At 36.7% G+C, this 57,671-nt stretch carries 50 protein-coding genes, 1 pseudogene, 2 riboswitches and 1 other annotated feature (1 of these 54 running past the window's edge); of the genes and pseudogenes, 37 read left to right on the forward strand and 14 right to left on the reverse strand.

Annotation, left to right across the window (positions count from 1 at the left end; all coding sequences use genetic code 11):
* Window positions 1-491 precede the first annotated feature (491 nt).
* The 4 genes from ACSKT4_RS15535 to ACSKT4_RS15550 are packed head-to-tail and all read right to left on the reverse strand — an operon-like array spanning window position 492 to window position 4,673.
* Entirely contained in the window at window positions 492-1,571 is a 1,080-nt protein-coding gene (locus ACSKT4_RS15535; RefSeq protein WP_211742498.1) for a GerAB/ArcD/ProY family transporter, read from the reverse strand.
* A 23-nt stretch (window positions 1,572-1,594) separates the two neighbouring features.
* Window positions 1,595-1,846: a hypothetical protein gene (locus ACSKT4_RS15540; RefSeq protein ID WP_211742499.1), complete on the reverse strand. Its 252-nt coding sequence runs from the start codon at window positions 1,844-1,846 to the stop codon at window positions 1,595-1,597.
* A 2-nt stretch (window positions 1,847-1,848) separates the two neighbouring features.
* The gene (locus ACSKT4_RS15545) at window positions 1,849-3,057 is read right to left on the reverse strand and encodes a Ger(x)C family spore germination protein (RefSeq protein ID WP_465823659.1); all 1,209 of its coding nucleotides are present in this window, start codon (window positions 3,055-3,057) and stop codon (window positions 1,849-1,851) included.
* A gap of 32 nt (window positions 3,058-3,089) precedes the next feature.
* Window positions 3,090-4,673 carry a spore germination protein gene (locus tag ACSKT4_RS15550; RefSeq protein WP_465823660.1) on the reverse strand — a complete coding sequence of 528 codons (1,584 nt, stop codon included), beginning with the start codon at window positions 4,671-4,673 and terminating at the stop codon, window positions 3,090-3,092.
* Window positions 4,674-5,215: 542 nt separating this feature from the next.
* On the opposite strand from ACSKT4_RS15550, the gene ACSKT4_RS15555 reads away from it, so the two are divergent.
* Window positions 5,216-8,308: a GNAT family N-acetyltransferase gene (locus tag ACSKT4_RS15555; protein ID WP_465823661.1), complete on the forward strand. Its 3,093-nt coding sequence runs from the start codon at window positions 5,216-5,218 to the stop codon at window positions 8,306-8,308.
* Window positions 8,309-8,465: 157 nt separating this feature from the next.
* On the opposite strand, the gene ACSKT4_RS15560 is transcribed toward ACSKT4_RS15555, so the two are convergent.
* Entirely contained in the window at window positions 8,466-10,496 is a 2,031-nt protein-coding gene (locus ACSKT4_RS15560) for an alpha/beta fold hydrolase (protein WP_186870515.1), read from the reverse strand.
* Between the two features lie 468 nt (window positions 10,497-10,964).
* Here ACSKT4_RS15560 and ACSKT4_RS15565 point away from each other — a divergent pair, with 468 nt between their 5' ends.
* The 5 genes from ACSKT4_RS15565 to ACSKT4_RS15585 all read left to right on the forward strand — a co-directional run bounded on the left by ACSKT4_RS15565 (window position 10,965) and on the right by ACSKT4_RS15585 (window position 16,256).
* Window positions 10,965-12,620, forward strand: a complete 1,656-nt coding sequence (locus ACSKT4_RS15565) for a glycerol-3-phosphate dehydrogenase/oxidase (RefSeq protein WP_186870514.1) — start codon at window positions 10,965-10,967, stop codon at window positions 12,618-12,620.
* 293 nt (window positions 12,621-12,913) lie between these two features.
* Window positions 12,914-13,480: a glycerol-3-phosphate responsive antiterminator gene (locus ACSKT4_RS15570; protein WP_186870513.1), complete on the forward strand. Its 567-nt coding sequence runs from the start codon at window positions 12,914-12,916 to the stop codon at window positions 13,478-13,480.
* Between the two features lie 51 nt (window positions 13,481-13,531).
* On the forward strand, window positions 13,532-15,022 hold the full coding sequence (gene glpK, locus ACSKT4_RS15575) for a glycerol kinase GlpK (RefSeq protein ID WP_186870512.1): 1,491 nt from the start codon (window positions 13,532-13,534) through the stop codon (window positions 15,020-15,022).
* A gap of 199 nt (window positions 15,023-15,221) precedes the next feature.
* Entirely contained in the window at window positions 15,222-16,067 is an 846-nt protein-coding gene (locus tag ACSKT4_RS15580; protein WP_186870650.1) for an SPFH domain-containing protein, read from the forward strand.
* A 12-nt stretch (window positions 16,068-16,079) separates the two neighbouring features.
* The gene (locus ACSKT4_RS15585) at window positions 16,080-16,256 is read left to right on the forward strand and encodes a type II toxin-antitoxin system antitoxin (protein ID WP_186870511.1); all 177 of its coding nucleotides are present in this window, start codon (window positions 16,080-16,082) and stop codon (window positions 16,254-16,256) included.
* 530 nt (window positions 16,257-16,786) lie between these two features.
* Here the strand turns inward: ACSKT4_RS15585 and ACSKT4_RS15590 are convergent.
* Window positions 16,787-16,927: a hypothetical protein gene (locus ACSKT4_RS15590; RefSeq protein WP_186870510.1), complete on the reverse strand. Its 141-nt coding sequence runs from the start codon at window positions 16,925-16,927 to the stop codon at window positions 16,787-16,789.
* Window positions 16,928-17,041: 114 nt separating this feature from the next.
* Window positions 17,042-17,310 (forward strand) — a binding site (T-box leader).
* A 50-nt stretch (window positions 17,311-17,360) separates the two neighbouring features.
* On the opposite strand from ACSKT4_RS15590, the pseudogene metG reads away from it, so the two are divergent.
* The 10 genes and pseudogenes from metG to ACSKT4_RS15640 all read left to right on the forward strand — a co-directional run bounded on the left by metG (window position 17,361) and on the right by ACSKT4_RS15640 (window position 29,452).
* Window positions 17,361-19,003: pseudogene (gene metG, locus ACSKT4_RS15595) on the forward strand (methionine--tRNA ligase).
* 425 nt (window positions 19,004-19,428) lie between these two features.
* Window positions 19,429-20,190, forward strand: coding sequence for a type I 3-dehydroquinate dehydratase (gene aroD / locus ACSKT4_RS15600; protein WP_186870509.1), 762 nt, complete (start codon window positions 19,429-19,431; stop codon window positions 20,188-20,190).
* Window positions 20,191-20,565: 375 nt separating this feature from the next.
* The gene (locus ACSKT4_RS15605) at window positions 20,566-21,144 is read left to right on the forward strand and encodes an RNA polymerase sigma factor (protein ID WP_186870508.1); all 579 of its coding nucleotides are present in this window, start codon (window positions 20,566-20,568) and stop codon (window positions 21,142-21,144) included.
* A complete protein-coding gene (locus tag ACSKT4_RS15610) occupies window positions 21,104-21,427 on the forward strand; it encodes a hypothetical protein (RefSeq protein ID WP_186870507.1) in 324 nt (107 codons plus the stop codon). The genes ACSKT4_RS15605 and ACSKT4_RS15610 overlap by 41 nt, the downstream gene beginning before the upstream one ends.
* Window positions 21,428-21,441: 14 nt before the next feature.
* Window positions 21,442-23,673, forward strand: coding sequence for a carboxypeptidase-like regulatory domain-containing protein (locus ACSKT4_RS15615; protein WP_186870506.1), 2,232 nt, complete (start codon window positions 21,442-21,444; stop codon window positions 23,671-23,673).
* A gap of 440 nt (window positions 23,674-24,113) precedes the next feature.
* On the forward strand, window positions 24,114-24,908 hold the full coding sequence (locus ACSKT4_RS15620) for a DeoR/GlpR family DNA-binding transcription regulator (RefSeq protein ID WP_186870505.1): 795 nt from the start codon (window positions 24,114-24,116) through the stop codon (window positions 24,906-24,908).
* 6 nt (window positions 24,909-24,914) lie between these two features.
* Window positions 24,915-26,210, forward strand: coding sequence for a UDP-N-acetylglucosamine 1-carboxyvinyltransferase (murA, locus tag ACSKT4_RS15625; protein ID WP_186870504.1), 1,296 nt, complete (start codon window positions 24,915-24,917; stop codon window positions 26,208-26,210).
* A gap of 123 nt (window positions 26,211-26,333) precedes the next feature.
* The gene (locus tag ACSKT4_RS15630) at window positions 26,334-27,275 is read left to right on the forward strand and encodes a hypothetical protein (protein WP_465823662.1); all 942 of its coding nucleotides are present in this window, start codon (window positions 26,334-26,336) and stop codon (window positions 27,273-27,275) included.
* Between the two features lie 95 nt (window positions 27,276-27,370).
* Window positions 27,371-28,426 (forward strand): M42 family metallopeptidase, encoded by a 1,056-nt coding sequence (locus ACSKT4_RS15635; RefSeq protein ID WP_465823663.1) that lies wholly within the window; start codon window positions 27,371-27,373, stop codon window positions 28,424-28,426.
* 264 nt (window positions 28,427-28,690) lie between these two features.
* Window positions 28,691-29,452, forward strand: coding sequence for a class I SAM-dependent methyltransferase (locus ACSKT4_RS15640; RefSeq protein ID WP_465823664.1), 762 nt, complete (start codon window positions 28,691-28,693; stop codon window positions 29,450-29,452).
* 86 nt (window positions 29,453-29,538) lie between these two features.
* Here the strand turns inward: ACSKT4_RS15640 and trhA are convergent, their stop codons facing one another.
* Window positions 29,539-30,186, reverse strand: coding sequence for a PAQR family membrane homeostasis protein TrhA (gene trhA, locus ACSKT4_RS15645; RefSeq protein WP_186870973.1), 648 nt, complete (start codon window positions 30,184-30,186; stop codon window positions 29,539-29,541).
* A 134-nt stretch (window positions 30,187-30,320) separates the two neighbouring features.
* Between trhA and ACSKT4_RS15650 the strand changes: the two genes are divergently transcribed.
* Together ACSKT4_RS15650 and ACSKT4_RS15655 are read left to right on the forward strand one after the other, a co-directional pair.
* Window positions 30,321-30,926, forward strand: a complete 606-nt coding sequence (locus ACSKT4_RS15650) for a DUF1836 domain-containing protein (RefSeq protein WP_186870972.1) — start codon at window positions 30,321-30,323, stop codon at window positions 30,924-30,926.
* 19 nt (window positions 30,927-30,945) lie between these two features.
* On the forward strand, window positions 30,946-31,902 hold the full coding sequence (locus ACSKT4_RS15655; protein ID WP_186870971.1) for an LLM class flavin-dependent oxidoreductase: 957 nt from the start codon (window positions 30,946-30,948) through the stop codon (window positions 31,900-31,902).
* 327 nt (window positions 31,903-32,229) lie between these two features.
* On the opposite strand, the gene ACSKT4_RS15660 is transcribed toward ACSKT4_RS15655, so the two are convergent.
* Complete coding sequence (locus ACSKT4_RS15660) at window positions 32,230-32,370, reverse strand: hypothetical protein (protein WP_186870970.1); 141 nt, start codon at window positions 32,368-32,370, stop codon at window positions 32,230-32,232.
* Window positions 32,371-32,933: 563 nt separating this feature from the next.
* On the opposite strand from ACSKT4_RS15660, the gene ACSKT4_RS15665 reads away from it, so the two are divergent.
* Both ACSKT4_RS15665 and ACSKT4_RS15670 read left to right on the forward strand, forming a co-directional pair.
* Window positions 32,934-34,142, forward strand: a complete 1,209-nt coding sequence (locus ACSKT4_RS15665; protein WP_186870969.1) for a C40 family peptidase — start codon at window positions 32,934-32,936, stop codon at window positions 34,140-34,142.
* A 143-nt stretch (window positions 34,143-34,285) separates the two neighbouring features.
* Window positions 34,286-35,794: a BCCT family transporter gene (locus ACSKT4_RS15670; protein WP_186870968.1), complete on the forward strand. Its 1,509-nt coding sequence runs from the start codon at window positions 34,286-34,288 to the stop codon at window positions 35,792-35,794.
* 3 nt (window positions 35,795-35,797) lie between these two features.
* On the opposite strand, the gene ACSKT4_RS15675 is transcribed toward ACSKT4_RS15670, so the two are convergent.
* Complete coding sequence (locus ACSKT4_RS15675; RefSeq protein WP_186870967.1) at window positions 35,798-36,391, reverse strand: YitT family protein; 594 nt, start codon at window positions 36,389-36,391, stop codon at window positions 35,798-35,800.
* A gap of 283 nt (window positions 36,392-36,674) precedes the next feature.
* Here ACSKT4_RS15675 and ACSKT4_RS15680 point away from each other — a divergent pair, with 283 nt between their 5' ends.
* From ACSKT4_RS15680 to ACSKT4_RS15710, 7 genes are all read left to right on the forward strand, one after another.
* Window positions 36,675-37,991, forward strand: coding sequence for a hemolysin family protein (locus ACSKT4_RS15680; protein WP_186870966.1), 1,317 nt, complete (start codon window positions 36,675-36,677; stop codon window positions 37,989-37,991).
* A gap of 407 nt (window positions 37,992-38,398) precedes the next feature.
* Window positions 38,399-39,343 carry an AAA family ATPase gene (locus tag ACSKT4_RS15685; RefSeq protein WP_186870965.1) on the forward strand — a complete coding sequence of 315 codons (945 nt, stop codon included), beginning with the start codon at window positions 38,399-38,401 and terminating at the stop codon, window positions 39,341-39,343.
* Window positions 39,340-40,557: a DUF58 domain-containing protein gene (locus ACSKT4_RS15690; protein ID WP_465823665.1), complete on the forward strand. Its 1,218-nt coding sequence runs from the start codon at window positions 39,340-39,342 to the stop codon at window positions 40,555-40,557. Before ACSKT4_RS15685 ends, ACSKT4_RS15690 begins: the two co-directional genes overlap by 4 nt.
* Window positions 40,547-41,758, forward strand: a complete 1,212-nt coding sequence (locus tag ACSKT4_RS15695) for a hypothetical protein (protein ID WP_186870963.1) — start codon at window positions 40,547-40,549, stop codon at window positions 41,756-41,758. The genes ACSKT4_RS15690 and ACSKT4_RS15695 overlap by 11 nt, the downstream gene beginning before the upstream one ends.
* Window positions 41,755-42,981, forward strand: coding sequence for a hypothetical protein (locus tag ACSKT4_RS15700; RefSeq protein WP_186870962.1), 1,227 nt, complete (start codon window positions 41,755-41,757; stop codon window positions 42,979-42,981). Before ACSKT4_RS15695 ends, ACSKT4_RS15700 begins: the two co-directional genes overlap by 4 nt.
* Before the next feature lie 20 nt (window positions 42,982-43,001).
* A riboswitch (guanidine-I (ykkC/yxkD leader) is annotated at window positions 43,002-43,091 on the forward strand.
* A gap of 103 nt (window positions 43,092-43,194) precedes the next feature.
* On the forward strand, window positions 43,195-43,536 hold the full coding sequence (locus ACSKT4_RS15705; protein WP_343221484.1) for a DMT family transporter: 342 nt from the start codon (window positions 43,195-43,197) through the stop codon (window positions 43,534-43,536).
* Window positions 43,536-43,850, forward strand: a complete 315-nt coding sequence (locus ACSKT4_RS15710) for a DMT family transporter (RefSeq protein WP_222619077.1) — start codon at window positions 43,536-43,538, stop codon at window positions 43,848-43,850. The genes ACSKT4_RS15705 and ACSKT4_RS15710 overlap by 1 nt, the downstream gene beginning before the upstream one ends.
* Here the strand turns inward: ACSKT4_RS15710 and crcB are convergent.
* The 5 genes from crcB to ACSKT4_RS15735 are packed head-to-tail and all read right to left on the reverse strand — an operon-like array spanning window position 43,833 to window position 46,599.
* On the reverse strand, window positions 43,833-44,189 hold the full coding sequence (crcB, locus tag ACSKT4_RS15715; protein WP_186870961.1) for a fluoride efflux transporter CrcB: 357 nt from the start codon (window positions 44,187-44,189) through the stop codon (window positions 43,833-43,835). The genes ACSKT4_RS15710 and crcB overlap by 18 nt on opposite strands.
* 8 nt (window positions 44,190-44,197) lie before the next feature.
* Window positions 44,198-44,578 carry a fluoride efflux transporter FluC gene (locus tag ACSKT4_RS15720; protein ID WP_222619076.1) on the reverse strand — a complete coding sequence of 127 codons (381 nt, stop codon included), beginning with the start codon at window positions 44,576-44,578 and terminating at the stop codon, window positions 44,198-44,200.
* Window positions 44,563-44,976 (reverse strand): Fur family transcriptional regulator, encoded by a 414-nt coding sequence (locus ACSKT4_RS15725; RefSeq protein ID WP_186870960.1) that lies wholly within the window; start codon window positions 44,974-44,976, stop codon window positions 44,563-44,565. The genes ACSKT4_RS15720 and ACSKT4_RS15725 overlap by 16 nt, the downstream gene beginning before the upstream one ends.
* Window positions 44,973-45,821, reverse strand: a complete 849-nt coding sequence (locus ACSKT4_RS15730) for a metal ABC transporter permease (protein WP_186870959.1) — start codon at window positions 45,819-45,821, stop codon at window positions 44,973-44,975. Before ACSKT4_RS15730 ends, ACSKT4_RS15725 begins: the two co-directional genes overlap by 4 nt.
* 16 nt (window positions 45,822-45,837) lie before the next feature.
* The gene (locus ACSKT4_RS15735) at window positions 45,838-46,599 is read right to left on the reverse strand and encodes a metal ABC transporter ATP-binding protein (RefSeq protein WP_211742647.1); all 762 of its coding nucleotides are present in this window, start codon (window positions 46,597-46,599) and stop codon (window positions 45,838-45,840) included.
* A gap of 796 nt (window positions 46,600-47,395) precedes the next feature.
* On the opposite strand from ACSKT4_RS15735, the gene ACSKT4_RS15740 reads away from it, so the two are divergent.
* From ACSKT4_RS15740 to ACSKT4_RS15785, 10 genes are all read left to right on the forward strand, one after another.
* On the forward strand, window positions 47,396-49,795 hold the full coding sequence (locus ACSKT4_RS15740; protein ID WP_186870957.1) for a 3-hydroxyacyl-CoA dehydrogenase/enoyl-CoA hydratase family protein: 2,400 nt from the start codon (window positions 47,396-47,398) through the stop codon (window positions 49,793-49,795).
* Window positions 49,796-49,811: 16 nt separating this feature from the next.
* A complete protein-coding gene (locus tag ACSKT4_RS15745; protein WP_465823666.1) occupies window positions 49,812-50,987 on the forward strand; it encodes an acetyl-CoA C-acetyltransferase in 1,176 nt (391 codons plus the stop codon).
* A gap of 192 nt (window positions 50,988-51,179) precedes the next feature.
* Window positions 51,180-52,964 carry an acyl-CoA dehydrogenase family protein gene (locus ACSKT4_RS15750; protein ID WP_186870955.1) on the forward strand — a complete coding sequence of 595 codons (1,785 nt, stop codon included), beginning with the start codon at window positions 51,180-51,182 and terminating at the stop codon, window positions 52,962-52,964.
* 145 nt (window positions 52,965-53,109) lie between these two features.
* Window positions 53,110-53,304 (forward strand): hypothetical protein, encoded by a 195-nt coding sequence (locus tag ACSKT4_RS15755; protein ID WP_465823667.1) that lies wholly within the window; start codon window positions 53,110-53,112, stop codon window positions 53,302-53,304.
* Between the two features lie 237 nt (window positions 53,305-53,541).
* A complete protein-coding gene (locus tag ACSKT4_RS15760) occupies window positions 53,542-54,312 on the forward strand; it encodes a phosphotransferase (RefSeq protein WP_465823668.1) in 771 nt (256 codons plus the stop codon).
* Window positions 54,313-54,637: 325 nt separating this feature from the next.
* Complete coding sequence (locus ACSKT4_RS15765; RefSeq protein WP_465823669.1) at window positions 54,638-55,000, forward strand: arsenate reductase family protein; 363 nt, start codon at window positions 54,638-54,640, stop codon at window positions 54,998-55,000.
* A 65-nt stretch (window positions 55,001-55,065) separates the two neighbouring features.
* Window positions 55,066-55,449, forward strand: a complete 384-nt coding sequence (gene gcvH / locus ACSKT4_RS15770; protein WP_465823670.1) for a glycine cleavage system protein GcvH — start codon at window positions 55,066-55,068, stop codon at window positions 55,447-55,449.
* A gap of 161 nt (window positions 55,450-55,610) precedes the next feature.
* The gene (locus ACSKT4_RS15775) at window positions 55,611-55,967 is read left to right on the forward strand and encodes a toprim domain-containing protein (protein WP_186870950.1); all 357 of its coding nucleotides are present in this window, start codon (window positions 55,611-55,613) and stop codon (window positions 55,965-55,967) included.
* Window positions 55,968-55,986: 19 nt separating this feature from the next.
* Entirely contained in the window at window positions 55,987-56,304 is a 318-nt protein-coding gene (locus ACSKT4_RS15780; protein ID WP_186870949.1) for a thioredoxin family protein, read from the forward strand.
* A 79-nt stretch (window positions 56,305-56,383) separates the two neighbouring features.
* Window positions 56,384-56,497: riboswitch (SAM riboswitch) on the forward strand.
* A gap of 164 nt (window positions 56,498-56,661) precedes the next feature.
* On the forward strand, window positions 56,662-57,671 hold the 5' portion of the coding sequence (locus ACSKT4_RS15785; RefSeq protein WP_465823671.1) for a methionine ABC transporter ATP-binding protein. It continues 13 nt past the right edge of the window; 1,010 of the gene's 1,023 nt are visible here — the first part of the coding sequence; the start codon lies at window positions 56,662-56,664; the stop codon falls past the right edge of the window.

Raw genomic sequence — 57,671 nt, forward strand, 5'->3', positions numbered from 1 at the left:
ACTAATCCACAGCGTTGCTTTTAGTATAAATGACTATACTAAAAAAGCACTAGAGGTAGCGAACCTCTAGTACTTAATATACAAGGCTGGGACAAAACGAAAACAAAGTTAATAAAAAAAGACAATCACTACATTAGCCCCGGAAATATATGGAGACTCCTGTGGGAGGAAAGGCATCGGTGAGACCCCAGGGGAGTGTTAGCTCTGAGTAGGCTCACCAGCCGACCGACGGTAAAGAAGACAATGCGAGGTTCTTTCGAGCAGATGTCGCACTTATACTGTGATAAAGTGTAAAGAAGACACTGCGAGGTTCTTTCGAGCAGATGTCGCCCCTGTACTGGAAGCAACCGGAAGTATATTTCCGGGGCGGGTTTGATGCGCTAACTTTAATGTTCGGTTTATCCTATGTTAGAAATAGTTTTGTCCCAGCCTCTTAGGGTCGTACGTTTTTAGTTGAGAAATAAGGATTTTCTATGCCATCGTTCCTTCAATCAAGCCTTCTTTATGTAATGGACAAGAAGGATAATAATTGGAAATAGTAATCCAATGGTTACAGATAAAACGCTGTAAGAACCATTGATAAATGTATGAGCTTCAAGTGTATTCCGTACTAATAGCATAGAGCCCAAAAATAATAGAAAAGCTAATGGAACGGAAAGGGCTTTATAATGTTTCATTTTAAATAAATGACTGACTCCATTTGCTAAGACATAAAAAGACACACAAAGCTTAATAAAAATGGTAAAGAACCAAATAAATGCAACTAGGATTTCTACTCGTTCAAAAAAATGGAAAATGCTAATCCTTTGTCCTAAGGCATAAATTGGATAGGTATAATGTATGGTTCCTTCCACCCCTAATACGGTGATACATGCAAATGTAATGATAAGAAGAATCAATCCACTTGTAATCCCACCCGCTAATAATGCTTTTCGTGCACTTTTTTGTTGGTTGACAAAACTTGATATACCAATTAAGATGACTAATTCTAAAAAAGTGATAGACAAAATGGGAATGATACCTACTATGGTAGCCGTTCTGTTAAGCTGAAAGATGGGTTGGATATTAGTTATATCTGCATCTTTCATAACGAGTAAGGTCAACAAGATAGCACTAATCATCGTAAAAGGAAAAAAAAGCTCTGCGGTTCTTCCAATAACTTCAATGCCATATTTAATAGCAATTAATGTCGTTATGATGATCATAAATGATATTGCTTCAAATGGTGTACCCATTAGGATTTGTAAGGACACAAAGTCACTGATAGACCATAGATTTGCCGAGGAATTAACAAAAACAAAACCAGTAAATAACAGAATCATAATAGTTCCGAACCATTTCCCTAATAGTGATTCAATGGTAGGAAAGAATGGTTTCCCATCCAATACTTTAATGACTTGATTATAGAGTAGAATAATTATGGAACCTAATATTGTGGAAAGCAACAATGTAATCCAACCATTCTCTTTCCCATAAGTGGTTGCAATACTAGGAATGAAAATAATGGATGCCCCGAGTGTATTCATAATGACCAGTACAGCATATTGTTTGCCATCTAGCTTCTCTGTCAACGTCTATTCCTCCCAGTAGAAAGTTAGGGTTGCTGAAATTTTGCTAACCAATTCTTTAGAGGTTCCGTGATCGGCTTCGTTATGAAATCAGCCACTTCCACAACATAAGGAAGCTTTATACCTAGAAAGTGTAAAGAAAGTAAGATAATCGAAAGACTCATTAAGAAAACGAATACTAGTATTTCTTTTTTCTTCTTTGTCTTCTTTATAAGTCCTTTTATCTCAATGTAGAATAAAAAAGCACCTATAACTGCAAATAAAGAAGCTTTTATCATGTTTAGTCCACTTTCTCTGTGTTTCTTTTAATTGTGTCATAGATAGATTTGGTAACCATACCAGATTTCTTTATATCAACTTGCACTTGTACATTCACTTCCAATTCTTGGAATTGATTACTCCAATCATCCTTTATCTTTTCCCACTCTTTAGGATTAGATCGTTTTATTGCATTACCAAAACCATAAATATCACTTTGAAATTCTTGGGCTTTGGTAACACTCTCTTTAATAATTTCAGCCGTCTTTTGTTCAAGCTTTTTCTGGACTACTTCAATGGACCGTTGATCGGCTAAATCGATAGAACACTCTACATCCCCAATATTTCCTTTAATTTCGATAGTAATATCAATCGATGGTTTACCATTAACGAACGATGCCTTCATGTCGGTATTGGCATCCGTTACCTCTACAGATATCGTACCACCGTTGTCACACGGGACCCAGCCAACCGTATTACTAACATTGTTCGTTATATAGTTGAATCCCTTGCTTTCGTTTTCATTTAACCAACCTTGTAGTTTCTCGCCTCGAAATACACCAATACCATCTAGGTATATCATGGTAGGATTGCCAGATTGTTGTCTAGTTTTCATAGAGCTACCACTTTCAACATCACCTATAATATATAAACCGGTTAATATTGCTTCCTTCCCTTCAGTAGAAATGGATTGTATTAATTCGTCTAAATGAACTGATTTTGTAGGTGCCCAAAAGTTTTCAGAAGACTCGATGTTCGATTTTACCTTGATGGCTGGAATCTCTTCTAGGGGGGTTAAAATACTAATTAACTCTGCACCTTCCAATCCTTGTGCAATAGCAATAGTAAAATCTGTTCTGATTTCATGATCTCGCACTAGAACATCTAATGTTTTTCCTATGCCGTCATAAGCCATTTCTTCACCATATACAAGTAGTTGTAGATGACTTAAGTTAACTTTTCGCGGTAGCACTTGTGTTAAACCTCTAAACCCCTCCATAATTGTAGTACCAACAGTAGAGTAGGTCGTAATGGTAGAACTTTGAGTCATCTGGTCGCCAGCTATTTCCTTAGGGTTTAATACTTGTAATGTTATCTTATATCCCTGTTCATCTTTATCAATTGCCATTGCTGTTGCAAGTGTAATATCTGTTAATTCCTGTGCACTCCAGCAACCAGAAAGTAAGACTAGGATAAAAGAGAAAGTTAACCACTGTTTGATGTTCTTCATCATGTTCCCTCTCTTCAAAAAATTTATGTAAACTACCTGTTTTGAGGAGGTTTTGGCTTCCTTGGCTTTGCACGTGTTATATTTTGTTGATTAACTAATCGAGATCGGAATAGTTGTTTCCATTTCGGAAGTAGTATGATGGCATCCAGTTGATCGGAAGATATATATGGTGCAAATGGTGATAAATATGGGATGCCAAAGGATCTCAAGCTAGTTAAGTGTAACGTCAATAATAATAAGCCGATAAATATACCGAATAACCCAAATGTCGCTGCTAATATCATGAATAGAAATCGTAGCATCCGGACACTAATGGCTAAATTATAATTTGGAAAGACGAAACTACTAATAGCCGTTAAAGAAACCACTATAACCATAGTAGCAGAGACGATCCCTGCATCAACGGCGGCTTGACCGATAACGAGTGCTCCAACGATTGATATTGCAGACCCTACCGTGGAAGGTAATCGAACACCGGCTTCTCTTAATAATTCAAAGGTTAACTCCATGATGAGTGCCTCAATTAAAGCTGGAAAGGGTATCCCTTCCCGTTGTGCAGCTAAGCTAACAAGTAATGTTGTTGGTATCATTTCTTGGTGAAATGTGGTTAAAGCAATATAGACAGATGGTGTAAGTAAAGCAAGAAAAAAAGAAATATACCGTATGATTCGAATTAAACTGGCTATATCACTTCTTTGGTAGTAATCCTCACTTGATTTAAAGAAATCCACAAAAAGCGCCGGGACTAAAAGAACAAAAGGTGTACCATCAACCAGGATTGCAACTCTACCCTCTAATAATCCTGCACATATCGTATCAGGTCTTTCGCTATTTAGAATAGTGGGGAAGGGAGTATACGTTTCATCCTGTATCAGTTCTTCGATATAACCACTTTCAAGAATTGAATCAATGTCGATTTTCTCTAATCTAGCTTTAACCTCTTCGACAATGCCTGGTGTAACAATGCCATGTATATATGCAATCACTACTTTCGTTTTTGTTTTTCTACCATGAGTGGATGATTCAAGCCAAAAATTTGGGTCCTTTATTCGTTTACGTAATAAAGCAGTGTTGACGCTAATGCTTTCTGTAAAGGAATCTTTTGGTCCTCGAACAACCTGCTGAGTTGTTGGAGGCTCTACACTACGCTCACTTCCCCCTTTAGAACCTACTGCAATTCCTTGTTCGAAACCATCAACTAGAAGGATTGTATCTCCAGTAAGTAAATGGTCCAGTAATTGATTAATGGTGTCTATTTCCGTTAGTTCTGCAGATGTGATGGATTTCATAATGTGTTCATATATAGTGGCTGCTTCATTTAGGTCATCAACTATCTCGTCACGATGTAAATGATTAATGATAGGATCTAACAGATAATGTTGAACAGTCTCTTTATCCACTAATTCATCCATGAAAATAATCATCGCTTTTGTTTGATGGGGAAATGTAAGATCTATTTCACGTGTAATGATGTCAGAGCTATTACCCAGTATCGTTAGCACTAGGTTTCTATTTACATATAGATTTTTACTAATACTTTGTGGATATTCCTCTGCATGTTTTTCAATGAATGGAAGGTCTTTTTTCTTTTTAGTATGCCGTCTACGTTTAATCATTGTTTCAAACCTCTATGGTGTATTCTTTACTAACGTTAATCGGTGATAGCCGTAAGATTCATACCATTAGTATGGTCATCAAATTAGGCTTTATGTATTAATTTAACGTAATAGCTTCTGTTTGGATTTATGCAGGGTGGGTATTTTGTTTTATCAAGCAGAAGACCTAGAATGATAGAAATGATGTATTGGAAAAAATAGGGTTTACATAGTAACGAATTTTCTGTATACTAATGGAGTAATAAACATTCAGAATTTTTAAAGGGGGTTGTATAACATGATTAGAGTATATATTGCCTTAACTCAACAAAATAACTTGCTACATACAACCTATAGGGTACGTTAGACTCTTATCTGAACTTTTCTGTCAATTTCTACCATAGGATGTATGAAGCATTCTATGGTTTTTATTATGTCGCAAATATACCCTTATCGGGAGTCAGTATATAAGAACCATTCTCGTTTGAGTGGTTCTTTTTCTTTTGGGAGATAAGTTTTGAGTGTAAGAGATGTAGGGTTTATATGAAAAAGGAGATGAATGCATGGATATCAAAATCGTAAAATATGATGAAAGCTATGCTGCTAGAGTTGCAGAGATGTGGAACCATAGTCGTGATGGATGGGGTGGTGCGAATACCGTAGATACGGAAGAATCGATTTTACTCCGTGAGCGAAATTCAACCAATATCCACACGTTCCTAGCTCTAGAGGGTGATAAGGTTGTTGGTTATTGTGGGTTTAGTGAATATCGTGATGATGAAGGGGCATTGTATATTCCACTTTTAAATGTACGAGATGACTATCACGGTAAAAAGATTGGCAAGCAACTGCTCTTAACTGCTTTGGAGGAAGCAATCCATTTAAAGTGGCCTAGGCTAGATTTGTACACATGGCCAGGGAATACGAAGGCAGTTCCCTTATATAAGAGATGTGGCTTTTTCTGGGAAGAGCGGGATGATACGACACATTTAATGAACTTCATGCCCACGGTATTACATACTGAAGCAGTAGCGGATTTCTTTAAGGATGCTAATTGGTACGATATTAGTACAAGGGAAATTGAAGTGAAGCCAGATGGTAGAGTGGAGAATGAATTCCATTATTATGAGTATGCATGGAAAAAAGAAAATCAAACACTTCGGATGGAGTTTGAGCGAACAGGAAGAGGAATCCGATTAATCGAAACAGATGATTATTATATTGCAGCAACAATACCGGAGCACCAATTAGTATTCGGAAACCATTATCCTATTCAATACACGATTAAAAACAAATCGGCTAAAGCCCTGCAGGTTGAATTAAAAGGTGAAAACGACAAAAATTTTGAGTATTCTATAGAAAAGTCCATTAATGTTACGGACGAGATTGAGGTTATCGAAAACTTTTATATTCATCCCATCGAGGAAGAACAGAATTCTCTTCGAACACATCCATCTGTAAAGACAAAAATTAGAATTAATGGTAAAGAGGCTACCTTTAAGCTAGGTATTTTACCCAAATATCCTGCTCAAGTTACGGCACATTATCAAGAGGATATAGCTTTCTTAGGAAATGAAAACATATTTTATTTAGATATAGTAAATAACTACTCTGAAAAAATTCATTTTGAGGTAACATTTCCAGATTCACCAATTATGGAAATCAAAGCGGAAAAAATACAATTAGAAATGAATCCAAAGGAAAGAAAATCTGTACCTGTACCATTTATCGTAACGGGCTATGGTTTTTATGAAGCGGCATTGCCAATTAAAGCTATTAAAGAGAATGGGGAAATAGTTGAATTTTCAAGATTCATTGGTATTCCGATAAGAGGAATTGGTGCGAAATTCTTTGGTATTGATGAAGAAATGGTTCATTTATACAACGGACAGTACTTTGCAGTATTGAACAAAAAAGATAATACTATTGATATGGGAAGGAAAAAGCAGGAGAGTAGTATTCAAGTAATGACACCGAAGCTAGGGAAGCCTTATTCTGAAGAAATGGCTAAAGCAAAATACAATCAGATACAATTTATGGATGAGAATGGGACTATCGGTGCAAAAATATCCTATGAGATAGCAGCATTTCCTTCTATTACGCTACATCTTATCCTCAAGCTATCCAGCGAGGGACTGGTAGAAAATTATTATGAGGTTGAGAATAAGAGAGAGGTAGAAACTGCGGAGTCTATCTTTGTAAATCAGCCCATCTACTTTGGATTAGAGAAGGCGGTTATTCCTTATCAAGGTGAAATGGTTGAAATGACTGACTCCATTGGTAATTCATATGAGTATTGGAAAGATACACACATCACGGAGAATTGGATATTTGCAAAAGAAGGATCAGATCCTCTTGGCATTTGCTGGGACTCAACTAGTAAAATCCATTTTGATTCTTGGTTCCATTATTTTGAGCATGATCTAGGGAAAATCGGTCCTAGAAGTTCTCTTGTAACGAAACCAGTAGTTTTCTCCCTTGGCGCTTTTCATGATATCGAAAGTTTCCGAGCTTATGCGAATAAAGCTAGCTTTAGTAAAAAGGTAAAGCCAGTTAATCATGTAAGACTATCTTTACAAAACAATAATCCTTTTCTTCAAGGAGGAAAGGGTTATGCAAAAGTGACAGATTACAAATCCAATTACCTTCATGGAGAAATATCACTTTCCCTTCTTAATCAAGATGAATTTGTGGTGGAAAAAATCGATCGCAAAGAGAAGAAGACGGAATGGATTGCTGAATTATCAGCAAATGATATACCATCTATCTCGACTGTGAAGGTAAAAGCTAGTTTAGATGCGACTATTCAAGATCTGGAAACGCTTGTTATTTCACATGGGAAAGGTGAATGTCTACAGGAGATTGAAAATGTATATGGAATGGATAGCTGGAGAGTAAATAATGGCGTAGTGGAAATAAAGGCTACTCCAGAATTTTTCCCTGCACTGCATTCTTTAACTTATAAAGGTCATGAATGGTTAGATTCTTCTTTCCCTAAGCTGCAACCAAATTTATGGTGGAATCCTTGGGCTGGTGGGATTTCTAGTAGGTTAACATCGATTAGGCCTTATTCCCTATCCAAGGAAACAACCAAAGCGGACTTTGCTAAGCTTGTAGACAGTAAGGGGAATGAATGGCAAGGTATCAAGTTATCGACTATCGTGGAACAAAGTAAAGAATTTAAAGGACTTACCATGCATCAATATTTCCTTCTACTTCCAGGTGCACCAATTTTATGCCATGTGTCCGAAATTGAACAAAATACAGGTAAGTTTTTCCATGACAAAGCATGGCAGTCCTTCGCATTTGTTAAACCAGATACAGTGATGGAAAATAATTGGGTAAATCTACAGGATAAGGCTGGAAATTGGATGAAAGTAGTGGCTGGGAAAGATGAAAATGATATAAGTGTTGACCGGAATATGATCATTGGTTGTCACAATAGTAAGGAGCATCTCCAATTCATTTCTAACTTAGAAAATACAATGAGGGAAATGTATATCAATAAACAGGTTATGCTTACTAGCGTATGGGAGAAGTTATATGTTCCTACAGGTTCTACGCATTTTACTACACCAAACTTCTACCTCTTCAACGATTTTATAATTGATGATAAAGCACAGCATGATTTACAGGAGATTAGCTTTCATAAGTAATTCTCTTCATATCCAATTATCATCATATTGTAGTGACATAAATAACCAGAGAACCAAGTATGAGATTCATGTGGTTCTCTGGTTTTTAAAAAATGTAGAAAAAAGCTGAGGCCTGGGATAATTCCTTGCCTCAGCTTTATTGTTAGTTGATCTATTCTTAAAGAATAGTATAAAGCGCAGTATTCGCTAACGTGATTAATGTCATTAGAATGGTGTTCAAGAATGCAGCTACATAGACATTTCCAGTTTTTCTATAAAGAAAACGATTAAAGATAGCTGCTACAGCTAAAACAGGTACAAGTCCAATCACAATAATGGATGATAATGCTTGTTCAGGGTACCCTGCTGTTCCAGTAGTAAATAGGACACCGTATTGATAGATTAAGTAAAGAATTAATCCCCCAACATAATGTAGGATGGAAATAATATAACCCTTTATTCCTTCATAACGTTCACCAGTAGTATTTATATTTACTGAAATTCCACTAATGAAATAGTAGATAAAGAATAATGGTGCATATTTTAATAACGCTATAACATGTTGCATTTCAAAAGTTTTTACTGCTAATGTCCATAATCGGAAGTCCGTTTTGAACATGGCATCAATGGCAAACAAAATAGCATAACCAATTACGACAGCTATAATAGCAGTTAATAAGGATGCGATAACGGATTTGATATTCGCTTTTATACCATAGTTGGCAATAGTCGCCCCCTCTGGCTTTTTGGCAATATAATGATAGCCAACCATAATCATTAACATGACAATGGCTACGTTAATAGCCCAATAGAGTACCGGATTGGTAGTTGGTGCTCCAAATAACTGTGTTGTCGCAATAAAGGTTTCTTGATTTTTTAAATAGAAATATTGAACGACACTTAAAATTAACATAATAAACGAAACAGATTGTATCGATTTATTAGATTTCTTCGCTATGGAATAAATTAAGAATATAACGGATGCTACTACTATTACTAAACTAATTTGTCTTAGTAATCTCATTCCATAGAATGCTTCGTTTGCACTTGAACCATAAAGGGCAGAGAAGAATAATGCAGGGAATAATCCTCCAACCAATAATAAAATAAAGCGAGCTAATTTAGAACCAGTTGTTTTAGGCTCTGGTAATGGTTCTGGTTTTTTCGTATAGATATTCTTAAAGAATGGTAGCTTCGAGATTAATAGGATAATTGGAATAAAGAGTAGGAAAAATCCGATTAAAGCAATAAACTCGAAGTACTCTTTGTAAATCCAAGTTTGACCGGTTTTGTCAACAGAAACTAGATTACTATAATCAGCAAATGCTGTACTGTAAAAATCGATGGCATATGCTGTAGATGTTTTGGAAAAATGATTCCATGGATGGGTTTCATTCGGTTGGTAGATTACTCGTACACCACTATCCACTTCGTATAGCTTACCAACTTCTGGGTTTTCGGGATTTCCTAAGAAGCCTTGTCCCTCTTCTGTACCGATATAATTCTTTTGAACTACTGTTTTACCAGTCGCTCTTGCACCTTCATCAAAGAAGAATTCATCATAATTTCCGGCAATCTTACCAGAATATCTAGGACCATACGCGTTATTAATATCTTCTTGTGTATAGCCTAGTGATAATAGCCACTGGTAGTCCGATCCCATGGTTAAGGAACTATGAATCTTTCTTATTCCACTTTCTTGGAAATCGAGTTCGTCAAGTACAACTGCGTTAGTAGAAGAGAAGCCACCCATGGAATGGCCAGATACAGCGATTACACCATTACCAGCTTCATCTTTTAATACATAGTCTTGTTCATACATATACTGAACTGCATCATAAATAGAATATGGCCAGAATGAGAAAAATGGTACTGGCTTTTCCATAGTACCTGTTGAGTGTCCATGGTCATATTGGTCTAATGCTAAAACGACATATCCACGTTTCGACATTTCAATAGCCTGTGCATCTTGCATTTCGGCAGAATTCAAATATCCATGTGTAGCAATTAAGGTAGGTCGTGGTTCTTTATTCGCACCTTCAGGTATGTAAAGGAGTCCGGAAAGCTCTCCTCTAGGTGTATCAAAATAGATACGAGAAACATCAACCTTCCCATTTGAACTGTTAAATTGATAAGCAGCTATACTACCTATCGAAATGAAAAGTAACGAAATAATGACCCATACAACTGGATGTTTAAACTTTCTCAAATTATTTACCCCCGATAAAAAAATTTTAGGATATTGTTCTTTGGTTATGTAGCACAATTTATCTACTTATACATCACCCCTTGCTAATCTTTTTTAAAGAAAAACAAAAAGAGACTCACTTAACCCTCTTTGAATAAAATACAAAGAAAAAAAGTGAGTCTCGTGTTCTCTTCACAAATGTATTAACTTAATAGCTAGTATAGTATGAAGTGAAAACGTTGTCAACAGTATTTTAATTGGTAAATATCTTTAGTTTAAGTAGAGTTAAATCATGATACGTAAAATTGATTGTTTTCAAATCGTATAGACCGTGTTATAATAAAATTAAGTTAATATCACGGTAGAGAATAAGAGACCACAAAACGTGTCGAAAATAAGTTCGACAGTGTTGTTGTGGTCTCTTTTTGTATATAGATGTAAATAGATACCTTGATATTACAAAAGCTAATCGGAAAAGGAGAATAAGATATGAATTTCTCAAATAAAAATCGTAATCAAATCATCGATACCATGAAAAAAGAAACCTTTGATGTCCTTGTTATTGGCGGTGGAATAACAGGTGCCGGGATTGCATTAGATGGTACTACTCGCGGAATGAAAATGGCAGTAGTGGAAATGCAGGATTTTGCCGCTGGTACATCAAGCCGTTCTACGAAGCTAGTCCATGGTGGTCTTCGCTATTTAAAACAATTTCATGTAAAGCAAGTGGCAGAGGTAGGGAAAGAACGTGCCATTGTTTATGAAAATGGACCACATGTCACAACTCCAGAATGGATGCTACTACCGTTTCATAAAGGTGGTACGTTCGGTAAATTTATGACTTCTATTGGTCTAAGAATGTATGATTTCTTGGCAGGGGTAAAGAAAAATGAAAGACGATACATGTTAACAGCAGAACAAACCATCGAGAAGGCGCCTCTTGTGAAAAAGCAAGATTTACTTGGTGGTGGAATATATGTAGAATATAGAACAGACGATGCAAGATTGACAATGGAAGTAATGAAGGCTGCCGTGGAAAAAGGTGCAACAGCATTGAATTATTCTAAAGTAGTCAACTTGATTTATGAACATGGTAAAGTAGTTGGAGCAATTGTAGAAGATCAATTAACGAAAGAACAATATGAAATTCGAGCTACGAAGGTTGTGAATGCTACAGGTCCTTGGGTAGACACGATTCGTGAAAAAGATAACTCTAAAAAAGGGAAAGTACTAAGATTAACTAAAGGTGTTCATATAGTTATTGATCAATCTAAATTCCCATTAAAGCAGGCGGTATACTTTGATACGCCAGATGGTCGTATGGTATTTGCGATACCTCGTGACGGAAAAGCTTATGTCGGCACAACGGATACTTTTTATGAAAATGATCCGGTTAGTCCGAAGATGACCACAGAAGATCGTGATTATCTATTAGAAGCAATTCACTATATGTTCCCAGATGTATCGATATCAAAAGACGATGTGGAATCAAACTGGGCTGGTGTGCGTCCGTTAATTTGGGAGGAAGGAAAAGATCCTTCAGAGATTTCTCGAAAAGATGAAATTTGGGAATCTAAGTCTGGATTATTAACAATTGCTGGTGGAAAATTAACTGGTTATCGTAAAATGGCAGAAAGCATAGTAGACATACTAGCTTCTAAATTTAAAGCAGAGCAGCAAAAACTATTCTCAGCTTGTGAAACACGGAAGATTCCTATTTCAGGTGGAAATGTAGGGGGCTCTGCTAATTTCAATCAATTCGTAGAAAGTCAAATTTCAGTAGGTATGGATGCTGGTTTAACAGAGGAAGATGCAAGACATTTAGCTAAAATGTATGGCTCAAATGTACCAATTCTATTCGACATTTTGAAGGAAAAGGAAGATGTCGCGGCTAAATATCATCTTCCATTATCATTATTTGCTAAGCTACAATATGCATTAGATCATGAAATGGCAGTGACACCTGTGGACTTTTTCAACCGTAGAACAGGAGCGATTTTATTCGACATTGAAACGGTAAGAGAATATAAAGAGAATGTAATAAACTATATGCAACATTATTTGGATTGGAATAGTAGCATGGTTGAAATCTATAAGAATGAGCTGGAAAGTGCTTTAGATGACGCTGCCTTCAAAAATGCTTAATTAAGTGGAGAAAGGATCAAAAACAGATAGTATTTTTCTGTTTTTGATCCTTTATTTGAAGCACTCTGCACTTAACTAATTTCAATTTTTAATTTTAGATAATAATATTCCCACCATCATGAATATTAATGTTCCGATTAGGAACTTTTTAAATAGAAATAAAAGGAATGTCTTCTAATAAAGTTCTCTCGTCTTGGGAATACTAATTGGTTATGGTAAAATTGTGAAAGCGTTGTAAAGTTGCTTGCTTCTAATCTACAGAACAAAATAGCAACTTGATAAGGGGTGAGAAAATGAATTTTAAGGGGCAGCCTATCATACCTGTAATTGGAGAAATGAAAGACGTTGATAAATTAGCAAAATATAGCTATTCGTATTTTGCTATACTTAATGCGCATATATCAAGATTGAAACCGGTTTTTCAATTTGCTAAACAGCATGAGAAACTTTTATTACTTGATATTGATTTAGTACAGGGATTAAAGGCAGATGAATATGCTACAGAATATATTTGTCAGGAGTTCAATCCCTATGGAATTATCTCGACAAAGCCAAATGTTATTATGAAGGCAAAACAAAAAGGGGTACAGACTTTTCAACGAATATTTTTGTTGGACTCGAAGTCGATTGAAAGAAGTAGTAAATTAATTGAACGGACTGACCCAGACTACATTGAATTACTTCCCGGTGTTGTCCCTAAGATCATACGTCAATTTAATCAACAGACCAATAAAGAAATAATCGCTAGTGGATTTATAGAAACCATTGAAGAGGTACAACAGGCAATAGATGCTGGTGCAACAACTATTACGACTTCAAGTAAAGAGCTTTGGGATTATTTTAATCCAAATCCCAATTAGTGTTTTCATGTTGCAATTAGAGAGAGATAGGAATAAAGAGAGGATTTCGAAATGGATACATATATATTAGCAATTGATCAAGGTACGACAAGTTCACGTGCCATTATTTTTAATAAACAAGGCGAAATTGTACATATAGCCCAAAAGGAGTTCAATCAATATTTTCCAAAGCAGGGCTGGGTAGAGCATGATGCGAATGAAATATGGGCATCAGTGCTATCTGTCATCGCTACATCGCTAGTAGAATCGAATATCAAACCAGAACAAATCGCTGGAATTGGCATTACGAACCAGCGCGAAACAACAGTAGTCTGGGATAAAAATACTGGAACTCCGGTATATCATGCTATCGTATGGCAATCACGTCAAACAGAAGCAATCTGTCAGGAATTAAAAGACAATGGCTATGAGAATCTAATTAGAGAAAAAACGGGCCTACTAGTGGATCCATACTTCTCTGGAACAAAGGTAAAATGGATCCTAGATCATGTTGAAGGAACGAGGGAAAGAGCAGAAAAGGGTGAGCTTTTATTTGGAACAATCGACACATGGCTAATCTGGAAATTTACTGGTGGAAAAGTTCATGTAACAGATTATTCTAATGCCTCTCGTACGATGATGTTTAATATTCATGAATTAAAATGGGATGAAGAGTTATTAGATATGTTAACTATTCCACAATCCATGCTACCAGAAGTTCGTTCCTCATCCGAGGTTTATGGAACGACAGACAATTATCATTTATTTGGGCAAAATGTTCCAATTGCAGGTGTGGCAGGTGACCAGCAGGCAGCTTTATTTGGTCAGGCATGCTTTCAAGAAGGAATGGTTAAAAATACATATGGTACCGGTTGCTTCATGTTAATGAATACTGGTGAGCGTGCGGTTCAATCTAAGCATGGATTATTAACGACGATAGCTTGGGGGATTGACGGTAAGGTAGAATATGCTTTAGAGGGAAGTATCTTTGTTGCAGGTTCAGCTATTCAATGGTTACGGGATGGAATGCGTATGTTTCAAAATGCTGCTGACAGTGAAACATATGCTAAACGGGTTTCCTCAACAGAAGGAGTTTATGTAGTGCCTGCATTTGTAGGATTAGGTACGCCTTATTGGGATAGTGATGCACGTGGTGCGGTATTTGGCTTGACTCGTGGAACAACAAAAGAGCATTTTATTCGGGCTACACTAGAGTCACTAGCATATCAAACGAAAGATGTATTGACCTCTATGCTTAAAGATTCTGGAATATCCTTACAATCATTACGAGTAGATGGTGGTAGTGTTAAGAATGATTTCCTAATGCAATTCCAAAGTGATATTTTAAATGTTCCTGTTGAACGACCTTTTATAAAGGAGACAACAGCATTAGGGGCAGCATATTTAGCTGGTTTAGCGGTAGGGTTCTGGGAAAGTAAAGAAGAAATTGCATCCCAATGGAATTATGATGTCGTATTCGAACCGCAAATGGAAGAATCGAAAAGAGAGAACCTTTATAAAGGATGGAAAAAGGCAGTACATGCAACGATGAATTATAAATAACGTTCATTATGGAAATAAGATTTATTTGTTCGAAAAAAATATATATCTGAACTCACATTGGCAATTCGTCTCGTATGAATTACCGTGTGAGTTTTTTTATGTGAAAACGAGAAAAAAGATTTGCGAAAATTCATAAACATGATATCATAGTGATATAAGAACGATATTTATTAAAAAGGTGGGATTGGTTATGAGTGGGATTAAAGAGAAAAATGCATGGGTAATGAATGGTTATCTTGGGATTCTTGTCATTGCAGGGTTAATTGCCGGAACGGTATTTAGCTTTGTAGAGGAGCAATTTATCCTTGGTGGGATTTTGATTGTGTTAGCTATTGTGCTAGGATCTGGTATAACTATGATTCAACCTAATCAATCTGTTGTTGTTATTTTTCTTGGTAGATATATGGGGACAATTCGACGGGAAGGGATTGTACTGACGATTCCATTTACTGTACGAAAAACTATCTCGCTTCGTGTACGAAATTTTAATAGCAATAGATTAAAGGTAAATGATGTTAATGGGAATCCAATCGAAATCGCAGCAGTAATTGTATTTAAAGTTATTGATGCAGCAAAAGCTGTTTTCGATGTAGACCGTTATGAACAATTTGTTGAAATCCAAAGTGAAACAGCTATCCGTGCTGTAGCAACAAAGTATCCATATGACAATTTTGAGGTTGATGAATTAACTTTAAGGGGAAATGCAGAAGAAGTTTCCTCGGAGTTAACGGAAGAATTACAAGATAGATTACGTGTGGCAGGTGTTGAGGTTATTGAGGCAAGGTTAACCCATTTAGCATACTCTACCGAAATTGCCCAAGCGATGCTACAAAGACAACAAGCGAGTGCCATTATTTCTGCTCGTAAACAAATTGTCGATGGTGCAGTGGGTATGGTACAGGATGCGATTGAACGACTTGAAAAAGAAGGTATTGTAGATTTAGATGATGAGCGTAGAGTTGCTATGATCAATAATCTTCTTGTTTCTATTGTATCAGACCACGGCACGCAGCCAGTCATTAATACAGGTTCACTATACCAATAGAGAAGTGATAAGATGACGAAAAAAAAGAATTTCCCATTACGCATTGATCCGAAACTGTACCAAGCCCTTGAATCTTGGGCTAATGACGAATTTCGCAGTGTCAATAGTCATATAGAGTTTTTGCTTAGAGAGGCTATGAAAAAGGCAGGAAGACTACCGAAGAAGCAGGAAGATAGTGAAGGGGAATAAGATTGAGAAGGAGCTTTTAAATTAAGGCTCCTTTTCTTATATAGAAAGCCATGTAGAACGCCACAGTGTTTTGAACTTTGGTGTTTAGGTGAGGTGCGTGAAATTCTGTAAAAGTTAACATTTTCGCGCGAGTTTCATTAAAAAACGCGCGACGTTTAGTATAAATCGCGCGACAGATAAAGTCTCGCGCGATTTTTGGGGAAGGCCGCGCGAAATTCATGGGAGCCCGCGCGAAAATAGGAATCCTCGCGCGATTTTTGAGGTAGTTCGCTCGAAAATTAAGGACCCTCGCGCGAAACCAGGAATTCCGCGTGAAACTAGGAACAGAGAAGGTTCGTCAGTGCCCTTAAAGTGCGTTCAGCACTGAAGTTAATCTAAGGGTAGGGGTGAAAAGAATATTAGTTAATCGAACGAAGAAATCAAGGAGGGGAGTAATGTCTTTCTGTAGTAACTCCCCTCCTTGTTGCTGCATTCTTTCATTGAATATATGGAGTTCATAAAGAGAACTTGAGACTTTTCACATGGGGATTCTACATATCTTCATTATCCTTATCTTGATATTTACTGCTAGTTAATACTTGGGATAAGTTAGTTAACGCTGGATCTTTTTCCTGATTACTATAACTTTTCGTGTTTTTGTTGCTCTGTTTCTTATTTTGTTGCTTTTCCATCTATATCAACCCTCCTTATCTTTATCTTTACCTAGAAATATGGAGCTATGTTTTTGTAACTGTGAAAAAAACTATGCAAAACGAAACGTATATGTCATAATAATAAAAATACTTTTAACGGTGATGAAGAGGAAAGTAAATCAATTGTGTTTTCTCCCCAGAGAGCTTCGGTAGCTGAAAAGAAGCAGAAAATAGTTGATTGAAAATGGCCTTGGGGCTTCAGAGTCGACTTTTCATATTTGAAAATAGGCCCCTGACGAGATTTGGCACTCGTTACAAATGTCAGAGTATAAGTGTGTATCTACACTCCGTACTTACTGAGGCTAATAATGTGAATTATTAGTGAATTAAGGTGGTAACACGAGCTAACCCTCGTCCTTAGACATTGTCTAGGGACGAGGGTTTTTTATTTTTTTTATGAGGAGGAAAAAGGATGAGTATTTTTATTGGTGGCGCTTGGCCATATGCGAATGGTTCCTTGCATATTGGCCATCTTTCTAGCTTATTACCGGGAGATGTATTAGCACGGTATTATCGTTTAAAAGGAGAGGAGGTTTTATATGTTTCTGGAAGTGATTGCAATGGTACGCCAATAGCAATTAAAGCGAAACAACAAGGGGTAAAGCCAAAAGAGATTGCAGAAAAGTATCATAAAGAGTTTAAAGAGAGCTTTGATCAGTTAGGATTTTCGTATGATTGTTATACCCGAATGGACACGGGATTACATCATGAAGTGGTGCAAAAGGTTTTTCTACAACTGCTGGAAAAGGGTTGGCTTTATAAAAAGAAGGAGGAACAATGCTTCTGTGAAACATGTGAACAGTTCTTACCAGATCGATTTGTTGAGGGTACTTGTCCCCATTGTAATGCGGAGACTAGTGGAGATCAATGTGATTATTGCTCTAATTTATTGAACCCAATTGAGTTTAGAAATAAAGCTTGTAAGACATGTGACGATGAACCAATTATAAAATCAACAGAACATTTTTATTATAAATTAAGCTCATTACAAAAAGAGCTGGAACAATATATATCGGAAGCTAAGATAAATAAAACATGGAGAGAGAATGCGGTTCATTTATCAGGGCGTTATGTTAAAGAAGGATTGGTAGATCGAGCAGTTTCCAGAGACCTTCCAAACGGTGTACCGGTTCCAGTGGAGGGCTATGAAGAGAAGAAAATTTATGTCTGGATTGAGGCGGTAACAGGTTATTATTCAGCAAGTAAGCAGTGGGCTTTGGAAAACAAAAGAGACGAAGCGGAGTTTTGGAATGAAAACACGATTGCTTATTATGTTCATGGCAAAGATAATGTTCCATTTCATTCGATTATTTGGCCAGCCATACTAAAGAGTATTAATAAAAATCCACTTCCTACCTATAATAGTGTCTAATGAATTTGTAACGATTGAGCAAAAGAAGCTATCGACTAGCAGAAACTGGGCTATATGGGTACCAGATTTGTTAAAACGATATCATCCCGACTCTATTCGATACTTTTTAATTGCGAATGCTCCTGAAAGCAGGGATGCTGATTTTTCGTGGAGGGGAATTTATATACAGTCATAATAGCGAATTACTCGGTGCTTATGGGAACTTTGTAAATCGGACCTTAAAGTTTGTTGAAAAGTCATTTGATGGTGTAACACCAAATGGTCATGTGGATAATGCAGTAAAAGGAAAAATAGGTAAGCTTTATCAGGAAGTTGGAACGTTGATTGAGCAGGCACAATTTAAGCTAGCGATAGAAGCGGTATTTCATTGTATTCGCTTTGCTAATAAATACTTTGATAAACAAAAACCGTGGATTCAAGTGAAAGAAAATAGGAGAGCATGTGAAGATTCTCTCGCAACCTGTGTCTATATGATTGTTAATTTTGCTCAAGTGTTGTTTCCGTTTCTACCTTTTTCAAGTGAGGCTATACAAAGAATGTTAGGATTTAAGGGGGAAAAGTGGGGTGAAATACCGTATACAACGTTTACTCTAAGGAAGATATACCCGTTATTTGAACGAATAGATGTGGAGCGAATTGAGGAAGAGGTTACTAGATTGAAGGAAAGCTCTGAAACTGCATAAGCTATTAGGGGTACGTATTGAACAAGGAGTAAATCCTATAAAACTCACGCAATATACAATCATTTTCGCGCGAGTTTCATTAAGAAACGCGCGACGTTTAGCATTAATCGCGCGACAGATAAAGTCTCGCGCGATTTTTGAGAAAGGCGGCGCGAAAATCATGGGAGTCCGCGCGAAATTAAGAATCCTCGCGCGATTTTTGAGGTAGTTCGCGCGAAAATTAAGGACCCCCGCGCGAAACCAGGACCCCCGAACGAACCCCAAGACCCCCCACGATCCAGTCACCCCCGCGCAACACACCCCGGACAACATGTTAATAAACTTTCGAATACACGTAAATCACACTATAGCAACTATACTTTACTTAGATAATCGTAATAGATTAATATGGTAATATGTTGTGTAAGCAAGGAGTAGACAAAAAGATGCAAACCATTAAAGTGCGTGATATTACCATTGGTGAAGGATTACCGAAAATAATCGTACCAATTGTAGGTAGTTCTGAGCAGGAACTAATGTCTGAGATAGAAAAAGTCATGGCCATGGAGCCGGATATAATCGAGTGGAGAGCGGATACTTTTGAATTTGTAGAAGACTTACATTCGGTAATGAAAGCTCTTGGGAAAATAAGCGAATTAGTAAAGAATGTGCCTTTGCTATTCACGTTTCGAACCATTCATGAGGGCGGTAATAAGGAAATACCATTAGAATATTATGAACAGCTAATGGTAAAAGTGATTCAATCAAGAGTGGCTGATATGGTAGATGTCGAACTGTTCTTGGATGATATGATGGTAAAAAGACTAGTTTCCTCTGCAAAAGAAAATCAGGTGTATGTTGTATTGTCTAATCATGATTTTCAAAAAACGCCTAAGAAGGAAGAAATTATCTCTCGTCTGATAGATATGCAAAATCTTGGGGCAGATATTCCGAAAATAGCGGTAATGCCGAAAAACAAGGAAGATGTTATTACCCTATTAGAGGTTACAAATATAATGAAGGAAAAATATGCCGATCGCCCATTCATTACCATCTCAATGGGAGGAGATGGATTAATAAGTAGGTTATCTTGTCACGTATTTGGTTCTGTAGCGACATTCGCTTCCGGTGTATCTGAGTCAGCACCAGGTCAAATACCGGTTTCAGAATTAAAAAAAGTATTAGCTATTATTCATAAATATAGTTAGCATAATTTTTCAACTAAACGACGGCTAACCAGACTGCACTCATAAGGTAAATTCATATTGATTTAGCAAATTAATGTAAAGTAGTAACACTTTTCCTTATGGAAGAGTGTTTTTTTATCGTGATAAGAATGTATAAGCAGAGATGTCTAGTTCCGGGAGCCTGAGACTAGTAGACTTCCCTCAACTCTGTACGATAAGTCAACATCACCTCCCTACGGTCGTTGTATTTCCTTTATCTGCTACGGCTTAGTCAGTCTGTACGGCTCAAAGCGGACGCACTAAGCTTTTAAACAGGGGCATGCTATAATTTTTTACAGATATGTTGCAACTTAATTTAAACTAGTAGCATCTAAGTATCAGAAAGGGGGAGCCAGCTTGCATCTTGTTGACCGGTTAAAAGATAAACAGGAAAGTGCACTTATAGAATTAATGAACCAGTATGGCGACTATTTAGTACGAACAGCCTATCTACTTTTAAAGGACCATCAAACAGCAGAGGAAGCCGTTCAGGATACATTTGTCATTGCCTATGAGAAGATTAGGCAGCTAGAAGACCCTGCGAAATTAAAAAGCTGGCTCACCGCTATTGTGATGAATTGTTGCCGAACTCGGATGCGTCGATGGAGCTGGAAAAATATTATACTAGCTTTCGAGAGTGACGAAATTCATGAAGATGAGACCACGCTTTCCCCAGAGGAAGAATTAATGGAGTGGATATGGAATGCTAATTTAAGCGAAGCAATACATGAGCTTGATTATAAATACCGAGAAGTGATTACATTGTTTTACTTTAATGAAATGAAAATTAGCGAAATTGCTGAGTATACAAAGGAAAAGGAAAATACAATCAAATCGAGGCTTAAGCGAGCACGGTTAAAATTGAAGGATATTTTGGTGAAGGGAGAGGAATTTCTTGAAGAAAACGAAAGCGCAATTAAAAGGCCAACTCGATAAGGAAATGGAACATATTCAGTTTACTAACCATCAACAAGTACTGAATCATGTTTATCCGACTACTTGGAAACAGAAGCTCCTTAAGCTTTGGAATAAAGAGATTTATATACCTCTCGTACCGATAAGTGTAGTGCTTGTCCTGTTTATGGTAGTGATGGGATATCCAGCAATAAAATCAATAGAGCAGCGACCAGACGAAGGAGCTTCCGATTCGATTAAACACGTCGACGGTTCGGGGTATTTTTATTGGGAATCTAATCAGAGGGGCGGTGAAAAGAGGTGAAGATTAGGGTCAAGGTGAAGCACTTAGTTATAGCTGCCGTAAGTATACTAACTTTCATTCCATTATTGATGACTTTCATTATCCCGAATCTGGAGTTATATCTGGCTGAAAAGAAAATAATTTCAGGTAAGGTTGAGGATAAACAAGAAATTCTTGAGCTTTTATCTACTACATCGATTAATAAAAAATGGGAGATTATTCAACAATATATGATAGAAGATGGTTATACCGGTAAGTTTGATATCTATATTAGTCCATCTATGACATCATGGGAAGATCTTGAAGCGAGAGTTATGGATTTTAGTTGGGAGGAAAAGCTTCCGTTCATAATAGATTTTGTGGAGAATGGGCCGTTAAATGAGAATTTAGTGACCGCTGCGAAGACGTTAGCTTTTTATTATGAACGTATTGGAGAAGTAGAAAAGGCTAAAAGTACGTTATATCAAGTATCTACTAGGTTAGCATCGAATAACTATTCCTATGAGCGGGAAGAGCTTCTTATAGAACGTATACGAATAGCTAAGAATCATGGCCAATGGGAAGAAGTGAATCAATATAGCCAAGAGATGGAGGAAAACTCCAAAACACTTCAAATAGATAGCATCGCACAGCTAGCTCAATTGAAAGCGGAAATGCTTCTTCAACAAGGGGACAGTGAAGAAGCGTATCAAGAGGTTACAAAAGCGATAAAGCAATATGAAGAAGATTATAAAATTGAACGAGAAAAATGGTCAGACAGTGATGATGAGACAACTATCGAATACAATCATTATTATCAACGATTGAAATCATTGGAGCAAACTTTGAGTGTTCTAAAAGCACGAGGCGGTGTTGGGAAAGTAGTTAAGATTTCCGGGAGGGTAGTAAAAAGTGATGGTACCCCGTTAAAAAATATTGGCGTTTTCTTAAAAGAAGAAAGTGATAAAAATCATACTATTAGACCAGATGAAAAATATCAAACCCTTACAGATAACGATGGATATTATGAGTTTAAAGGAGTCATACCGAATAATTATCAATTAGCCATTGGTATTCATTATGATCAAATTAGTGGATGGACTTGGGTGACAGATATGTATGATACGGTGGCAATCGATGGGAGCAAGGATGATGTTACCTATGATATAACCTTACAGAAACTTATTGCTATTAAAACGCCAGTTAACGAGGAAGAATTAGTGGATAATACAGTACACTTTGAATGGGAAGAAGTAGAAGGTGCTTCCTACTATGAGTTAGGATTTGGTTATGAAATAGATGGTGGCTGGATTGGGACGGGTTCCATTTCGAATATTAAAGAATCTCAAGCAGATATTCCAGTAGAGGATATTTATAATTTACAGGGCGGGGTAGCTTTTGGAGATACTGATATAGTAAGCCCTAAATCATTATTAGCATACACACACCCAGAAAATCGTTATTATTGGAAGGTGGCTGCCTATGATGAAAACGGCAAAATAATTACTAAAAGTGATGGCGCTCTGTTAGATGATCAATCATATGGTAATCTACCTTTCTTTTATTTAAAACAACGAGAACTAACGACAACAGATCAATTATTAATAGATGGAAAAATACAAGAAGCTCTAAACGAATACAAGGAAAACTATAAACAAAATCCGGATGATTTGCATAGTTTACGAATGATTATTCGGTTAATCGGGATAGAAGAAGACCATATACATGATAGAGATGAATTGGCAATTTCCTATATGGAAGATTTAGCGATGAAAGCACCAAGCCCCTTTAACATTCATGAAGTATTTCTGTATTATTTCAATCAGCGAGATTGGGAATTATTTCATAAGTGGTTTGAATTATATAGGAAGCAAGTTGATATTCTTGATGAATACGATCAATCCCTATATGCTACTGTTTTAATGATGAAAGGACAACATCGTGAGGCAAGTAGCCAGTTTGCAGAAGCAATGGCTAAACAAGGGGATAATCGATATGTAGGGTATTGGTTAGCTAATGAATTATACTTAAATGATGATTTCAATCATGCATTAGAAATTGCTATAGAGTATCCACCATACGGATACGGGGAAATAGTCCCCAACTGGGTACAGCTTGTTAGCAAAATGGCAGAAGAAAGTAAGCAGAGTAAGGCATATCATCAAGAAATGAGAGAAATCTTAACATTATATTTTGCTAATCAGGAAGAAGAATTGACGAAATGGCGGAGCGAGACGGAATTTACTAATCTAAAAAATTTTATTAACGCGCTAGATGATGTAAATTAAACAGGTGGAGACTGGGACATAACGAAAAGAATTAAATGACAAACCGAATGATACATGATACTAGCTCCGGAAATATACGTAGACGAAAGCGGGGAGGCTAAGGCAGCCGCCCGGCGGTAAAGAAGACACTGCGAGGTTTTTTCGAGCAGATGTCGCACTTATGCTGTGATAAAGTACAAGGTAGACACTGCGAAGGTTTTATCGAGCAGATGTCGCCCCTGTGCTGGAAGCAACCGCAAGTATATTTCCGGAGCGTGGTCTTTGCTCATCATTCGGTTTTTCCTTTAAGATAAATTCTTTTGTCCCAGCCTCTACTTTTTTATAAAACAGATAAAAACAGAAATAACATGAATAATAATGAAAAAGTATTGACGAAACAGAACAACAAAGCATAGTATGAAAGTAACGTATTCGAGAAAGAATGGTGAGGAGTAATCTAGATGTTAGCAGAGGAGCGTAGGCAAATAATACTTGAAATTCTACAAAAAGATGGTAGAGTAATTGCTAAAGAACTTGCGGATTTGTTCCAGATTTCCGTGGATTCAGTAAGAAGAGACCTTTCCATGATGGAAAATCAAGGATTATTACAAAAAACCTATGGTGGAGCTATAGCATTAAAACCACTTCAAAAGGTAAGAACATTACCATCCTCTGAAACGAAAAGATACGGTATACCAGAACCTCATCAAGATGCTATTTCCAAGCTTGCATCCTCCTACATTCAGGAGCATGATACTGTATTTATTGGTGGAGCGGGAATCCAATATGGGATGTTGAAGCACCTTCCTGTAGACATTCCGTTTACATTAGTGACGAACTCCATGAAAATTGCTGAATCAGTACGTAAACAAAAAAATATTACCGCTTACTTAATTGGAGGCAAATTACGAGCAGAATCAGCAGGCAGTATGATTGATATACTTGCTATCGAAATGATGAGTAAATTCTCGTTAGATATAGGATTTATGACAGGTGGCGGTATAACTGCGAGTGGAATTAGCACTGCCACACCTGAAGGAGCGGCATTTGCTCGTAAAGTTGCAGAGGTATCAAGAAAAAATATATGTTTAGCCCCAAATGAAAAAGTCGGACAAAATATGTTTATTACTTCTGTCCCCATAGATAAAATTGATTTAATTATTACAGACGAAGCAGCATCAGAAAAAGTAATTCAAGAGATTGAGAAAACAAATGCGGAAATTATTATTGTCAATACGACTTCCACTAAGGAGTGATACTAGTTGCAAGCAATTCGTGTAGACTATTCACCTACTATAAACGGTGTTGTTCAAATTCCAGGATCTAAAAACAGTTCACTAGCTTTGTTAGCGGCAGCTTGTCTTTCGGATGAAACGATTATACTCGAAGGAATACCTAATATAGCTGATTTTCGAGTGATTCGAGAAATGGGAGAAGAAGTTGGCCTTAAAATAAAACGAGAAATTACAGGGGATATATCGATTGATCCTAGGTTTATATCGGCAACGGATTTCAATCCGAAGAAGTCATCCTCTTTCAGAACAGCTTATTATTTCGTAGGAGCATTATTGGCTAAGTATGGAAAAGTGTCCGTTGGTTATCCTGGCGGCGATGATTTTGTTAGTCGCCCAATTGATCAGCATATAAAGGCACTAGAAATGCTAGGAGCAACCTTTACCTATTACCAAGATTATTATGTAGTGGAAGCAAAAGAATTACGTGGTGCAACAATTTATTTCGATACGATTACATCTGGAGCTACAATAAATGCTATGTTAACAGCAGTGAGAGCGAAGGGGGAGACCGTATTACTGAATGCAGCAAGGGATCCAGAAGTTATTGACACGGCTATTTTTCTTAATAAACTTGGAGCTAATATTAGTGGTGCTGGAACCGACACGATTCGCATAACTGGGGTAAATCACTTAAAGGGTGGTATCCATCGGGTGATTCCAGATCGATTAATTGCCGGCTCATTTTTAATCGGTGCAGGAGTAGCAGGAGGAAGTGTGACGGTTACTAATGTTATCCCGGAGCATTTAGGATCATGCCTAACGAAGCTACAAGAAATTGGAATAGAGATAGAAGTAAAGGAAAACGCAATAACAGCTCATTCAACGGGTAAATTACGTGCCTCTCGAATTCGGACTGGAATGTATCCAGGCTTTCCGACAGACTTACAACAACCAATGACGACTTTATTAACCCAGGCAACTGGTAAAAGTATTATTGCGGAAAAAATCTACCCAAATCGTTTTAAACATGTTGGGCAATTACGAAAAATGGGAGCAGACATCAGAGTGCGCTCAGGTGTTGCTTTTGTAAAAGGAAAAAGTAATTTGAAAGGTGCGATAGTCACGACTTCGGACATTCGAGCTGGAATCTCGTTAATTCTTGCTGGAATGGTAGCGGAAGGGACTACTTTTATCACTGGAGTGGATCATATTGAACGCGGGTATGAAGATGTTGTAGAAGCGTTCCAATCCTTAGGAGTTTACATTACAAAAGAAACGATTCCATATGGGGCTAACCACCAGTTCTTTGGTGAAGTGCAGTAGGACAGAAGGAAGTGCAGCATAAGTGCGCTTCCTTTTTTCGCTTTGAGGATGGATAGGATTAACCTTGAAACTATTTACTAGCTTAATCGTATGTATAGTTAGCGAAAGCAAAGGGGGATTTCGATGATTTTAAATTTAAATGATCAAATCATTCAAGTAAAAGGTAAGATTCGGCAGAAATATAAACTTGAGTCACAGCTTCAAAATTACTACTCGGAACTCTCCGAAATTGAAAACACAATAAATCGCTTAAACACCCAGTTGATGGAAGAAAAGGCCGATGTAAGAAGATTAGAAGGGTTTCATATTGCTAATTTCTTCTCTACCATAACAGGGACAAAATATGAAAAATTAGATAAAGAAAACAGAGAGGTATTAGCTGTTCAATTACAATTAGAAGAAGCAGAAAAGACGAGAGATGAGGTTATGGATTCGATTCTGAATGTTCAGAACAGACTTGCTGAAGTAGGGAATAGTGAAGAGTTGTATCAGGATTTGCTTAGTAAAAAGGAACATCTCATAAAGAAAGGTCACTCTCGATATGCTGACGAATTATATCGCTTGAGTGAAAAAGAAGGGGATATACAAGCTTACTTAAAGGAATTTAATGAAGCAATTCAAGCTGGCCAATATGCTGAGCAAGCACTTCATAATGCGCAAGAATCACTGAGTTCTGCCTCTAAGTGGGGGACACTTGATATGTTTGGTGGTGGGATGATTTCTACAGCGATAAAACATAGTAGAATGGATGATGCTTCCGAGTATATTCATATTGCCCAGTCACGAATGAGAGATTTTCAGAAGGAATTATTGGATATAGATGAAATGATACCTGTTGACACAGATATGCCAGGTTTATTAAAGTTTGCAGATTTCTTCATCGATGGATTAATTGTAGATTGGATGGTTCAGGGTAGGATTAATGATTCAATTGACCAAGTTGGGGACCAGCTATTACAAGTACGACGCATATTAGCTAAGTTAAAAACGGAGAATACCTATTTACAGAACCAATTAGCTAATCTATATGAAGAAAAAATTCAATTAATTGAAAGCTATCGATAAAATTATTCCTTGAATTACTAGGAATTTGCCTGTTCATTCATCACATGTCGCGTTACAATATAAATTAGTATATGAATTTGAGAGGAGTAGAAGTGGTGACGATATATCCAAATGTTCAAGAAACAAAAGAATTAATTAAGCAACTAGTGTCAATTCCAAGTCCTACGGGATTTACCGCAAATGTTATTCAGTATACAGAGGAATACTTACAAAAGTTAGACGTTAAAACAAAACGGATTCGGAAGGGTGGGTTACTTGCAACGGTTCCTGGCGCCAATGATGAGGAGCACCGCTTTCTGACTGCACACGTCGATACACTTGGTGCAATGGTAAAAGAAGTGAAGAGCAATGGACGTCTTAAATTAGATTTAATTGGTGGTTTTCCATATAACTATGTCGAGGGAGAATACTGCAAAATCCACACTTCTAGTGGCAGCGTGTTAACAGGTACCATTTTAATGCACCAAACCTCGGTTCATGTATATAGAAATACAGGGAAGACAGAACGAAACCAGGATAATATGGAAGTACGAATTGATGCTGAAGTTGATAATGCCGAAGCGGTTCGTAATCTTGGCATTGAGGTTGGAGATTTTGTTTCTTTTGATCCACGTGTCGAGCTTACTGATAATGGCTTTATAAAATCGCGTCATTTAGATGACAAAGCTAGTGTGGCCATTTTATTACAGGTTATAAAGAGGCTTAAAGAAGAAAATATCACTTTACCATATACAACACATTTCTTAATATCTAATAACGAAGAAATAGGGTATGGTGGTAATTCAAACATTACTCCAGAAACAGTAGAATATTTGGCTGTGGATATGGGAGCGATGGGTGATGGTCAGTCAACTGACGAGTATACGGTATCGATTTGTGTAAAGGATGCATCAGGCCCTTATCATTATGGCTTCCGTCAACGATTAGTACAATTAGCGGAGAAACATGGTATTGGTTACAAGCTAGATATTTATCCTTATTATGGATCAGATGCATCAGCTGCTATTAAATCAGGTCACGACATTGTCCACGGATTAATTGGTCCAGGAATTGATTCTTCCCATGCATTTGAGCGGACACATGAAAAGTCACTTATCAATACGGAAAAATTAGTATATCAATATGTGTTATCAGAAATGATATCGTATTAATTGGAAAAAGGCATGCTACTTATAGGATGCCTTTTTTAATGGATGAAAATTATTCTAAAATAGAAGTGTGACTTTTTTGAAAAGACCACGCATTTGAGTGGAAGTTAATGGTAAAATGAATTCATACAGTAATAAATGGTTACTTTAGAAACATAATGTTATAGCAATAAGAGGTTAGGACTAGAATTCAAAGTGAATCTACCTATATCAATGTGAGAAGAGAAATTTAAAAAATGTCTATAGATCAAAGAAGGAGGAGATTTTATGTTGGGTTATTACAGTAAGCTTTCTTCAGAGGTATATGATATTGATAAATATATTGGACTTTCATTCGGGGATGTAGAATTTTATAGTGAAAGAATAGAAGATTGTACAGGAAATATATTGGAGCCTGGAGTTGGCACTGGTCGAATTCTAATTCCATTATTAGAAAGAGGCTTCAAGGTAGACGGATTTGATGTTTCAGAAGAAATGTTAACCATTTGTAGGCACAATTGTGACATAAGAGGACTAAATCCAAACGTATTCAAAGCGAATATGGAGTCTTTCTCATTAGAAGCAAACTATGAAGCTATTATTGTACCAACTGGAACATTCTTACTTTTACATAATAGAGAAGATTCGCTAAGAGCATTAAAAAATTTCTATTACCATCTTCAAGATGGGGGAAGACTAATTATAGACATCTTTTTACCGAATGACTTAACGACTACCAACGTAACGACAAGAACTTGGGAAACAAACGATGGGGGTATGATCACACTAGAGAGTAAATTAGTTGAAGTGGACGCTGTTAACCAATATACAATTACACATAATCGTTACGAGAAATGGCAGAATGGTAAGCTGATTCAAACTGAACTAGAGCGATTTCCAATTCGATGGTACGGGGTAGAGGAGTTTAAACTGATTTTAGAGCAGATTGGATTTAAAGATATTATCATTTCAGCAGATTATACGCACGGACAATACCCTACGAAATCAAGTGAAATAATTACGTTTGAAGCTGTCGCGAGTAAGGATTAACCAATTTATTTCGCATATATTTGTAGGTATGGAAAGATATAACTACAAAATAAAATGAGTAGCCAACCCTGTGGCTACTCATTATTTTATAATACGTAATAATAGATACACAAAAAGTGAAATAGACTACCAATTAATATGAAAATATGAAATATCTCATGAAAGCCCATATGTTTAAATTCGAGAAACTTTGGTTTTAACCAATAAATGACTGCACCTACCGTATAGGATACCCCGCCAAGAATTAAGTAAGTCATTCCAATAGGGGAGATGACATCCACTAGTGAAGGGCTAAAGAAAACAATGAGCCAGCCCATTAATACATATATTGCAGTTGATAACCAACGAGGTGCTTTAAACCAAATTAATTTATATAAAACCCCTAATAAAGCAAGTCCGTTTACAATTGAAAAAACAACCCAGCCAGAGTTCCCGCCGAGACCAATCAAACATATAGGAGTATAAGTTCCGGCAATTAATACAAAAATCATAGAGTGATCAATCTTTCTTAAGAAAGCAATAATATGATCTTTTGCTACTACCATATGATAGGTCGCTGATGCTGAATAGAGTAGAATCAAGCTTATACCAAAAATAATAACTGCTGCAATGGCAAGTGGAGAACCACTATCAATAGAAGCTTTAACAACCAGTGCTAATAGTCCAACAAAAGAAAGTACAGCTCCAAAAAGATGAGTAAATCCATTAATCGGTTCGCGAATATAGGTTTTCATGTTAACAACACCCTTTAATGTAGTTTTAATAACTACATATTACGATACACCCATTTCATCATCTAGTCAAGGTTTACTTTTTAAGTAATTGTAAAGTATAATGTAGAAAAATGATGATATAGAGGGTTTTGCTATTGGAAAATATAGATAAGTCACTAGAAGAATTACATTTAGATAATCAATTATTGCTAGAAGAAATGCCTGATTTAGGATTGTATATGGATCAGGTCATACAAATTTTTGAAAGTAAGCTGGAAAAATCGAAACGTCATGAGCAAGAAAAAGTATTAACGAAAACGATGATTAATAATTACGCGAAGGGGAAGCTACTCTTCCCAATTCAAAATAAGAAATACTCGAAGAACCATCTTATCCTAATAAGCCTGATATATCAGTTGAAAGGCGCACTTTCCATTCATGATATAAAGGTAACGTTAAATAAATTGAATGAAAAAATAATGGAAGAGGATTTTGATGTAGAAAAGATCTATCGAAGCTACTTAACGCTTTCACAAAATAATGTAGAACGATTTCTTGGGGATATTAAAGAATGTCAAGATGAGGTATCTCAGGAAGTATCAAAATTAGAAGATGTGGATTCTGATTACTTAGAACAAGTGCTTTTAATCGCTTCGTTAGTAAACATGAGTAATTATTACCGTAAACTAGCAGAGAAATTAGTGGATGGTCTTCCACGAGTAAAGGAAGAAAAAGAAAAGGTAAAAGATAATAAGAAATAAGGATTAGAAGGTGAAAAGTATGAAGCTAAGTATACTAGATCAAGCACCAATTGCTCAGGATACAACCCCAAAGGATGCGCTTTTTCAATCAGTACATCTGGCCCAACTTGGTGAACGATTAGGATATCACCGCTACTGGATTGCTGAGCATCATGATCTAAATGGACTAGCATGTCCTGCACCAGAAGTCATGCTTGGAGCTATCGGCATGAACACCGAAAGAATTAGAATTGGAGCAGGGGCTGTGTTACTACCGCACTATAAGCCGTTTAAAGTTGCCGAAGCATTTAATCTGCTTGCTACCCTATATCCCGGTCGTATTGATCTAGGTATTGGACGCTCCCCTGGTGGATCTGCAGAAGCCTCTATTGCATTGTCTGGTAACTTTTTGGAAAATGTTCGTAAAATGCCAGAGGAAATAGATGAGTTGTTACACTTTTTATATCAAAATTTTCCTAAGGACCATATGTTTTCAAAAGTAAAACCAACACCAGTACCAGACTTAGCGCCAGTACCATGGCTTCTAGGTACTAGTGATAAGAGTGCTGTCTTAGCAGCTAAAAAAGGAATGCACTATGCATTTGGTCATTTCATGAGTGATCAGGACGCTGCTCCGATCCTTACTACCTATCGAAATATATTCAAAGAGGAGTATCCTGATAAGGAAGCAAGAATTATAATGGCGGTTTCTATATATTGTGCTAAATCCACAGAGGAAGCAGAGCAACTTGCGTTAGAGAGCTTCATGTGGGGAAAATCGAAGAAGGTTACGACTGCTTTATCGCAGGAAGAACAAGAAGAATTTCATGAAGCTCGCCAAAAAATGATTATTGGAAATCAAGCAGAAGTTAAAGAGGCATTAATGGAGCTTCAGCAAGTACATATGGTTGATGAATTCATGATTCTAACCAATACTCCAAATTATGAAACAAGAAATAAGTCATATGAGCTTTTAGCAGAAGCGATAATAGACTAGTATATTGATTTTCGTGAAAAATGTTTTCGAGTGACGTTATTTCACGATAATACATAATGAATAGGATTTTCATAACATAAATAAAACCATTAGAAGATAAACCAAATGATAATGATGACGAGTTCATACGAATCCGTACATTGACTAAAGAGGGGACAGTATGGTGACCCTCCCCATAAACAAGACCCACCTCACCACCCGAAGGCTAGGAAGACACTGCGAAGGTCTTTTCTGAGCAGAAGTCGCCCTGGTGCTGTGGGAAAGTGCTAGGAAGACTCTGCAACGATAGTCCTTGAGTAGCTAATCTATCTACCAGGAATCGCATATCTACTTCCCGAGTAAAGTCATTTCCAGCCATTTTGGTTTTTCTTCTATTTTCTTCTCGTTTTCTCCAATTTCTTCTGTATGTATCTTTTCATTATCTACTGTTTTATCACCTTGAATGGTAGCGAATACTATTAGATTCAATAACTATTGGTAAGAAATAATAGGCTTTATGGATATTTACGCAATTATTAGATATTTAATTATCGCAGCAGTGTTATTACTATTTGGTTGGCTATTTATTGTAAAAAGGTTCAGTAAGTAAATCGTCATAATATATCAAAGACTAGTATTTTCTGTTTGTGAATATTGTAGTTATATGTCAAAAATAAAAATTTCTCGGGAAATATATAACGAACACGTTAATTTCTTTTATTAACGTGTTCGTGTTTTTTTAGAGAAGATTTGATATATATACTGAAAGTGAAATACGGGGGACAAACGCGACTACAGCAAGTCTTTAACCACATTCACTCTTCATCAAATTAGTACTTCAACTCTCATTTCTTATTTCTATCATTATTACTATTTCCCATCCGTCTTAGTACCTAGTACTATTATTTGAAATCTATTTGTAACATAACAATAATACTTATGAAATTAAGTGATGCTATAATTCTATTTAACTAATACTAGAAATAATAGAGTAGAAAGATACATAAATAGACTTAGTAGACTAGTCGGATGTCTAGAAAGTGAGGAACGAAATGAGAAAGTCTTTCATTACCCTAGCAACAGTAACAGTAGTTGGTTTAACAAGTAGTTTCACCATCAATACTGTTTATGCAGAAACGGACTTACAGAACAAGAAAGCAGAGGTTCAAAACGAGCGCTCAGAAGTTGAAAGTAAATTGTCGAAAGCTGAAGCGGAAGTTGCGGAAGTACTAGTAGAATTAGATGAGCTTAATGAAGAAATTAAGCAAGTTGAAAAGGCATTGGAATCGAACCAGAAGATGATTGATGATACCAATGATAAGGTTAAAACTACTGAAGATGAAATCGCTGAACTAGAAAAAGAAATTGAAAAACGTTCTGAAATTCTAAGTAACCGAATGGTTAACTACCAGAAGAATGGTGGTAATATTGGATTCTTAGATGTGATTTTCGGGTCTCAAAGCTTTACAGATTTTATTAGCCGCGTAACAGCAGTGAATAAAATTACGTCATCAGATCAAGAACTTATTAACCAATTAGAATCAGATAAAGTAAAAGTAGCTGAAAAGCTAGACGAGTTATCTGAGTTACAAACAGAATTAGCTGGTATGCAAGAAACGATTTTAGCTCAAAAAGAACAAAACGATGCTAAAAAGAAAGAACTAAGTAAAAAAGAAAAAAGTATTCAGAAAAAGATTGAAGACTTAGAACTAGAAGCAAGTCAACTAGCATCAATTGAAGCACAAGTAAATCGTGAGATAGCTGCCCAAAGAGCCGCATCTAATCCAGTTGTTGCTTCAAGTGGGAACAACAACTCTACTAAGTCTGACGGTTCATTGACCCAACTAAGTAAGAAAACAGAATCTAAGCAAAGTGCACCTGTTGCAGCAAGTAATGCAGCACAAGTAGCTATTAATGCTGGATATCCTCATTTAGGAACTCCTTATGTATGGGGTGGAAAAGGTCCTGGTGGATTTGATTGTTCAGGATTTGTATCATGGGCTTATGCACAAGCAGGAATTTCACTACCTTCTAGCACTGCCGCAATGCAGTCAGTTGGTACTAAAGTTTCTTACAGTGATGCCCGACCAGGTGACATAGTTTTCTTTGATACATATAAGACTAATGGACACGTAGGAATTTATTTAGGAAATGGTAAATTTATTGGAGCGCAAAATTCAACAGGATTAGCTGTTGCGGATATGTCTTCAGGGTATTGGAAAGATCATTTTGAAGGACATGTACGCCGAGTAGCAAACTAATTAGTATGATAAAAAGGGTCAAACTTTTTATAAAGTTTGACCCTTTTTTAGTTTATAACCATTTTTGTTTCAAGAATAAAATAGCTGGAATGTAGAAGAATAATCCTTATCTAATCAAATCTTTAATTAGGAAAGGATAAATTATGAGAAAGCATTCCTATCATAATCCGGTATTTTATGTGTCAGGATCGATAATATTATTACTTGTCCTATTAGGGGCGTTTTTTCCAAAACGTTTTGGTGAAGTTGCACAAGTATTATTTCGTTTTACGACGATTAATTTTGGTTGGCTTTATTTATTAGTAGTATTTGCTTTCATCTTATTTTTAATCACGTTATCCATCAGTAAATATGGAAAGATCCGATTAGGCCCACAAAATTCCCGCCCTGAATATCCTTTTTTCACTTGGATTGGTATGTTATTCTCAGCTGGATTCGGTTCAGGTTTAGTATTCTGGGGTGTCGCTGAACCGATGTCGCATTTTTTTTTAACGCCATTTCCTGATTTAGGGAGTAAGTCAGAAGAAGCTGCTAGAGTGGCTATGGGATATTCCTTTTTTCATTGGGGGATTAGCCAGTGGTCTGTGTTTGCAGTTGTTGGCTTAATCATTGCTTATAACCAATTTAAAAAAGAAAAAAATGGGCTTATCTCAACAGCTATACGACCAGTTGTTGGGAAGAATAAGATAGTTGGCAATGCAATTGATTCCTTTGCTGTGATTGCAACGGTTATGGGTGTCGCAACATCATTAGGACTCGGTATTCTTCAGATGACAGGTGGAATTTCCAGTACGTTTGGTTTTGCAAATTCCACGTTTCTTCAATTAATTATTGCCCTTGTTATGTTAGTATTATATTTATTATCTTCCAGCACCGGGTTAAATAAGGGGATAAAATGGTTAAGCAATATTAATTTAGGTATTGCCCTGTTACTATTATTGTTTGTTTTCTTTGCAGGTCCAACAGTATTTATATTAAATTCTTTTGTACTTGGTTTAGGAGATTATCTTACCAATTTTATTCAATACAGTCTTCGCTTGACACCATATCAAGGTGGAAGCTGGGTTCGAGATTGGACTATATTTTACTGGGCATGGGCTATTGCATGGTCACCTTTTGTAGGAGCGTTTGTTGCGAGAGTCTCTAGAGGAAGAACCATTCGTGAATTTGTAATTGGGGTGCTTTTTGTACCTCCTGCAATAGCATGTTTATGGGTCGCCACATTTGGTGGTACAGCACTTTATAGTGATTTAAATAATGGTACCAAAATTGCTGAAGCGGTCAATGAAGATGTTGCGGTAGCGCTATTTGAAACTTTTGGGGTGATGCCAGTTTCCATTGTCCTAACAATCCTATCTATTTTGTTAATCTTTACCTTTCTCGTTACTTCTGCTGATTCTGCTACATACATTTTAAGTAGTATGACTTCTAAGGGTAGTTTGAACCCTGCATTATTCGTAAAGATAGTCTGGGGAGTATTAATTACTGCAATTGCCGTTGTGTTGCTAATATCAGGGGGATTAGATGCGCTACAAACAGCATCCTTGATTTCAGCGTTACCGTTTACGATTGTATTAATTTTGATCGTGATTGCTTTTATAAAGCTTCTAAAAGCAAATCAAACAAATAAGAGAGACGGCAAAGAATCTTAGCAGCTACTTATCCTTAGTAGCTGTTTTCTTTGGCTTAAAATAGCTCGTTACGATAAATGTAGTACAACCGCCAACGGTCACTACTATTGCAGAGTAAAAAATCTTTGTTTCTGGAATAACGATAGAACCAAAAAGGATTACCAAACTATCAATCAGTAGAATAATTAGCCCGACATTAATGGTGGTTATATTAGCTACAATTAATGCTAATAAATCAGACCCTCCGGTGCTAATATTATTAATCAACATAATGCTTATCCCAATTCCAATCATTATCCCAGCACAAATACTACTTACCCAAATAGGAGTGGACGAATCCGGTGGGAAAGAGCGGAAGAAGTCAATTAGAAAGGAAGAAACTAATAGTCCGTGTACGCCATTATAAAAGTAATCCCGATTATAATAAAATGCAATGATATAAAGAGGGAAACTTAATATAATAATTGTTAAGCCAGGTGGAAAGTCAAAGGCATATTTCCCAATTAAGCCAAGTCCAATCATTCCCCCATCCAGTAGGTGATGTGGAATAGCAAAAAAGTTAATGCCAATCGCTATAAATAGACTACCAATTATAACTGCTAAAGCTTTCTGAATCAAGTTAAAAACCACCTCATCTTAGCCTTCATCTTATTGTATGAATGACTTGTCCATATGATGAAAAGTCACAATATAATTTTGTAGACTGATTGTTTTATATAGAATATAATTATCCTAGGGAGGTAGGTGATTCTGATGGGAAGGTAAACGTATTGTTTTTTAATTGGAGTCTTGTAGATGAATGGATGTCCCATAGGATGGATCATCTACGAAACAGAACGGAATAATTTAAAGACAAATCAGGAGGTGAAATCCTCCGTATCTAAAGATACGAGGATACTAATTGGATATAGTTAACTTACTTTGGGTTGCTGCATTGATTCTTTTAACCGCATTCTTTGTAGCAACCGAATTTGCCATTGTGAAGGTCCGTTCTAGTCGAATAGACCAATTGATTGAAGAAGGCAGCTCGAGAGCGGTTAGCTTGAAAAAAATCGATGACAATCTGGATGCTTATATTAATGTATGCCAAATTGGGATTACGGTGACGGCATTAGGACTTGGCTGGCTTGGCAAAAGTTCTATAGAAAGAGCCTTTCATCATTTTTTTGAGAATATTGATTCGGCTAGTTTAGCTAGTTTCTTATCATTTATTATTGCCTTTTTCATCGTGCTATTTTTCCGTGTCGTAATCGGCGAATTAGTTCCGAAGGCGATTGCGACGAATAAAGCGGAACCAATTGCTTTATTTGTTGCAAAGCCTTTATTATTAGTCCGATTTATTTTATATCCTATTACGTTCATTTTAAATATCACAGCAAAATTAATAGTTCGTTTATTTGGATTAAAATCTATACAAGAAAACGATGCCCATTCAGAGGAAGAGCTACGGTTAATCCTTTCTGAAAGCTACAAAAATGGTGAGATTAATAAAGCTGAAATGATGTACGTGAACAATATTTTCGAATTTGATGAACGTGTTGCTAGAGAGATTATGGTTCCACGTACAGAAATGGTGTGCTTTTTTAAAGAAGATAGCTATGAAACCAATATCAATGTTATCCGTGATGGTCAATACACACGTTATCCTGTAGCGGATGGGGATAAAGACCATATTATAGGATTAATAAATATAAAAGAATTATTTACTGGTCATATTACAAGTGAAAAAGAATCTATTGAACCACATATTCGTCCAATTCTTCATGTGTCGGAATCTACACCGATTAAGCAAGCTTTGTTAAGAATGCAAAAGGAACGAATTCATATGGCGATAGTTGTGGATGAGTATGGTGGTACTGCTGGTTTAATCACGGTTGAAGATATTCTAGAAGAAATTGTTGGTGAAATTCGTGATGAATTTGATGCAAACGAAACACCGATGATTGAAGAACAAGAAGATGGATCCATCCTAGTAGATGGTAAAGTGTTATTATATGAAATTAATGAGTACTTTGATTTTGACTTAGATGAAAATGAAGTAGATACCATTGCCGGTTGGATTATCAATCATACAGTTGAACCAAGTGTAGGTTCGACGGTGGGGCATGAAGGTTACCGATTTATCGTGGAAGAAATTGACGGGTATCAAGTGAAGAAAATACGCATCATTCGACCTGAAGAATCAAAAGTTAATACGGAAGATGATGCTGAGGAATAGAAGATATGGAATGCACTGTGAGGTTAATCACAGTGTATTTTTTATCCGAAATCAATTCTGTCGTGTGAAATTTTCCAGGTCGCGCAGGTTGCTACTATTTCGCACGGGCACTCTTATTTTTCGCGCGAGCTTGCTTCTATCGCGCGATTTTTCTTCCGGGACGCGCGAGTTACTACTTCTGTCGCGCGAAATTTTTCCAAGTCGCGCGATTTTCCCCCTATCTCGCGCGAAATTTATCTACTGTTATAGGACCAATCTTTCGTAGTAACAAGTTAAATGGGGAAACTCTGAGTAACTTTATCTATAAAAGGATTGGAATATTCCCAACTATCATGTAAAAAATTAGTAAAAGATGTTATAATAACATTAATTATCTAATAATTATAATTTTTAGGGGGATTTAGAGAATGGAGAATATAAATTCAGCAAAAGAAACATTAAATCGTGTTATCTATGGTAAAGAAGATGTGGTAGATCTGTTATTTACTGCTTTATTTGCTGGGGGGCATGTTTTATTAGAAAGTGTTCCTGGAACAGGTAAAACGAAGCTTGCGAAAAGCTTTGCAAAGGTAATGGATGGTCAGTTTAGTCGTGTCCAGTTTACTCCAGATGTATTACCAAGTGATGTTACGGGTATTCGCTTCTTCAACCCAAAAACACAAGAATTTGAATTACGGGTAGGACCCGTAGTATCTAACGTATTACTCGCCGATGAGATTAACCGCGCTACTCCGAAAACCCAATCTAGTTTATTAGAGGTAATGGAAGAGTACCAATCTACTATTGATGGTGAAACAATAAAAATTGAACCTCCATTTATCGTAATCGCTACGCAGAACCCGGTAGAAAGTAACTATGGAACATTTCCGTTACCAGAAGCACAGTTGGACCGCTTTCTATTTAAAGTAGACATAGGATATCCAACAAAAGAGGAAGAAAAGGAAATCTTGTCCACCTATCGTACAAACGACCCATATGACGCTATTCATGCTGTATTATCACTAGAAGAAATCCGCACGATCCAACAAGAAATTAAACAAATCATGATTTCAGAAGTAGTAAATGATTATTTACTAGATTTAGTGCATGCTTCTAGAAATCATCATGAAGTGGAGTTGGGAATTTCTCCGCGTGGAATGCTTGCGTTGATGCGTGCAAGCCAAGCTCGTGCTTATTTGCAAGGAAGAGAATATGTAACACCTAATGATATTAAGACGCTTATCCCATATGTATTTGAACATCGTCTAATATTAACAATGGAAGGCTCCATTAAAAAGACTGCAGAACAAGTAGTAAAAGAAATATTAGAAGCAGTTCCAGTACCAGTTGAAGAAGGGGCAGTTTCACAATGAGATGGAGGAAGGAAGCGGGAACAGGGGATTCCCGAAGCTTTGAGTATATTCTTCTAGCCATATTGGTGTTCTTTATTATCGGTGTTATCTTCCGTTCTGCAGTAGTGTTTATTGCTGTTGGTATTTTTGCAGCTTATTTAATAGGTTATAAGATTTATGATAAAAGCATTGTAAGAAGTTTAAACTTAAAGAATAATACAAGAACGATTAAGCTATTCCCTGGAGAAGAAGAAAGCTTTACATTTGAGATAGAGAATAGATCTATGTTTCCACTTATCAATGGGGAATTTTCTTTTCAAATTGGATCAGCTATTAAAGCATATACGATAGCGAAAAAAGATGAGGATTATTGGAAAGAGTTACAACTACCACTTTCCATTCTTCAGAAGAAGAAAACCGTATTAGAGTTTCCTATTCGAGCAGAGCAACGAGGTGTAGCTAGAGTAAAAAATATTACATATGATTTTCCACACTTGCTCAATTTCAGTAGACTTCGATTACGTTATTATGATTTTTATCAGACGGAATTTATAGTGTATCCGAAATTACTTCCAGTCAATGGGATAAACGCCGTATTTCATATGATGCCTGGAGATAGCAGATTAAATTATTCTCCATATGAGGATGTACAAAGTCCATTAGGAACACGTGATTATAGTTACAGTGACCCATTTCACAAAATAAATTGGAAAGCTACTGTAAAAACGCAAAAAATGCAGACAAATATTTATGAAAAGGTAGTGGATCGGACGTTTGTATTTATTGTTAACCTAAGTACGGAAAACGATAAAAATATGGTGAGTTTTAATAAAAATTTAGAAAATCTATTATCCTATACAGCGTATTTAAGTGAATATGCGACAAAAATGCGTATCCCATTTGAAATTTATATTAACGCTAGAAAGCCTGGTAAGATTCCATATGTTCACTTACATGAAGGAGAAGGAAAAACACACTATATGTATGCCTTAGAGATGTTAGCGCGAATACATAAGCAGGCTCCTATCTTACCATTTAATAAAATGATGTTTCAGGTTGGAAAACAATTTATAAAGCCGAAGACCATCATTTTCATCGGTGACCTTATAGGTGGTTCCATGGAAATGATGAGTTCATGGAAACAAGTGCAAAATAGTATCTATCAGGTAGTAGCAGGAGAAGGAGGCGCTGCTATTCGGCCAGTGGCAAGGGAGGCAATCAAAAATGCAACATAACCACCCACTTATTGCCTATGCTTATCACTTTATGTGTGAAGCGATACTCATCTTTATGATTTTCTTGCCAGTACTTTATCATCGGTATTTTTTTGTTCCATATTGGAGTTATTTAGGGATTATCACGTTAATCTGCCTACTTTTTACGCTTCTTACATGGAAGAAAGCAAATAGGGTTATTTATTTTCTGATGGTACCTATTGTTTTTATCGCATTTTATCTATTAGACTACCCATTCTTGATTAGTATTTTCTTTAGTGTTTTACTTGTATGGAGTTATGTATTTATTAGAATGCAACAAGTAGTAAAGAGAGAGTCGCTATATATATTATTGACTGTGATTGCTACTATTTATGTAAGTATATTTGTTCATGACAGTGAAATGATGATATATCCATTTTTACAATTTGTTTTGTTGTTTTTGGGGTATATTTCTAGTCATTTGGTACATGTTGGAAAAAATGATAGAAAGGATATAGATCGAAAAATACCGTTCTACTTTCTTTGTCTACTAGCTGGTGGTGCAGTGTTATCTTTTGTTGCATATCCTGCTCTTCGCTATATGACAGTTGCAATCTGGACTGGCATAATAAACTTAGTGGGAGGTACGATTCTTGGTTTCTCTAACTTACTAAGCTTTTGGCAAGTGGAAAAGCGAGGATGGCCAGAGCAGTCATCAGAAGAAGCCAAACTTAATGCGGAATTTGAAAACAGGCTGCCAGAGTATAATGTAATAGAAGAAATTACAGGGTTAGTTGTTTTAGCAGTCGGGTTACTATTAATTATTGTCCTCGTGTTAGTTATAGTGATGATATTAAAGAATCAAGTGAAGAAGCGTTTAGAAAAATCGCTAGTTGACCTTAGAAAACCACAAAGTCCGATTCAAATCCATCGAGAGGAATCACAAGAAGAAAGCATTCGAATATCGTTATTTAATCGAAAAAAACCGTTACCTGATAATCCTATTAGGAAGATGGTCTTACAATTTGAAAAAAAAGCTGTTAAATATAACAAGGGTAGAGAACCGTACGAGACCGTTGAGGATTGGTTTCATCGTGTCGGGATAGATGCTAATTTTAATATATATCAACGGGTTCGCTATGGAAACCAGCAAGTAAATGAAGAGGACCAACAGATATTAAAGAAGCAATTAAAGATGGTGGAAGATGTTCTATTTGATAAAAAATCGTTACGGAGATGACAACATTGCACTTAAAACAGTTTTATGTAACCTATGCATACCATTTTATGAGTGAGGCAATCATCATATATTTAGTTTTATTACCATTCTCTTACTCTTATTATGAGAATGTTTCGATGTGGAGCTATCTAGGAATTACTATAGGGGCTGCCTTGGTGTATTCTTTCATCTCTAAATATATAACAAATTATGCACCATATTTGATTTCATTACCATTTCTACTCCTACTATTTTACTTCGTTGGTTATCCCTTACTATTAAGTATCATATTTTCAGGATTATTCGTATGGCGGTATATTGCCATTCGAAGTAATGCATTTATTGGAAATGAAGCAACTTACGTCGGAGCGACCATTTTGCTTAGCTTGCTTGGATTATTTATTACACGTAATTTTGAAGTAATTAATTTCCTTATTGTCCAGATTGCTATTGTTCTATTAGGCTATATTCTAAGTCATTTATTCGTTATCGAAATGGAAAAACGAAGAGCAATAAATCGTTCAGAGTGGTTTAAATGGGGAAGTTTTTTTGCTATCGTAATTGGAGCTGTTTATATGCTATCAGACTTTGTGACAACGATGACAGCAAGTCTATGGAGTGGATTAGGTAATGTATTAACTATATTGGTAGGGGGGATAGCTCGCTTTTTTGAATTCCTTGGATTAAGTGCTTTCTTTAATAAAGGAATTAGTGAAATGGAACCTATTGAAATAGGTGGTTTTGAAAAAGAAGAAGCGGGGGAAATGCCTGTTTTCGAACAGCGTGAAGGTATTAGTATGGATGTTATCATGTTTGGCTTGCTGGGAATTATTATCATTGCCTTTGTCATTATCTTATATAAAGCAATTAAGGAAAGAGCAAAAGATGTGGAGCATGATGAAGCTTTGGGATTTGAAATTAGAGAGGAAGAATTAGCTAGTTATAAGAGTAGTAGTAATAAAGGAAAAGGGAGAAAAGCAAAAAAACCAAGTAACCCAATTAGAAGATTAGTTTATGATTTTGAAAAGAAAGCAGCTAAATTAGACCTTGCAAGGCTACATCATGAGTCCATCGAGAATTGGTTTCATCGTATAGGTCTAGAAGCGGATCTACAAGTTTACCAAAAGGTTCGATACGGGGACTTGAACACTTCAGCCGAAGAAGAACAAGAATTAAGAGATACGTTAAAGCAATTTGCGCAGTATTTAGAAACGCACAAGGAAAATGAACTAGAAAAAGAATGATAAATATGGCATAATATAAATAGAAAGTTTTCTAGGGTTCCGCCAAATTAGGGTCTGGTCCGAGAGAAAACGCACGAAAGTGTACACGGAGGGACAAAAGCCCGGGAGGATATCGATGATATCTTCACCGGGCTTTTTTTATATGGTGTAGTAACAAATAAGCAATGGATGTCTTACAAGCATTCTTGTGCTTTTCTTAAGGGGATGATAATAGTGAATAAGTATTGGAATTTAGTATGGCTAGGTGTGATATTTGAGATTGGTTGGGTTGTCGGCTTAAAGCATGCCGATACAGCGTTAACATGGGGATTAACAATCATAGCTATTTACATTAGTATGCATGCACTAGTAGTCGCATCGAGTAAATTACCGACCGGTACTACTTATGCTGTATTTACAGGAATGGGAACGGCGGGAACCGTATGTGTTGAAATGGTTGTATTTGGGGAACCTTTTCAGCTCATAAAGGTAGGATTAATTGCTTTACTATTAGTTGGTGTTATTGGCTTAAAAGTAGTCACAAAGCCAGTTGATAAGGAAGGGGAGCAATCATAATGGAATGGATATATCTTGTCATTGCAGGTGTTGGAGAAGTAGTTGGTGTTACCGGGATTAGCCAAGTCAATAAGAAGAAAAGTGTTGCTAGTTTTTCGTTATTGATTGGTGGTTTTTCCTTAAGCTTTGTCCTTTTAGCTATCGCTATGCAATCGATTTCTATGGGGACAGCATATGCCGTTTGGACCGGTATCGGTACTGTTGGTAGTGTTTTAGTTGGGATGATTTTTTATCATGAATCAAAGGATTACTTACGGATCCTATTTATTTGTATGGTACTTACTGCAGCAGTTGGATTAAAGCTGATATCCTAGCACAAATAGTGTGATGAAAACAGCTAAAATAGTAATCAGTAAGGAAGTCAAACTATACGCTACGGCTGTTTTGTAGTTCTTTGAAAGTAGTAATTGAATGACTTCATTTCCAAATGTTGAGAAGGTCGTATAGGCACCACAAAAGCCTATGCCTAGTAATGACCATAGAGCTTCCGTTAAAACATGAATAGAATAAAAATAAATCGTGATCGCTAGTAAAATGGAACCGGTAATATTAGCGATCCAGGTACCAATCAATCGTTTATTCAGTTTCTGAGAAATATAAAAACGGAGGATGCTACCTATAAATCCTCCTAAACAAATAAACATGATATTCATATAGATTCCTACCTTTTAACATGAGCAACACGATATCCGATATAACAACATAGTAAGCCACCGCCTACGCTACATAGTACATAGGTAATAGCGAGTAAATAGCTTTGATAAACTAGTTGGATTGTTTCTACTGCAAAAGTAGAAAAGGTGGTAAAAGCACCAATTAATCCAGTGCTAAGTCCTGTGAATACAATAGTTGACAGTCTACTTTTCATGAATGCATTGTGAAGTAGATAGCTTAGAAAGAAGCAGCCAATTAAATTGACCAGTAAGGTGCCAAAAGGGAATAGATAGGCACTAGTAAATAGCACTGAAACCATATACCTACCTAAAGCACCGAGCATGCCACCAATGCCTACAGCAAGATAAAGCTTTATACGGTTTGGCATTCTGGGCATAACCCGTAAATCTCAAATTTATGGTCTTCAATTTCGTAGTTAGATAGGGATCTTCTAACATCATCCATTGGACATACTTCAATCTCTTTTGTCTTCCCACAATCCTTGCAAATAAAGTGGTGATGATGGTGACTAGCACATTTCATACGAAAATGCTTCTCACCATTTAATTCTGTTACTTCTAATATACCAACTTCATTATACAAGTGCAGATTACGATAAATTGTATCAAAGCTAATACCTTCATATGTTTCTTCTAAATGCTGAATCAGCTCTTTCGCTGTACGATAGCCATCTGCATTTTCAAAGTAGGTTAAAATATCTTTTCTTTTTCCAGTAGTTTTATAGCCTTTTTCCTTTAATAATTCAATTGCTTCCGAGGTATTCATTGCTTAGCCCCCATTTTTGATTCTTGTAGTCGTTTATAGGCGATGCTTAATAGTAATATTATAATCGCTACCATAACAATGGTACCACCAGGTGGGATATTTAAATAATAACCAGAGATTAATCCTATCATAACAGCTAATTCACCAAATGCAATAGCTAAAAACATCATTTGTTTAAAACCTTTTGCAATGCGCATGCTAGCAGCAACTGGTAAAGTCATTAAAGCAGATACTAATAATACACCTACAATTTGAATGGAAGCAGCAATTACTAGAGCAGTTAAGATTATAAATAATAGATGTATTTGTTTCGAGTGAATTCCAGAAACCTTAGAATGTTCTTCGTCAAAGGATAGGGTAAATAGTTCTTTGTAAAAGATTGTAATAATAAATAATACAAAGACAGTAATAATTAAAATCGTAAAAAAGTCTGATTTACTAACAGCTGATGCAGAACCAAAGAGGTAATTCATCAGTTCCGTATTAAAACCGTCCGCTAATGCAATAAATATTACACTTAATCCTACTCCCCCAGAGAGGATAATTGGTATTGCGATTTCTTGATATGCTTTATAGACACTGCGTAATTTTTCTATGAAAATAGAACCAAGAACGGAAAAAAGTAACCCACCATATAATGGTGGTAGCATGTAAAATGCAAATTTCTTTTCTATAAATAGAGAAAAAGCAATTCCTGATAATGTAACATGGGATAAAGCATCTGCAATCAATGATAGCCTTCTAACAACAATGAAGGTTCCTAGAAGTGGTGCAATAATTCCAATCAAAATCCCAGTTAAAAAAGTTTGTCTTAAAAAATCATATGTCATTAAATCTGCTATCATTAGTTCTCCTCCAACATTAATGGTCGTGTGAGACGATACTCACCGGGTGACCATACAGTTTTGACATCTCTTTATCTGTTAAGTTTGCATATTCTTCTGGCTTACCATGGAAATGAAGGGTCTTATTTAAGCATACAATATCAGTCGCATACTTAGTCATTGTCCCGGTATCATGTGTTACAAGGAGCAATGTAATTCCCTTCGTTTGATTCAACTCATGTAATAATTCGTAGAAGCGTTGAACATTCTCTGAGTCGATTCCCACTGTAGGCTCATCTAATATTAGTAGTTCAGGCTCGCTCACTAATGCACGGGCTATGAAAATTCGCTGCTGCTGACCACCTGATAAATTCCCGATATTTTGATGAGTGTATTCACTCATCCCAACTGCCTCAATAGCAGCCAAGATTTTTTCTTTATCTTTCTGTTTAAAAAATTTAAAGTAACCAACCTTACCTGTTAGTCCTGTCGAAACGACTTCATATACCGTTGCAGGGAAGCCTTTATTAAAGGAATTGGATTTTTGAGAAACGAAACCAATTTTACTCCATTCTTTAAATTCTTCCATTGGCTTGTCAAACAGGGTTACAGTTCCACGGTCAGGCTTTGTAATCCCTAGTATAATTTTAATAAGTGTTGTCTTTCCTCCACCATTTGGGCCAAGCAGGCCAACAAAAGCTCCCTTAGGTAGCTCGAAATTGACATCTTGAAGTATGGCGGTTCTTTTTTCATAGGAATGACTAATATTCTTTAATGAAATAATGGAATGATTACTCATATATTAAGCGTCCTTTCATTGACTTGCTTTATGATAATACTGATAGAATAGGAAATAATCCTTGTTACTATGAGTATTTTTTGTTCGCGATTCGATAGGTTTAGTACTCAACACCAAGATAGTTTTGGATAGTCTTACATACTATACTCGACTAGGTCTACTCAAATATGATATATTGTACACCACTTACTAGTGCTTGTGTATTAATAAATCTCTCTGAAGGCAATACTCATGCTGACGATACATTATAGGGTTTACATTCTAATACGAGTTGCTCAGTAAACTATTCCGTATCCATTCCTAATCTGTAGGAATGGACTATGATTATTGCAACTATCACTATAAAACCTTCGAATACTTATTTTCATATAAATAAACCTTCTAGCACGAGCTAAATCGGTCTTTTGTTTTGGTCATTAGTTGCATGCGTATTGATGTTTGAAATAATTTAGAAGATTAATTTGCTAGTGTGAATTACTATAGTAATATGCTCTGATTTAAAACCTTATCCTGTAGTAAATATATCATATCGTAACAAATGTCATTTTGTAAATAGGAATGATTACGATTAATGAATTTGTATCTTTTTTGTAATGTACCACGAACTCCGCTAACCTATTCGAATTACTAGTCAAGGATGTGGGGAAGTCTTAGAAAAAATTATGGAATTCTTGAATTGGTTATTGCGAAATATCAGAATTTATTTTATAGTTAGTATAGATGGATAGGAGACTGTCCTTAATTTTTTACCATAAAATGAATGAGTATTCATTCAAATGTGATTGGGGGACAAAATATGAAGCGAACAATCAAGCGTGCTGCTGTCTTAGGCTCAGGTGTTATGGGGTCCGGAATTGCTGCTCACTTAGCCAATATTGGTATTCCAACTTTAATGCTTGATATAGTACCAAGAGCATTAACGAAGGAAGAAGAGCAAAAAGGACTTACGCTGGAGAATAAGTCTGTGCGGAACCGAATAGCAGCTGAAAGTAAACAGGCGTTATTAAAACAAAAACCATCACCTATCACATCCAAATCAAGCTTAGACCTAATTGAAATCGGCAACATGGATGATGATATGGAAAAATTAAGCGATGTGGATTGGGTAATTGAAGTAGTAGTGGAAAGGCTTGATATTAAGAAGCAAGTATTTGAAAAGGTGGATCAGTATCGAAGGAAAGGCTCTATTGTTAGTTCTAATACGTCCGGAATATCTGTAGAAGGAATGGTAGAAGGACGTTCAGAAGATTTTCAAAAGCATTTTCTTGGTACACACTTCTTTAATCCACCAAGATATTTAAAGTTGCTAGAGGTGATTCCTACCCAATATACCGATCCAGAAGTACTTCACTTTATGAAGCAATTTGGTGAAGATGTATTAGGAAAAGGTGTCGTAGAAGCTAAGGACACACCAAACTTTATTGCTAACCGAATTGGAACGTATGGATTGTTAGTAACAGTGAGAGAAATGCTTAAAGGGTCTTATAGTGTAGGTGAAATAGACTCAATAACAGGACCGTTAATTGGACGACCTAAAAGTGCTACATTCCGAACACTAGATGTAGTAGGATTAGATACTTTCGTACATGTTGCTCGTAATGTCTATGAGCAAGTAGAAGGTGCAGAGAAAGACGTATTTGATATTCCAGAATTTATGTTAAAGATGCAAGAAAACGGTTGGTTAGGAGCTAAGCGTGGCCAAGGATTTTTCTTAAAGAAAAAAGCAAAAGATGGAAGTGTTATTTATGAGTTAAATCCTGAAACACTGGAATATGAAGAACGTAAGAAATTGAAAACTCCTGCTGTAGAACTGGCAAAGCAGGCAAAAGGATCTCGCAACAAATTGAAAGCGCTTGTATCCGCAAAAGGTGACCGTGCCGGTGACTTGATTTGGAATATTTTAAAGCCGTCATTAATTTACTCCGCTGAGCTCGTAGGAGAGATTGCCGATGATATTGTCGCAATTGATCAAGCGATGAAGTGGGGATTCGGATGGGAATTAGGACCATTTGAAGTTTGGGATGCGATCGGTTTACGATCTTCTGTCGAACGTATGAAGGAAGAAGGCGAAACCGTACCGAATTGGGTGTTAGAGCTACTGGAAGCTGGAAATGATTCCTTCTATAAATATGATAATGGAAATGTTTATTACTTTGAAAAAGGTGAATATAAACAACAACAAATTAATCCAAAAGAAATTAACATTAAACGCTTAAAAGATGTTAATGGTGTCATAAAGAAAAACTCAGGAGCAAGCTTAATTGATATCGGAGATGGTGTTGCTTTACTAGAATTCCATTCGAAAAGTAATGCAATTGGCTTTGATACAATTCAAATGGTAAATTACGCAATTGAAGAAGTAAATAAAAACTATAAAGGTCTTGTCATTGGGAACCAAGGAAAGAACTTTAGTGTAGGTGCTAATTTAGCTTTAATGCTAATGGAAGCACAAGATGATAACTTCTTTGAGTTGGATATGGTTGTGAAAATGTTCCAGGACATGGGAACTACGATCAAGTATTCTAACAAGCCGGTAGTCGCAGCACCATTTAATATGACGCTTGGTGGCGGGGCTGAAATTTCTCTACCAGCAGCAGCTCTTCAAGCATCAGCAGAAACCTATATTGGACTGGTGGAGTTTGGTGTCGGGTTAATCCCTGGTGGAGGAGGAACGAAGGAACTTTACTTAAAGCAGCTTCGTAATCTTCCAAAAGGTATTGATTTTGACTTAACGAAGGTTGCCAATGATGTGTTTGAAAAAGTAGCGATGGCAAAAGTATCAACTTCAGCTGATGAAGCGAGGGAAATCGGCTTCTTAGACCGAAATGATCGAATTAGCGTTAATCCAGATCATTTAATCTATGATGCAAAGCAACGTGTACTTGAATTAGCGAATGGCGGCTACCAGGCACCTAAACGTGAAAAAATTCCGGTTGTAGGGGATGCGGGTTATGCTGCCATGGTACTAGGGGCTAAAACATTACAATTCGGTGGCTATGCATCTGAACATGATGTGAAGATTGCTGAAAGGTTAGCATATGTTTTATCCGGTGGAAGGATTAAAGAGGGGACATTAATTGATGAACAAGTAATGCTTGATTTAGAGCGTGAAGCATTCTTGAGCTTAATTGCAGAGCCGAAAACACAAGCACGTATGCAACACATGCTATTAAAAGGAAAACCATTAAGGAATTAGATAGGGGGAAGTTTGGATGAGAGAGGCAGTTATAGTAGCAGGTGCTAGAACCCCTGTAGGAAAAGCGAAAAAAGGATCATTGAAGGATACACGGCCAGACGATTTAGCAGCATTAACGATTAAGGAGACATTGAAGCGTGCTGGCGGATATGACGGAAATATTGACGATGTAATTATTGGCTGTGCGATTCCAGAGGCGGAGCAAGGAATGAACATGGCCCGGAATATTGCAGGGCTTGCTGGGCTAAAGCACGATGTACCAGGTATCACCATAAACCGTTATTGTTCTTCTGGATTACAAAGTATTGCTTATGCGTCAGAACGTATCATGCTTGGCGCTAGTGATACGATTATCGCAGGTGGAGCGGAATCTATGAGTCTAGTGCCAATGCCAGGGCATGTCATTAAACCAAACCCTAGTCTAGTAGAAAGTGCACCAGGTTATTACATGGGAATGGGGCATACGGCAGAAGAAGTGGCTAATCGTTTTGGGATATCTCGTGAGGAACAGGATGCATTTGCGGTAGAAAGTCATAAGCGTGCAGCAAAAGCCCTAGAAGAAGGTAAGTTTAAGGATGAAATCGTTCCAGTTGAGGTGACAGAGCGCTTTATTGGAAAAAATAATAAGGTAGAAGAGAAATCTTTCTTATTAGATACGGATGAAGGGGTAAGACCTGATACAACACTTGAAGTATTGGCTAAGCTACGTCCAGCATTCCATGTGAAGGGCACCGTTACTGCAGGAAACTCTTCACAAATGAGTGATGGCGCAGCATCAGTACTTGTCATGGATAGGGAAAAGGCAGAAGCGGAAGGCTTAAATCCTTTAGTTAAATTCCGATCCTTCGCTGTTGCTGGTGTAGAACCGGAAATAATGGGGGTAGGACCAGTTAAAGCAATTCCAAGTGCTTTAGAAATAGCTGGGCTAAGCTTATCAGATGTTGGACTATTCGAACTAAATGAGGCATTTGCGTCCCAATCTGTTCGGGTGATTCAAGCACTAAATTTAGATCCATCTATAGTAAATGTTAATGGTGGTGCTATTGCCCTAGGTCATCCATTAGGCATGACTGGAACCAAATTAACGTTAAGTCTAGCTTACGAAATGAAACGTCGCAATACCCAGTTTGGAGTAGTCACCATGTGTATTGGTGGCGGAATGGGAGCTGCAGGAGTATTTGAATTATTGTAGGTTGGTAGATTTTTGGCAAAGCAGTAGTAATATATTTTTCTAATTCACATAGATTCGATTCCTGCAGGGAAAGACATTAGTCCTCCCAGCAGTATGTAAGCACTCGATGGAACAAGTATATTTAATAATTTTTGTTCAGAGCAAAGAATATTTATTCCATTTAGAAACTATATCCAAGAGAGGATGTTAAAAATGAGTGAAACAAAAGAGAAATTATTTAAAGGTGGATCCTTCTTAATTGAAGACTTAACTGGCGAGGACATTATCACGCCAGAAGATTTCACAGACGAACATAAGATGATTGCCAAAACAACAGAAGACTTCGTAGCGGGTGAAGTATTACCACTAGTAGAAAAGTTAGAAAACCACGAATTCGAACACTCAGTAGAACTATTGAAAAAAGCAGGGGAATTAGGACTACTAGGTGCTGATGTGCCAGAGGAATATGGTGGCCTAGCCCTTGATAAAATCAGTTCTTCTTTAATCACAGAAAAATTTTCACGAGCAGGTGGATTTTCCATCACGCACGGAGCACATGTAGGAATTGGTTCTCTCCCTATCGTGTTCTTTGGAAACGAACAACAAAAAGCTAAATATTTACCAAAACTTGCGACAGGGGAACTGATTGCAGCTTACGCGTTAACTGAACCAGGCTCAGGTTCTGACGCATTAGGTGCCAAAACAACAGCTACATTAAACGAAGCAGGGACCCACTATATTTTAAATGGAGAAAAACAGTGGATTACGAACTCTGCTTTTGCTGATGTATTTGTTGTGTATGCGAAAATCGATGGCGAGCATTTTACTGCATTTATTGTTGAACGGGAATTCCCAGGTGTCTCTACTGGACCAGAAGAGAAGAAAATGGGCATTAAATCATCTTCCACACGTACTTTGATTTTAGAGGATGCGGAAGTACCGGTAGAGAACCTCCTTGGTGAAAAAGGTCGCGGTCATATTATCGCATTTAATATCTTGAATGTTGGACGTTATAAACTAGCAATTGGTGGTGTTGGGGGAGCGAAACGTGCTTTAGAGGTGGCTACCCAATACGTAAATCAACGTAAGCAATTTAATACACCGATTTCACAATTCACACTTACACAAGAAAAACTGGCAACGATTGCTTCGGAAATCTATGCTAACGAAAGTGCGGTGTATCGTACAGTTGGCTTGTTCGAGCAACGCATGGGGGCATTAACAGAAGAACAATTAAAAGATGGTCGTGAAATTGCTCGTGCAATTGCAGAATATCAAATCGAGTGCTCAATGAACAAATATACGGCTACGGAACTATTAGACCATGCTGCAGATGAAGCAGTCCAAATGCATGGTGGATATGGCTTTATGCAGGAATACGAAGTAGAGCGTATCTATCGTGATTCTCGTATCAACCGAATTTTCGAAGGTACGAACGAGATCAACCGCCTACTTGTTCCAGGTACACTGCTCAAGAAAGCAATGAAAGGTGAATTACCTCTATTCCAAAAAGCGATGAGCTTACAAGAGGAATTAATGATGCTAATGCCAGAAGAGCCAGGTACAGAACCATTAGAACAGGAAAAGTATTTATTAAAGAATGCTAAGAAAATCGTCTTACTTGGTGCTGGTTTAGCTGCACAAAAATACATGCAAAAAATCGAAAAAGAACAAGAAATCCTTGTGAACTTAGCTGATATGGTCGCTGAAGTGTACAATATGGAGAGCGCAATTCTTCGCACTGAAAAAGCGATTAATGCTACTGGAGTGGAAAAGAATAAACAGAAACTACTTTATACTCAAGTATATGTTCAAGAGGCATTCAACCGTATCGAAGCAGATGCCAAGGAAACTTTAATTGCGGTGGAGGAAGGGGATACATTACGTATGATGCTTTCATCCTTACGTAAGCTAACCCGCCACACACCTACAAATGTCATTGCCAAGAAACGTGAAATTGCAGCAAGCATTATTGAAGCTGAAAAATATACATTGTAAATTTCGCTAGGATTAACCGTTAGTTAAATAATACCGAATGAAAAGCAACCCTATATCGGGGTTGCTTTTCATTAAGTATGGGGTTTACTGTGATAGGGAGTATATATGTGGAGGTTGGTCGCATCTATTTGTGGATGGGGAGCATATGATTGAGAAAGGGTCGTATCTACAAAAGGAACGGTCACATGTAAGTGAAGAAAGGTCGCATCTAGCTGTGAAAAGGGAGTATGAGATTGAGAAAGGGTCGTATCTACAAGAGGAATGGTCGCATGTAATCGAAGAAAGGGCACATCTACCAGTGAAAAGGGAGCATGAGATCGAGAAAATGGCGCATCTATAAATGAATTAGATAGATGCCCCGCAGAAATGTCGAACTTATTAACTGTATTTTTAGGATAACCCATATTTTTCACCTAAGAGGCTTCTTTTTTAAATGCCGTTTACTTTATTATAATAGTAGGGCTATTGCAAGGTAATCAATGGACTGATTGATATGAATTTGGTTGAAGAAATCTATTAGGAATGGAAAAATTAGATAACCATTCCTTCGTTTTATAACGTAAATGGGGTGGAAATGATGGATAATCAATTAAAAAAAGAGATTGAAGCAGTCGTGGGCAAATTGAATAGCATTACCCTTTTACCCAACCAAGGGTGTACGTCTAGTGTGCAGCAGATTACTACGGGACGTAATAAATTTCTATTGAAGACGTCTTATAAAGAGAAGTATAGAGAATGGTTAAAGAGCGAGGCGGAGGTTTTAAAAAAGCTAGCAAGCCATACGGAAATCCCAGTTCCTACATATTATGGGAATATAGAAGAAGCAGATAGAAGCCATTTGATCATGTCGTTTGAGGCTGGAATGACCTTAACTTCGGCATTGAAAATTGCCGATACTACAACAGAAAAGAAGGCATTAATGAAGGGTTTTGGAGAATTGCTACAGAAGCTTCATGAAACCAAACCAATAGATTTATTTAACCATCGGGGGGATTGGTTGGATAATCAGTTAGTAATGGCCGAGAGAAATTTGGAAATGGGGGAGGCAGATGGGAATGCAGCACTACTTAATAAGCTTAAATCTACCAAACCAATACCAGTAAACCAAACCATCATCCATGGAGATTGTACTGCAGACAATGTATTAATTGTAGATGGAAAAGTGCAGATGTTTATTGACGTGGCAGGGATGACGATAGGAGATCCCCGCTATGATGAGTCCTTAGCGATTAGTCGATTTATCGATAACGAAGTCCTTATAAAGTCCTTTTATGAAGGATACACACGGTATAACGTTTCGAAGGAAGAATATTCCTATTTTGATGAAGGGCTCTATGAGTTTTTTTAGCCGGGGTATTTTGAGATGGAATGGACAAACTAAGTAGAACTTATGATATATAAATTTATTCATAGATAGGTTATATGAGATGCCTGGCAATTCACTGAGGGGATCATTAATATACATGTATCGAAATAATTGAAATCTTGGAGAGGTTGATACCAAGCGTTTTTATAACTAGAAGGTTTCCCTATCCTTGCTATGCATCCAATCAGAACTATGTAGTTATCTTGTTACATATCATCTAATCACAACCTAATCTATTAATTAATTCTCTCTACTTATAATTCCTTCTCATACATGGTAAAATATCCGTAGAAAAGGAGGAGCTATAATGGCATTAACATTTTATTGGTATCCGAATTGTGGAACTTGTAAAAAAGCGAAGAAATGGTTTGATGAGCATAACGTAGTATATAACAGCATACATATTGTGGAAGAAACACCTTCTAAGGAAGAGATTATAGAGTTAATTGAAAATAGCGAACTTCCTGCGAAGAAGTTCTTTAATACAAGCGGGAAAAAGTATCGTGAATTAAATATAAAAGAAGAAATTCAAGATGCATCTACAGAAGATATGGCAGAGATTCTTGCTTCTGATGGTATGTTAATTAAGCGGCCTATTGTAACAGATGGTAACACTGTAACAGTTGGCTTTAAGGAAGAAGAGTTTCAAGCGAAATGGGCTAATCAATAATACTAGCATAAATCTATAATAGATTGTATAGTTAATGTACAACCAATTATTCGGAGGGATTTTACGTGAGCTTACCAAACGACTTATTATATTCAAAAGAACATGAATGGGTAAAAAAAGAAGGTAACACTGTTCGTGTAGGGATAACAGACTTCGCACAGGACGAATTAGGAGATATCGTATTTGTTGAGCTTCCAGAGGTTGGAGATGAGATACAAGTTGATGAGCCTTTTGGTAGCGTTGAGTCTGTAAAGACAGTGTCTGAATTATATGCGCCTATTAGTGGGAAAATTGTCGAAGTAAATACAGATTTAGAGGATAGCCCTGAGCTTGTAAACGAAGCTCCATATGAAGGTGCATGGATGATTGTCATCGAGCCTAGTGATGAATCTGAACTAGAAAATCTACTTTCGCCTGAGGCATATAAAGAACTAATCGAACAAGAATAATATGTTAAACATCTAAGAACTGACTTTTTTCCAAGCTTTACGGAAAAGAGTCAGTTTTCATTTCAAAAATATCCAGCTCTAGGCGTCAGTCCCTATTGAGAATATGTTCACCTGTTTGTGTTTGGACGCCTTACGCTCTAATCATATGAGGGGGATCTACCATGATTTCACATCAAACTGAACGTGTTATAATTGTTGAGGGTTTAACGGATAAAAGGCAACTTGAGAAAGTTATTAATGACCAGATTACAATTATTTGTACGAATGGAACGTTTGATATAGAACGTTTTGATGAAATGCTAGAAACCTATCAGTTGGATGAAAAGGATGTTTATATCTTTGTTGATGAAGACAAATCTGGGATGAAGCTTCGGAAACAACTTTCCCTTGAGTTACCACATGCAGAGCATATTTATGTTAGTAGTGAGTATCGAGAAGTAGCTGCTACCCCAGAACGAATTTTAGCAATGCTTCTACTTGGTAAGCAAATTGCTGTTAATCCCCATTATTTAGTCTAGCTTTCAAGTAGGTGATAAATTGAACGAGATTTCCAAAGAAGTTCTTGAACAACAAGAATATTTACTGTATATATATACCCCTTTTTGTGGTACTTGCCACATAGCCAGGACAATGTTAGATAAGATAGAAGCGGTGCATCAGGAGAACATATTTTATGAAATGAATGCCTCTTTGTATCCTGATTTCATGCAAGACAATAAAATCGAAAGTGTTCCTTGTCTTGTCATAAAAAAGGGTCATGATATTAAAGAAAAAATCTATGCATTTCAATCCACTGGGAATATATATCGTTACCTTTTAGAATATCAACCAGAATTATTTCGAGATAAAAAATAAATTGTATTGCATTTTTTTATTGACACGTCTATATACTGATGATATAGTAAATTCTGTTGAAAAATTGAATAATGTAAATCTCTTATCCAGAGCGGTGGAGGGAAAGGCCCTATGATACCGCGGCAACCTTCAAACTTTCGTGTTTGAAAAAGGTGCCAAGTCCTACAAAGCAATTGGCTTTGAAAGATGAGGGAACGTTAGGATTTAATAGTTACTATTACGTCTTTCTGTTCTCTTACAGAAAGGCGTTTTTTATTTGGGAAGGGCAAAATCAATTCTTACCATTACGTGATATAAATACGATTGTATTTATGCATTTCCGAAATTAGTACATCATAGAAAGAGGAGGGATATGGAATGATATCTATTAAAGATCTGACTAAAGTATTTCGCTTTGATCAGAAAGAAATCAAAGCAGTGGATCACTTAAGTTTAACCATTGAAGATGGTGATATATTTGGTGTGATTGGCTATAGTGGTGCGGGAAAAAGTACATTTATTCGTTTGCTAAATCGTCTCGAAGACCCTACTTCTGGTCAGGTAACCATTCAAGGCAAAAATATAACGGCAATGAAGAAGAATGAACTAAGAATTGCTAGACAGGATATTGGTATGATTTTTCAGCATTTTAATCTTCTATGGTCACGTACAGTTCGTGAAAATATTGCATTTCCATTAGAGATTGCTGGAGTTCCTGCAAAAGAGAGAGAAGATCGAGTAAAGGAACTAATTGAGCTTGTGGGACTTGCTGGAAGAGAGAATGCGTATCCTTCTCAATTAAGTGGTGGGCAGAAGCAGCGAGTTGGTATTGCAAGAGCACTTGCGAATAATCCTAAGGTGTTATTGTGTGATGAAGCAACCTCTGCATTAGATCCAGAAACAACAGATTCCATATTAGACCTTTTGGTAGATATTAATGGAAGATTAGGACTTACCATTATATTAATTACCCATGAAATGCATGTTATCAAGAAAATTTGTAACCGAGTTGCTGTGATGGAAAAAGGAAAGATTGTGGAGCAGGGTGATGTGTTAGATGTGTTCCTAAAACCGAAGCAGCCCGTTACTAAGAAATTTGTCGAACAAGTGATGGGTGACTCAGATGGTGATTTGAGTCAATTATTAGATGTTTATACAAGTGGAAGGGTTGTTCGTTTACATTTCGTCGGCGATTCTGCAAACCAAGCATTAATCAGTCAGTTATCTAAGGAATTTGAAATTGAAGTAAATATTCTTCAAGGAAAAATTACTCAAACTAAACTTGGTGCTTATGGGACCCTAGTAGTACAAATTAACGGAAGTGACCGTGAAATAAACAATACAATCCAATTTATTACGGAAAAAACCACTGTAGAAGTGGAGGTTTT

The sequence above is a fragment of the Ornithinibacillus liuyingii genome, from assembly GCF_055550225.1.

Coding starts and splice junctions, on each gene's coding strand:
- trhA (WP_186870973.1), bottom strand. CDS start 30,186: ATGAAAACCTATATTCGCGAACCGATTAATGGATTTACTCATCTTTTT.
- ACSKT4_RS15735 (WP_211742647.1), bottom strand. CDS start 46,599: ATGAGTAATCATTCCATTATTTCATTAAAGAATATTAGTCATTCCTAT.
- ACSKT4_RS15720 (WP_222619076.1), bottom strand. CDS start 44,578: ATGCCAAACCGTATAAAGCTTTATCTTGCTGTAGGCATTGGTGGCATG.
- ACSKT4_RS15540 (WP_211742499.1), bottom strand. CDS start 1,846: ATGATAAAAGCTTCTTTATTTGCAGTTATAGGTGCTTTTTTATTCTAC.
- ACSKT4_RS15630 (WP_465823662.1), top strand. CDS start 26,334: ATGATTTTAAATTTAAATGATCAAATCATTCAAGTAAAAGGTAAGATT.
- ACSKT4_RS15685 (WP_186870965.1), top strand. CDS start 38,399: ATGGAGAATATAAATTCAGCAAAAGAAACATTAAATCGTGTTATCTAT.
- ACSKT4_RS15740 (WP_186870957.1), top strand. CDS start 47,396: ATGAAGCGAACAATCAAGCGTGCTGCTGTCTTAGGCTCAGGTGTTATG.
- ACSKT4_RS15550 (WP_465823660.1), bottom strand. CDS start 4,673: ATGATTAAACGTAGACGGCATACTAAAAAGAAAAAAGACCTTCCATTC.
- ACSKT4_RS15725 (WP_186870960.1), bottom strand. CDS start 44,976: ATGAATACCTCGGAAGCAATTGAATTATTAAAGGAAAAAGGCTATAAA.
- ACSKT4_RS15590 (WP_186870510.1), bottom strand. CDS start 16,927: ATGGAAAAGCAACAAAATAAGAAACAGAGCAACAAAAACACGAAAAGT.
- ACSKT4_RS15665 (WP_186870969.1), top strand. CDS start 32,934: ATGAGAAAGTCTTTCATTACCCTAGCAACAGTAACAGTAGTTGGTTTA.
- ACSKT4_RS15750 (WP_186870955.1), top strand. CDS start 51,180: ATGAGTGAAACAAAAGAGAAATTATTTAAAGGTGGATCCTTCTTAATT.
- ACSKT4_RS15710 (WP_222619077.1), top strand. CDS start 43,536: ATGGAATGGATATATCTTGTCATTGCAGGTGTTGGAGAAGTAGTTGGT.
- ACSKT4_RS15690 (WP_465823665.1), top strand. CDS start 39,340: ATGAGATGGAGGAAGGAAGCGGGAACAGGGGATTCCCGAAGCTTTGAG.
- ACSKT4_RS15755 (WP_465823667.1), top strand. CDS start 53,110: ATGATTGAGAAAGGGTCGTATCTACAAAAGGAACGGTCACATGTAAGT.
- ACSKT4_RS15640 (WP_465823664.1), top strand. CDS start 28,691: ATGTTGGGTTATTACAGTAAGCTTTCTTCAGAGGTATATGATATTGAT.
- ACSKT4_RS15765 (WP_465823669.1), top strand. CDS start 54,638: ATGGCATTAACATTTTATTGGTATCCGAATTGTGGAACTTGTAAAAAA.
- ACSKT4_RS15570 (WP_186870513.1), top strand. CDS start 12,914: ATGAATTTTAAGGGGCAGCCTATCATACCTGTAATTGGAGAAATGAAA.
- ACSKT4_RS15670 (WP_186870968.1), top strand. CDS start 34,286: ATGAGAAAGCATTCCTATCATAATCCGGTATTTTATGTGTCAGGATCG.
- ACSKT4_RS15700 (WP_186870962.1), top strand. CDS start 41,755: ATGACAACATTGCACTTAAAACAGTTTTATGTAACCTATGCATACCAT.
- ACSKT4_RS15585 (WP_186870511.1), top strand. CDS start 16,080: ATGACGAAAAAAAAGAATTTCCCATTACGCATTGATCCGAAACTGTAC.
- ACSKT4_RS15730 (WP_186870959.1), bottom strand. CDS start 45,821: ATGATAGCAGATTTAATGACATATGATTTTTTAAGACAAACTTTTTTA.
- ACSKT4_RS15745 (WP_465823666.1), top strand. CDS start 49,812: ATGAGAGAGGCAGTTATAGTAGCAGGTGCTAGAACCCCTGTAGGAAAA.
- ACSKT4_RS15760 (WP_465823668.1), top strand. CDS start 53,542: ATGGATAATCAATTAAAAAAAGAGATTGAAGCAGTCGTGGGCAAATTG.
- ACSKT4_RS15620 (WP_186870505.1), top strand. CDS start 24,114: ATGTTAGCAGAGGAGCGTAGGCAAATAATACTTGAAATTCTACAAAAA.
- ACSKT4_RS15545 (WP_465823659.1), bottom strand. CDS start 3,057: ATGAAGAACATCAAACAGTGGTTAACTTTCTCTTTTATCCTAGTCTTA.
- ACSKT4_RS15655 (WP_186870971.1), top strand. CDS start 30,946: ATGAAGCTAAGTATACTAGATCAAGCACCAATTGCTCAGGATACAACC.
- ACSKT4_RS15695 (WP_186870963.1), top strand. CDS start 40,547: ATGCAACATAACCACCCACTTATTGCCTATGCTTATCACTTTATGTGT.
- aroD (WP_186870509.1), top strand. CDS start 19,429: ATGCAAACCATTAAAGTGCGTGATATTACCATTGGTGAAGGATTACCG.
- glpK (WP_186870512.1), top strand. CDS start 13,532: ATGGATACATATATATTAGCAATTGATCAAGGTACGACAAGTTCACGT.
- ACSKT4_RS15555 (WP_465823661.1), top strand. CDS start 5,216: ATGGATATCAAAATCGTAAAATATGATGAAAGCTATGCTGCTAGAGTT.
- crcB (WP_186870961.1), bottom strand. CDS start 44,189: ATGAATATCATGTTTATTTGTTTAGGAGGATTTATAGGTAGCATCCTC.
- ACSKT4_RS15565 (WP_186870514.1), top strand. CDS start 10,965: ATGAATTTCTCAAATAAAAATCGTAATCAAATCATCGATACCATGAAA.
- ACSKT4_RS15775 (WP_186870950.1), top strand. CDS start 55,611: ATGATTTCACATCAAACTGAACGTGTTATAATTGTTGAGGGTTTAACG.